Below are 57,671 nucleotides of genomic sequence, written 5' to 3' on the forward strand. Positions count from 1 at the left end.
AGCTAAGCTATTGATCTACAAGGCTTTTTGCTGTTCCGTTGCAGCGGAAGTGGGCGCATTATAGGCCCCTCCGCTCATAGGTCAAGCTTTATTTGAACTGAGCGAAACTCAGGCTAGTTATTTATTGGCTAGCACTATTTAAGGTGCTCGCCCAAAGGCTCTACACGAAACACATTATATTAACACGAGGCAATTCTTTAGAACACTTTTACTAAACTGAACGGCATACTTGCATTATGCAGCACAGACAGCCCAAATATATTCGTCTGAGCGGGCCCTCATATAGGAGTTACCAAAGTAGAAAAATTGGCGCATCAACAAGTATTCGAAGAAAGCCTAGTATCGATACAACTTTAAAAGGAGTAGCTTAATACTTTCCAAACTAAGGGACTTACCAATAAGAGTCGCGATTAACCTTTACTTTAGACGACATAGCTGCCTCTGCGGCCTTGGCACCGACTCATTACACACAACCAAAATCTATATCTACAGCTTAACAGCCCCGCTTTTATAAGCAGACCCGGTATGGTGAATCACAGATATGTTAGACTTACCTCTCCGTGAACAGTCAAAGTCCCTACCTGTATCCATTTGAACTTCGGCGCTTAAGAGCCAGCATACACGTCTATTTCAATGCACACATCAGCCTTAAAAGGCTAGAAAAGTTATGGGGCGTTCTTCTTGCTACTCAAGCACAGGCAGAAGCACCTATTCACAAAAACGGAAATCTTTAGGATTAAGCTTTAGATCTCCCACTTACCATTTGAAATAGTCTTTATCGAGAACTAGGTGTTTGGTCCCAGGGAGAAAGGGTTTATGGTATAGACCTCTATCGGAGGAGGATCCATGGCTCAAGTTCTACACAAACGCGCCACGACCACGCACGCCATCCGAGCGGAGTTACAGCGATCGCAGGATTCGATCGCGACGCTAAGTAAGCGTTACAACTTAAACCCCAAGACCGTGATCAAGTGGCGTAAGCGCAACTCGGTTGAAGATCAGCCCATGGGACCTCGGGAGCCGCATTCGACCTCCCTGACCCTGGCTGAAGAGGCCGCTGCGATTGCGTTCCGGCAGAAGACGTTGCTGCCTCTGGACGATTGCCTGCATGCCTTGCAGCGCTTCATACCCAGGCTTTCGCGCTCGGGCCTGCATCGGCTCTACCAGCGACACGGCATCAGCAACCTCCCGCGCTCAGCTGAGCCGGTACGTGAGAAGAAAGCTTTCAAACGCTATCCGCTGGGCTATCTGCCTATCGATATCACTGAGGTGCATACCGCAGAGGGCCGGGCCTATCTCTTTGTGGCGATCGATCGCACGTCGAAGTTTGTGTATGCCGAGTTGCACACGCAGATGATGCGCAACGATGCGGTCGACTTTTTGGAGGCCACACTTAAGACATTACCTTATAAGGTGCATACGGTACTCACCGGCAACGGTATCCAATTTGCCAAGAAGGTCGGTACTGAACGCTACCGGGCCCATCCTTTCGATGTGGTCTGTTATCGGCACGGCATTGAACATCGGCTAACCAAGCCCTTCCATCCCTGGACCAATGGCCAGGTTGAGCGCATGAACCGGACGATCAAGCAGGCCACCACCAAGGCCTTTCATTATGCCTCGCTTAAACAGCTGCAGGAGCATATAAAGGATTATCTGTGGGCGTATAACAGCGCTCGTCCGTTACGTGCCCTGAAAGGGCAAACACCGATTGGCTTTATCCTCGGGCAATGGCACAAACAACCACAGCTCTTTTTAACCGACCCAAACCCCTTCTTCCCGGGACCTAACACCTAATGTCTTCTCTATATCATGATCCCTCATAATATCGTTATCCATATCTGAATAATGGATTATGTCACTGATATCTAATCTCTTTAGCGCCTCTTGCTAGAGGCTCAAGGTGCTCGAACTTTCCATACACTTCTTCATAAATCCATCGTTTTTCGCGCCACGGTTTAACTCCTGTCCGGCGCTCGCTACGGGCGACTTACTGCCCCGTAACGCCTTTCCTTTCAATCGCCGCCTGTTCAACGTACGCATCTGCCCGGGCATCCAACTCTTCTCGGTCGAATCCGACGCCCCGTATTCCTATGGGAAATTCCCTAACATGGGCCTTACTGTCTTGTTGAGCTCATCCCGGCACATGCCGAGGTAGCTCGGCGCGTCACTGGCTCGGATAAATCGCGGGAGATAAGCTGGCTGGCCTATAGGTTTGTCTCCTGCAAGGCAGGTGTATATAAAGGAAGGAAAGTTATAATCAGCCAATGCGGACGAAGGTCATCACAGGTCTCTCGCAAAGGAACAGGATCTGGCACATCGATAAAAAGGTTGACGGAATACGACTTTATGAAAGCACCAGAGTCAGTGACCGGCAAGAAGCCGAGCGTTATCTGATCCACCGCCTGGAGCAGCTTAGACAGCAAAAGGTATACAGGATCAGACAGGTAAGGCTATGGGAGGAAGCCGCAGCACAGTTCATCAAGGAGTTCGAGGATCAGCCGTCTATTCAGTTGACCGTGCAGTATCTGAAGCAGCTACACCCCCTTCACTGCCTTAACAACATTGACGACGAAGCGCTTGAGCCGTTTATCAAGCACAAGCTGGAAGTGGACGGTGTATCCGCCAGGACGGTGAACATCGCGCTCGAACGAGTAATCAGGATCTTGAACCTATGTGCTCGCAAGTGGCAGGATGAAGAGAAGCGGCCATGGCTGGATGCTGTGCCCATGATCAAGAAGCAGGATGAGGCAAAGGCGGCACGCAAGCCCTACCCGCTTTCATGGGAGGAACAGTCGATTCTCTTCGCCGAGTTGCCCGACCATCTACGGCGCATGGCCTTGTACAAGGTCAATACCGGATGCCGGGAGCAGGAGGTGTGCAAGCTTAGGTGGGAATGGGAAATCAAGGTGCCAGAGATTGGAACCAGCGTATTTCTGATTCCGGCCGGCTTTGGCGGGAGGCATGAAAAGGCGGGAGTAAAGAACGGTGATGAGCGATTGGTGGTGCTCAACTCCGTAGCGATGTCGGTTATTGATGAGCAGCGTGGTCTACATCCAGGCTGGGTGTTCCCTTATGGGGTATCAGACGGACAAGGACCTACCGCAGTACATCGAATGAATGACAGCGCATGGAAGAAGGCCAGGGTCAGAGCAGCTGACAAGTGGGAGCAAATACACAAGACCAGTGCTCACCCTGGGTTTCGGTCAATCCGAGTGCATGATCTTAAGCATAGTTTTGGCAGACGGCTTAGGGCAGCAGGCGTAACCGAAGAAGATCGCAAGGCACTATTGGGCCACAAGAACGGAAGCATCACCAGTCACTATTCCGGCGCGGAACTAGGACAGCTGATTGACGCAGCCAACAAGGTATCGGCAACCGACTCACGCGGACCGGTCCTTACGATTTTGAAGAGGAAGCAGGCATGAAATCATGAGAAGTCACGCAAAATTCACGCACACAAAAAAGGCCAGTCGTCTCTAACTGGCCTCTAATGCTGATGTTCATTGGTCGGGACGGAGTGATTCGAACACTCGACCCCTTGCACCCCATGCAAGTGCGCTACCAGGCTGCGCTACGCCCCGACTGTATCCCTTGCGAGATGGCGAATATCTTAAGCTAAGGTTTTGATAAATGGAAGGTTTTTTTAAATTATTTTTGAAGAACTCCCAAAACGTCCTCTAATTCGCTAATCATTTGCTTTATTAGCTGGCGATACTGGGTAGTATCATCCTTAGCATCATCACTCGACAACCTTAGACGAGCCCCGCCTATGGTAAAACCTTGGTCATAAAGCAAAGCCCTGATCTGGCGGATCATAATGACATCTTGTCGCTGGTAATAACGACGATTACCTCGCCTTTTTACCGGGTTAAGCTGAGGAAACTCTTGCTCCCAATATCTAAGGACATGGGGCTTTACCAAACAGAGGTCACTTACCTCACCAATAGTGAAGTATCGCTTACCCGGTATAGCAGGTAACTCATTATTATGGCTTGGTTCCAGCATACGCTTCTACCCTGGCCTTAAGTTTTTGCCCAGGACGGAAAGTCACCACACGGCGTGCCGTGATTGGTATCTCTTCACCTGTTTTAGGATTGCGTCCGGGGCGCTGACGCTTGTCTCGCAAATCAAAGTTACCAAAACCTGATAGCTTAACCTGCTCGTTCTGCTCTAAAGCATTTCGAATTTCTTCGAAAAACAACTCTACTAGCTCCTTGGCCTCACGCTTATTCAGACCAAGCTCCTCATAGAGACGTTCAGCCAACTCAGCTTTCGTCAGAGCCCCCATACGCTATTTCCTTAATGTGGCGTTGAACCTTTCTTCCAGGGAAACGAGGATTTTCTGTGTCGTTTCGTTGATTTCTTCATCAGTAAGAGTGCGTGATGGATGCTGCCAGGTCAAGCCAACTGCAAGACTTTTTCTAAGCGGATCAATGCCCCTGCCTTGATATACGTCAAACAGTCTTAAATCAACCAGATACTCGCCAGCCTTGTCCCGTATAATCGACAAAACATCCGCCGAAGATACCTCTATATTCACTAGAATTGCCAAGTCTCTGCGTACTTCTGGATAACGTGACAGCTCTTGGAAACGCGGTAGGCATCTCTGCTCCGCCTCACCTAGCAACACTTCAAATACATAAACAGATTGATCTAAATCCAAAGCTTTTAATAGCTCGGGATGTAATGCTCCCACATAACCCACCAGCCGGCCGTCACGCTCAATGCGTGCAGTCTGTCCAGGATGCAGCGCAGGATGCTCTGCCGCGACAAAGGTAAAATCACCTGCACCCTCACCGCAACCTAACAGCGATTCAACATCGCCTTTGATATCGAAAAAATCTACACGCTCAGAACCAGCGTTCCAGCTTTCTGGAGAGCGCGGCCCCGAAATCAGACCAGCCAAGACACGCTCTTGCGCCAAATCATCTAGTGAACCGACAAAACGAAGCCCTGACTCAAACAAGCGCACCCGACTCTGCTGGCGATTAAGATTGTGCTGCAGCGCCTTGACCAAGCCCGGCCAAAGCGAAGCGCGCATAGCAGCCATATCTTGAGAAATCGGATTAGCCAACAATACTGGATCAAGCGTTGGCGAGAATAGCTTGAATGTCTTTTCGTCTATGAAACTATAAGTAATAGCTTCCTGATAACCCCGAGCAACCAGCTGGTGTCGAAATTGCGAAAGGCCAGTACGCGCCTCGGCATATCCTTTTGGAGCCAAGCGTGCTTGTGGAAAACGAGTCGGAAGGCGGTTATATCCGTAAAGGCGCGCCAATTCTTCTATCAAATCGACTTCGATTGCTATGTCGAAACGATGGCTAGGAACGCCAATTTTCCAGTGATTTTCATCAGTAGACTCAACGGTCAATGCAAGACCTTTCAACAGGCGCTCAACTTCATCACTCTCAAGACGCAGACCTAGCACTTGCTCGATGCGCTCACCACGCAAAGTAATAGGGGTCTTAACAGGCAGATGCTCAGCACTTGCTATCTCTATCACCGGACCTGGTTCGCCGCCGACAATATCTACCAGTAGGGCTGTAGCGCGCTCCATTGCACGACGAGGCAGATCAAAGTCTACTCCGCGCTCAAAGCGGTGCGAAGAGTCAGTGTGAAGACCATAGGAGCGTGCCTTACCAGCAACAGCAATAGGATCGAAGAAGGCGCTTTCCAGGAACAGATCCGCGGTAGTGGCGCTTACACCACTGTATTCCCCCCCCATGATCCCAGCTATAGCTAGCGCGCGCTCATGGTCGGCGATAACTAACGTATCCGGGCGAAGAGTAATCTCTTGGCCGTCTAACAGAACCAGCTTCTCGTCGGACTGCGCTAAGCGAACACGAATGCCGCCCTTGATCTCGTTGAGATCAAAAGCATGCATAGGCTGCCCAAGCTCAAGCATAACGTAATTAGTTACATCGACTGCAGCATCAATGCTACGAATCCCGGATCGCCGCAGGCGCTCTACCATCCATTGTGGCGTAGGGCGAGAGAGGTCAACATTTTTTAGCACACGCCCTACATAACGAGGGCAAGCAGAAGGCTCAACAACCTCAATTGGGCGCACATCTTCTATACTTACTTGTGCAGGAGGAACATCAAGCGCATGCACCGGGACGCCATAGAGCGCACCAACTTCACGAGCGAGGCCGGCGATTGATAAACAATCGCCGCGATTAGGCGTTAGATCAACGTCTATAGAAACGTCGTCCAACCCCAAGTAATCACGGAAATCCTTGCCTACCGGTGCATCTGACGGCAGTTCCATCAGACCTGCATTATCTTCTGATACGCTCAACTCACTAGCAGAACACAGCATGCCTTGAGACTCAACGCCGCGCAGCTTGGCTTTCTTTATAGTGAAATCACCTGGCAACTTGGCGCCAATCATAGCGAAGGGAATCTTTAGACCAGCACGCACATTTGGCGCACCGCATACGACCTGAAACTCTTCCTGGCCATTACTAACACGGCATACATTCAGCTTATCAGCGTCAGGATGCCGCTCAGTAGCGAGCACCTCCCCTACTACCACACCGCTGAACTGCCCGGCCACCGGCTCGACGTCGTCCACTTCAAGACCTGCCATGGATAACTGAGCGACTAAATCGTCCCGAGAAGCCGGTGGACTTACCCAAGATCTCAACCACTGTTCACTGAATTTCATTGTGCCCCCTATTAAAGCTAGCGGAATTGCGCTAGGAAGCGCAGGTCGTTATCGAAGAACAGCCGTAAGTCATTTACGCCGTAACGCAGCATGGCTAGGCGCTCAACGCCCATACCAAACGCGAAGCCCTGATATTTCTCAGGATCGATACCCGCCATTTGCAACACGTTAGGGTGCACCATTCCGCAACCTAAGACTTCAAGCCAGCTAGGGGTCAGCTGGCCGTCCTTATTGACATGTCGACGGATGTCAACTTCTGCAGAAGGCTCAGTGAATGGGAAATAAGAGGGTCTGAAGCGGACCTCTAGGTCTTCTTCAAAAAACTCGCGCAGAAAACCCACTATCGTGCTCTTGAGGTCGGCAAAGCTGACCTTCTCATCAATCACAAGCCCTTCTACCTGATGAAACATCGGCGAGTGCGTCTGATCGGAATCGCAGCGATAAACTCGGCCTGGGCAGATGATACGAATCGGAGGCTGCTGCTGTTCCATGACACGAATCTGCACGGGTGAGGTATGCGTACGCAGTAGACGTGTAGCATTAAAATAAAACGTATCGTGCATAGCACGAGCCGGGTGGTGACCTGGAATATTAAGCGCCTCGAAGTTATGGTAGTCGTCTTCGATTTCAGGGCCTTCAGCCACGCTGTAACCAATACCTGTAAAAAGTCGCTCGATACGTTCCAAAGTACGGGTAATAGGGTGCAAACCACCCGTTTTTTGCCCTCTGCCAGGCAACGTTACGTCAACCCGCTCCGCTGCTAATTTTTCAGCCAAAGCGGATTCTTCTAAAAACTGTTTGCGGGCGTTAAGCGCATCTTGCACACGCTCTTTAGCCGCATTGATCAGCGCACCGACTTTCGGCCGCTCTTCTGCAGGCAGATTGCCCAGCGTCTTCATGACTTGGGTAAGCTCACCTTTTTTTCCTAGGTAGCCAACCCGTAGCTGCTCAAGAACAGTCGTGTCTTCAGTTTGCTGCACGGCCTCCAACGCTTGGCTGACCAGTGCCTCCAGGTTTTCCATTCACTGACTCCAGATACAAAATAGGGGAAGAGCTTTAGGCCCTTCCCCTACTGGTGACGTTACTGTCGGGCCAAGGCCCTGATTGACACAGGGCTTAAGCCAAAGAAGCTTTAGCTTTCTCGACAATCGCAGCGAACGCTACTTTTTCATTTACCGCCAGATCGGCCAGAACCTTACGGTCGATCTCGATGGCCGCTTTCTTCAAGCCAGCGATGAAACGGCTGTAAGACAGACCGTTCATACGAGCACCAGCATTAATACGAGCGATCCATAGGGCGCGGAACTGACGCTTGCGCTGACGGCGGTCACGATAGGCGTATTGGCCTGCCTTGATCACAGCCTGCTTAGCAACACGGAACACGCGAGAGCGAGCACCGTAGTAACCTTTAGCCAGCTTCAGAATTTTTTTATGACGACGACGGGCAATTACGCCACGCTTAACACGAGCCATGAGTTATACCTTTACCTTGTGACCGATTAACGAACGCGCAGCATGCGCTCAACTTTTTGAACGTCAGACGGGTGCATCAGAGATGTACCACGCAGCTGGCGCTTACGCTTGGTGGTCATTTTGGTCAAGATGTGACTCTTGAACGCGTGCTTGTGCTTGTAGCCGGAAGCGGTCTTTTTAAAACGCTTCGCTGCACCACTTTTGGTTTTCATCTTTGGCATGTTCATATACTCCGCATTGGGTGATTACGCATAACCGCAAGGCCTGCCAGTGCCCTGGTGGTTACTTTTTCTTTTTAGGGGCGATGACCATAATTAGCTGGCGTCCTTCCATCTTAGGATGCTGTTCTACGGCACCGTATTCAGCAAGGTCAGCCTCGACCCGCTTTAACAGCTCCATACCCAGCTCCTGGTGAGCCATCTCACGACCACGGAATCGCAAGGATACCTTGGCCTTGTCCCCCTCATTAAGGAAACGTACCAGGTTGCGTAGTTTTACCTGGTAATCCCCTTCTTCCGTCCCTGGACGAAACTTGATTTCTTTTACCTGAACCTGTTTTTGGTTCTTTTTCGCTGCTGCGGTCTGCTTCTTCTTCTCGAAAAGATGCTTGCCATAATCCATGATGCGGCACACAGGAGGTACTGCATCGGCGGAAATTTCCACCAAGTCCAGCTTGGCTTCATCAGCAGCGCGTAGCGCTTCATCAATCGAGACGACGCCAATCTGTTGGCCGTCAGCACCAATCAACCGGACTTCACGAGCCGAGATATTCTCGTTGATCGGAGCCTTGGGTTGAGTTCGCTTATCCTGTCTCATTTCACGCTTAATAGTCATTACTCCAATTCTTGTCGACCGCGACGAGCAACTGCTTGAGCTAGAAGCTCCTTGAAGTCCGCAATAGGCATTGAGCCCAGATCAGCACCTTCACGCGTGCGTACAGCCACGGCTCTTGATTCAACTTCCCGATCGCCTATAACAAGAAGATAGGGAACCTTGAGCAAAGTATGCTCCCGAATTTTAAAGCCGATTTTCTCGTTTCTCAAGTCAGCTTTAGTTCGGAAACCGCTTTGATCAAGAATTTGCACCACTTCGTTAGCGAAATCGGCCTGTTTGTCAGTGATATTCATGACCACTGTCTGAGTTGGAGCAAGCCACGCCGGGAAAGATCCCTCGTAATGCTCAATCAAAATACCGATGAATCGCTCAAAGGAACCAAGGATAGCACGATGCAGCATTACTGGGTGCTTACGGCTATTATCTTCACTGACGTATTCAGCCCCGAGACGAGACGGCAAATTAAAATCAAGCTGTAGCGTACCGCATTGCCATACTCGACCCAGACAGTCCTTCAAAGAAAATTCAATTTTTGGACCGTAGAATGCACCTTCTCCCGGCTGCAAGTCATAGGCCAGCCCTGCATGATCAAGCGCCGCAGCTAATGCTGATTCTGCCTGATCCCACAAGTCATCTGATCCAACACGCTTTTCAGGACGGGTAGAAAGCTTCAGTTGTATATCAGTGAATCCGAAATCAGCGTAAACCGCCAAAGTAAGCTTAATGAAAGCAGCCGCCTCTTCCTGCATTTGGTCTTCTGTGCAGAAAATGTGGGCGTCATCTTGAGTAAACCCTCTGACACGCATAATGCCATGTAAAGAGCCTGATGGCTCATTACGGTGACAAGCGCCGAACTCTGCCAGACGAAGAGGCAGCTCCTTGTAACTCTTGAGCCCCTGATTAAACACCTGCACGTGACACGGGCAGTTCATTGGCTTGATAGCATAGTCACGACTTTCCGATTCAGTCGTAAACATATTGTCGGCATAGTTAGCCCAGTGGCCGGACTTTTCCCAAAGGGAACGATCCACAACTTGTGGCGTACGGATTTCGGAGTAGCCGTTCTCATGCTGAATACGGCGCATGTACTGCTCAAGCGCCTGATAAACAGTCCAGCCGTTAGGATGCCAGAACACCATTCCTGGCGCCTCTTCCTGAGTATGGAAGAGATCCAGCCGCTTGCCCAGCTTGCGGTGGTCACGTTTTTCAGCTTCTTCAATGCGCTGAATATAAGCTGCCAGCTGCTTTTTATCGGCCCAAGCCGTACCATAGATACGCTGCAGCTGTTCGTTTTTGGAGTCGCCACGCCAGTAGGCACCAGACAGCTTCGTTAGCTTAAATGCCTTCAAAAATCGGGTATTGGGCACATGCGGACCACGACACATGTCCACATACTCTTCATGATGATACAACCCCATTGCCTTTTCATCAGGCATATCTTCAATCAAGCGGAGCTTGTAATCTTCCCCTCTCGCTTTAAACGTCTCGATAACCTGCTCTCGCGGAGTCATACGCTTGATGACGTCGTAGTCCTTATCGATCAACTCACGCATCCGCGTCTCGATAGCAGCCAGATCATCCAGCGTAAAAGGGCGCTCATACGAGATGTCGTAATAGAATCCCTCATTAATAACAGGACCAATTACCATCTTCGCTGTCGGGAACAGCTGCTTTACAGCATGACCAACCAGATGAGCACAAGAGTGACGGATGATCTCCAAACCCTCTTCATCTTTAGGTGTAATAATTTGCAGGGACGCGTCATGATCAATAAAGTCGCAAGCATCCACCAGACGTCCATCTACTTTGCCTGCCAGAGTAGCTTTCGCTAATCCAGCGCCTATAGACTGAGCGACCTCTGTGACTGTAACAGGATGATCGAATAAACGTTGGCTACCGTCGGGAAGAGTAATAGTGGGCATGGCGCCTCCTTTAACAGTGGTGACCCATACCAAGGGCCACATGGTTCGGATGAGCCAGTAAGCTACAGCATCGAATTATATATCCTACCGAACGATGGCAGGCCTATGCACTTTTCAATTAATCGATGAAGGATCACTGGAGCAACAAAGAATATATATGCTTTCAGAAAATGATTAGCTATACAACCAAGCATTAGGCCATACCTAAAAATATTAGCCCTCCACACCAAGCTAATCAGTCTAGCTACCTAGTGGTTTTCACGCAGCACAACTTGAAAGCAAGCCATCACCTGGGCACTTGATCAAAGATCACTTTTGGCATGCCGTAGCTGTAAAAACTATTGATTGAAACTGAAGAATAGCCAACACAGGCCGATAACTCGCATAACCAAAGCGGGATCGACTTGCCGTGATCATTCCAGACATACCAATTGTAAGAATAAGCCTGAAAGACTACGCGTTGTTAGCAAGGGCGCTAGATTCAACGGTGTTTTCAATTACACTGAAAACAGACGAAGGAAAGCCCATTGCCTGGCGCTTTTCAAAGGGTTACTTCACGAATAAAAGAATGTTTGAGCAGATAGTAGGCCGATTGCCACTATAAAGCAGCCAGACCTTGCCTAAAAAATAAGGGCCTGACCAATCAAGTCAAGCCCTTATTACAACTGGTGCCCGGAGCCGGAATCGAACCGGCACGGAGTTTCCTCCGAGGGATTTTAAGTCCCTTGCGTCTACCGATTTCGCCATCCGGGCGGTAGCGCTCTACACTGAGCATTTAGCTAGGGATAGATAGCACACAATCCAACTTAGCCAGCACAGCGAACAACAAAGTAAAAATAAAAAGCCCTACAGACCGCTAGATCTGCAGGGCTACATAGTGGAGGCCGAGGTCGGAATCGAACCGGCGTACACGGATTTGCAATCCGCTGCATGACCACTCTGCCACCCGGCCTCATAAGCCAACCCCAATTAAAGCGGAGCTGACTGACAAACTGGAGCGGGAAACGAGACTCGAACTCGCGACCCCGACCTTGGCAAGGTCGTGCTCTACCAACTGAGCTATTCCCGCGTCTTGGTGACGGGCGCCATTCTATACAATCCAACGACGCTGTCAACTCATTGATTCAAAAAAGTTATTTTTTCTTCGTTATGCTCAGATGCGGCCAAGCCGCAAGCAGATAACTGCACATAGACCAAAGCGTAAGCGCAGCCGCAATGATCAGAAGAACATACCCTGTCAAAACCCAGAACGTCAGTTGAGGAGGATTAGCCAACAGCACAATCAAAGATACCATCTGCGCCGCTGTTTTCCATTTGCCAAGACTAGATACAGCTACTTGAGCTCGCGCCCCTAATTCTGCCATCCACTCACGAAGGGCTGACACTACAATTTCTCGACCAATAATAATGGTAGCAGGCAACGTTAACCAAATAGTGGCATGTTCCTGCACCAGAAGCACCAAGGCCACCGCAACCATGAGCTTGTCAGCAACCGGGTCCAGAAAAGCTCCGAATGGAGTACTCTGTTTCCATCGACGAGCCAAGTAGCCATCCAGCCAATCAGTAAAACTAGCCAAGGCAAACACTGAACTCGCCGCCCAATAGCTCCAAGAAACCGGCATGTAAAACAGAGCAATAAAGAAAGGAATGAGCAGAACGCGCAGAACAGTAAGCAGGTTAGGAATGTTCATTGGCACAGGAAATATATGAATGTCTGGACATTCTACTCACTGTGCAGTGCAGCATAAATCTGCTCAGCTAGTTTTTTGCTAATTCCTGGCGCCTTGGCTATCTCATCGACACTTGCACGATTAAGCTCTTGCAGGCCTCCGAAGTACTTAAGCAGCTCTCTACGCCGCTTCGGCCCTACTCCTGCAACATCTTCAAGTGTAGATGTCCTACGCGCCTTCCCTCTTCTTGCTCGATGCCCCGTAATAGCAAAGCGATGCGCCTCGTCACGAATCTGCTGTATTAGGTGCAATGCAGGAGAGTGACCCGGCAAGCTGAACTCATTAGAGGGATCATTCAGATAGAGCGTCTCCAAACCTGGCTTGCGAGTTACACCCTTAGCCACACCCAACAAGACGAGATCCGGAACCGCCAGCTCTTGAAGCACATCACGAGCCATTGCCAACTGCCCCTTACCGCCATCCACCAGTAAGATATCAGGCATTTTACCCTCCCCATCCTTGAGCTTACTGAAACGACGGGTCAACGCCTGATGCATGGCAGCATAATCATCACCTGCCGTAACACCCTCAATATTGTATCGGCGATAATCAGATTTAATAGGCCCCTCAGGACCAAACACCACACAGGAAGCAACTGTAGCCTCCCCACTTGAGTGGCTAATATCAAAGCACTCCAACCTTTGTGGCGCCTCAGCCAACCCCAACACATCCGTAAGCGCCTCAAAACGAGCAGCCATATGCTGGCGATTAGCAAGCCGAGTATTAAGCGCCTGCTCAGCATTTGTCACAGCCAATTGCTGCCAGCGGGCACGAGTGCCTCGAACACGATGCGAGATCTCAAGACCTCGAGAATGCAATTCGTTAAAGGCACTTATGAGGGTTGGGAAGTCCTCATGAACGGTATTTACGATGACTTCATCGGGCAAATCCCGCTCCATATGAGCAAGATAATACTGTTCCAAAAATGCAAGAAGAACGTCATGGGGCTCCTCCTCAATCGCAACCTGCGGGAAAAAGTTTTTGCTACCAAGAACACGGCCGCCACGCACAGTGATTAGATGAACGCATGCACCACCCGGATTCACCATCGCAGCGATAATATCTACATCCCCGCTCCCACCCTCTATATGCTGCTGATCCTGCACTCGTCGCACTAAGGCAATTTGATCACGCAGCTCGGCGGCCCGTTCAAAATCCAAAGCTATGGCAGCCTTTTCCATAACTGCACTTAGCTCTTCAGCCAAGGCATTGCTGCGCCCCTCCAGGAACATAGCCGAATGACGAACATCTTCAGCATATTCCTCTCGGGAAACCATATTGGTGCACGGACCCTTGCAGCGCTTGATTTGATATTGAAGACAGGGGCGAGTACGGTTTTTGAAAAAACCGTCCTCACACTGGCGCACCATAAATGCCTTTTGCAAGAGATTCAGACTTTCACGGATAGCACCCGCGCTCGGATACGGACCGAAATAGCGGCCCCGTTCCTTTTTAGCGCCTCTGTGGATAGCAAGCCGAGGAAACTCATCCTCAGTTGACAGAAATACATAAGGATAGGATTTGTCATCCCGAAGGAGAATATTGTAAGGGGGGCGTAACTGCTTGATAAGGTTCTGCTCAAGCAGAAGCGCCTCTGTCTCATTCCCAGTAATAGTTATCTCAATCTGGGAAATTTTTGCTACTAACGCGGCTGTCTTGGGAGCCAAGCCAGTTTTGCGGAAGTAACTCGAAAGGCGCTTTTTGAGATTCTTTGCTTTTCCGACATAAAGCACCTTGGAGCTTTCGTCGAACATTCGATAAACACCTGGCCGAGAACTGCAGCCAGAAAGAAAAGCAGAAGGATCAAACGTTTCGGTCATTTCAACTCGTAGCGTCTACCATCCCGTGACGAACTGCTAATAAAGCCAGCTCCACATCACTGGTAATGGAGAGTTTCTCGTAAATACGATAACGATAGGTGTTAACGGTCTTGGGCGACAGGCAAAGCTTATCGGAGATCACCTGAACCTTATGGCAATTAGCAATCATCAATGCGATCTGGATTTCGCGCTCTGAAAGAAGATCAAACGGCGAGCCATTGCTTTGAGGTTGAAAAGACTTTAGCGCTAACTGCTGAGCAATCTGAGCACTTATGTACCGCTGACCGCCAAATGCATGACGTATAGCAGTAATCATCTCCTGGATATCCGCACCTTTTGTAAGATAACCAGAAGCCCCAGCCTGCAACAGACGAGTCGGAAAGGGATCTTCCTCACATGCCGTTACTGCAATGACCTTTACCTCGGGATGACTACGAAGAAGCTTTCGAGTAGCTTCCAAACCGCCGATGCCTGGCATCTTGACGTCCATGAGGACCACATCAGGCTTTAACTCTCTGACAAGCTTTAATCCATTCTCGCCAGAATCTGCCTGACCAATGACCTGAATGCCATCGACATCCGCCAACATACGGATAATACCGGCCCTTACCAGATCATGGTCGTCGACCACCAGCACTTTAATCACCGTGCACCTCATAACGCTGATGCATAAGCCAATTAAAAGCCTAAGACTCGTCTCAAGCTAATAAATGCGAAAGAATGTGTAGCGACTATACACAAGTCAGAGATAAACGCACGATGACTTGGAGCAAGAAGATGGCGGAGGCGGTGAGATTCGAACTCACGGAAGAGTCTCCCCTTCGACGGTTTTCAAGACCGTTGCCTTAAACCACTCGGCCACACCTCCGCAGGTGCGGGCCGCAATATTACCCGAACGAAACACGCTGTCAAACACTTAAATCTATTTTTTTTCAAAGAGTTGTTATTATCTTATGGTATGAATAGGTTTCGACCACATTAGGAGTGTCGTTATGAACGAGCGTCAATATGCCTTCAACCCTGCGGTTGCCGAACGGCGCGACATTAGTCGCACGCTGCGCAACACCTATGCTCTGTTGGGAATGACGCTGGCCTTCAGTGGCTTGGTAGCTTACGTCTCGCAGCAGATGCGTGTTGCATATCCCAACATATTTGTAGTTCTGATCGGCTTTTATGGTCTGTTCTTTCTCACTGTGAAATTGCGTAACAGTGGTTGGGGGCTGGTCAGCACGTTTGCGCTTACCGGCTTCATGGGCTACACCCTAGGCCCGATACTGAATATGTATCTGGGCCTGCCTAATGGCGGAAGCATCATTTCTTCTGCCTTAGGCATGACTGCCCTGGTCTTCTTTGGCCTGTCGGCATATGCACTGATTACCCGCAAAGACATGAGCTTTTTGTCGGGCTTTCTAATGGCCGGATTCTGGATATTGCTAGGCGCAATAGCGCTGTCGTTCTTTGTGAATATCAGCGGCTTGCAGCTTGCGATCAGTGCGGGCTTTGTACTGTTTGCCTCGGCAGCAATTCTGTTCCAAACCAGCGCCATCATCCATGGCGGGGAAGATAATTACATCATGGCTACCATCAGCCTATACGTATCGATATACAATCTGTTTGTCAGCCTGCTTCAGTTGCTAGGCTTTGCCAGCAGCAATGATTAACGAGACGTGCACTGGAGAGGCCCGCTTCGGCGGGCCTTTTTTATTTATGAAATTTGCTATCGTTGTATTTTCCGCACCTCACTCGCCCTCCTCCCGAAGAGCCCTTCGGTTTGCTGAGGCCGTGTTGTCCGCGCACCATGAAATCACTCGTCTTTTTTTCTATCAGGATGGAGTACACAATGCCTCTTCATCCATCGTAACGCCTCAAGATGAGCAAGACTGGGCGGGCCAATGGGGCTTATTCATTCAGCAAAATAAGCTGGATTCAGTCGTCTGCATTTCTGCCGCTTTACGGCGCGGCATTCTGAGCTCGGAAGAGGCTCATCGCCATGGGCGCCAGAGTGCCAACCTTTACGAGCCCTGGCAGCTTTCTGGTCTAGGGCAGCTTCATGAGGCTGCACAGGAAGCCGATCGCCTCATTTGCTTTGGAGACATTTAATGGCAAAGTCGCTGCTCATTATTAGTCGGCAAGCGCCATGGTCGGGCATGGCAGCCCGAGAAGCCCTAGACATTGCCCTAGCAGGCGGCGCTTTCGATTTACCCATTGCCATGCTCTTTATGGATGACGGTATTTTCCAATTACAACCCTCTCAGGCCGCTTCACATCTTGAGCAAAAAGATCTGACCGCTAATCTACAAGCTCTTCCCTTGTTCGGCGTAGACAAACTGTATGCATTGGAAAGCAGCTTACTGGAGCGCAACGTAATGCAATCAACGCTTGAACTGGAAGTTGAGATCCTATCTACCGAAGAGGCTCGGCTGCTTTTAAATCAGCACAACATGGTGATTACACTGTGAAGACGCTTCACCTTATCTTGGCTTCGCCTTTCCAGAGCAGGATGCTAGACAGCGCCCTACCGCTACTTGCGGAGCAGGATGCACTTTTATTAATGGGCGACGCTACATACCTGCTACAAGAAAGCTCGCGAACAGCGGCTCTGCTTGAAACACTTCAAACCGGCGTCAAAGGCTTTGCTCTTCAAGAAGATGTCGAGGCCCGTGGACTCAGAGAAACATCTCGTTTTGAAATGATTGACTATGATCGTTTTGTGGCTCTTTGTGTAGCTTATGACAAGGTACATAGCTGGCCATGACTGCACTCAATGTTGACAAGGAAGGCTATTTACTGGATCTGGAAGACTGGTCCGTTGAAATAGCTGAGGAACTGGCTCTGCGGGAGGATCTCTCTCTAACGCCTGAACATTGGGAAATCCTTCATGCACTCAGAGATTTCTATACTGAGTTCCAGCTTTCCCCAGCTAATCGTCCGCTGATTAAATATATTGCGCAAACCTTAGGTCCCGAGAAGGGTAACAGCCTTCATTTGAATCTCCTTTTCAAAGGAAGCCCCGCCAAGCTAGCAGCCAAGCTGGCAGGACTTCCAAAACCGACTAATTGCTTATGATAATGACGCCTGAAGAACATCCCTTTGCTCAATTCATACGCATACTCGGCAAAGGTAAACGCGGTTCACGCAGCCTAACTCGCGAAGAAGCCCAGTGCGCCATGGGGATGATCCTTGAGGGAAATGTCGAGGATGTTCAACTCGGCGCTTTTCTTATGCTGCTTCGACACAAGGAAGAAAGCGCAGAAGAGCTTGCCGGCTTTACCGATGCTATTCGAGCACATCTCAACGCCCCGACCATTCCAGTAGATCTGGACTGGCCTAGCTATGCAGGTAAAAAACGCCACTTACCATGGTTTCTGCTTGCCACCAAATGCCTGTCATCCCATGGTGTGCGGATTCTGATTCACGGCGGCGGCGCTCATACAGCAGGACGACTATATACTGAGCAGGTTCTAGAAACGCTGGGTATTCATCTTTGTAACGATTGGCACCAGACACAGGAAGCTTTAAATAAAGACCACCTGGCGTTTATGCCACTGGAAAACTGGATGCCTGCCTTGCAGCATATGATCAACTTACGCAACACGTTGGGATTGCGTTCGCCTATTCATTCGCTGGTCAGACTGTTAAATCCGCTCAACGCAACTTGCATCCTGCAAAGTATCTTTCACCCAGGCTACCAACCCATTCACCGTGAAGCCAGCCGCCTATTAGGCGACAAGGCTATCGTGATTAAAGGCGAAGGCGGTGAAATTGAAGTCAACCCAGACAATGATTTTCATCTCTATGGCACAGAGTACGGCACTGAATGGAATGAAGCCTGGCCTGCACTTTCAGAAAGAAGACACGTCAAACCTGAGCGGCTGGATGCCAATCATCTATTGGATGTATGGACCGGCAAAGCAAACGATGCCTACGGCGAACTGGCCGTTCTTTCTACGATAGCCTTGGGTTTGAGAGCGCTTGGCCACAGCCGGGAAGCCGCTCTAGCCAAGGCAAAAGATTACTGGAGCCAACGTCACTAATAGACGGCTCCACAATATGAGAGGAGCCGATGGGCCTATTGATAGAAGGCAAATGGCAGGACCGCTGGTACGACACCGGCGAAGATGGAAGCTTCAAGCGGGAAAGCGCCCAGTTCAGACACTGGGTAACGTCCACTGGTGAGCCTGGCCCTACAGGCGAGGCAGGCTTCGAGGCAGACGCTTGTATATTTCTCTAGCCTGCCCCTGGGCTCATCGCACCCTTATTTTCCGAAAGCTTAAAGGCCTTGAGAGTATTATCGACGTATCCGTTGTTAGTTGGCTTATGAAGGACAAAGGATGGACTTTTGATCAAACGCTCGGCTCAACGGGTGACACACTTGATGAAGCCAAGCGGTTCCTTTATGAGCGCTACCTAGAGGCTACACCTCATTACACAGGTCGCGTTACAGTACCAATGCTTTGGGATAACAAGCATAAGTGCATCGTTAACAATGAGTCTGCCGATATCATCCGCATGATGAATCATGCATTTGACGGACTGACAGGCAACAGCATCGATTTTTATCCAGAACCATTACAGCAAGACATCGACTCACTTAACGAGCTTATCTATGCCAAGGTGAATAACGGTGTTTATAAGGCTGGATTTGCAACAGAGCAGTACGCTTACGAACTCGCCTTTGAAGAGCTGTTTACTACTCTTGATCAACTAGAAAATCGCCTGAGCAGGCATCGCTATCTGACAGGAAAATACCTGACAGAAGCAGATTGGCGACTTTTTACAACATTAATACGGTTCGACTCAGTCTATTACGGACACTTCAAATGCAATCTACGCCGCATTACAGACTACCCTAACCTTCAGGGATGGCTGAAGGAGCTCTATCAGTGGCCAGGCATTGCAGGGACTGTCAACTTTGAGCATATCAAGCATCACTATTATGGCAGTCACGAAACGATTAACCCTAACGGGATCATTCCCAAAGGGCCAGCACTCGACTTAACGTCGCCTCACGATCGAGAGCAGTTGCCCGCTGTAGGTTTATGGCAGCGTGACCGTTAAGGATGCGATTGGCCTTCGAACCAGGCCAGCTTTTCACGCAAGGTTACGACCTCACCTACGATTATTAGCGTAGGCGCATGAACCTCATGGCGCGCTACGAGAACAGGTAAATCTGCCAGCGTTCCCGTAAATACACGCTGACTTGAGGTGGTGCCTTGCTGAACCAAGGCGGCCGGCGTACAAGCGTCACGCCCGTGCTTGATAAGCTGCTCGCAAATGATTGGTAGCCCAACCAACCCCATATAAAAAACCAACGTTTGCCCCGGAGAGGTCAAATCACTCCATGGCAAATCACAGGTGTCATTTTTTAAATGGCCTGTGATAAAGCGTACAGATTGGGCATAGTCTCTGTGCGTCAGCGGTATGCCGGCATAGGCCGCACAGCCACTGGCAGCTGTAATACCCGGCACTACCTGGAATCCGATCCCATGGGCAGCCAGACGCTCAATTTCTTCGCCCCCGCGCCCAAAGATAAACGGATCGCCGCCTTTAAGTCTTAGGACACGCTTACCTTGACCGGCCAGATCAATTAAAAGCTGATTGATTTCTTCTTGCGGAACCGCGTGCTCAGCTCTTTTTTTGCCCACATAGATTCTATCAGCGTCTCTACGACACATATCCAGGATAGCGGGAGCAACCAAGCGATCGTATAAGACTACATCGGCCTGCTGCATGAGGCGTAAAGCCCTAAATGTCAGCAAGTCAGGATCGCCCGGTCCCGCGCCCACCAGATAGACTTCGCCCTTAACGCTTGAGGATGCGTTACAAAGTTTCTCTTCAAGCAAACGCTCAGCTACTTGAGGCTGGCCAGCGAGTACCTTTTCGCCAATTTCGCTTTGGAATACCTCTTCCCAGAAAACGCGCCTCGCCTGGACATCACCAAAACGGCGCTTAACCTTAGAACGAAATTTCTTAGCCAGGCCGGCTAGCTCACCATATGCAGCAGGTATCCAACTCTCTAGTTTGGCTCGTACAAGCCTAGCCAAGACAGGCGCATCTCCCCCGCTCGAAACCGCGACAATCAAAGGTGAGCGGTCAATAATTGCAGGAAAGATAACAGTGCACAGTGTAGGAGAGTCCACCACATTAACTGGCACACCTATCGCCTTGGCTTGGGCCGAAACCTGGATGTTAAGGTCTTCATTATCGGTTGCAGCAATAACCAGGACAGCCCCACCCATATCATCTGCCTGGTAGGGCCGCTCGATCAACGAATCGCCACCATTTTCAATCAATTCTCGCATGGCCGGATGAATGTGTGGCGCAACAACCTTGAGCATTGCCCCAGCATCCTTAAGTAAACGCGCCTTGCGTAAAGCGACCTCACCTCCACCAACAATCAGTACAGGGCGGCCGCTCAGATTGTGAAACAGTGGCAAGAACTCCATCAGCCAATAACCTCAACGCCACCCATGTACGGCTTGAGGACTTCCGGTACGCGAATGGTTCCATCGGCTTGTTGATAATTTTCCAGCACAGCCACTAACGTACGACCCACTGCTAAGCCCGAGCCGTTTAATGTATGTACCAGCTCTGGCTTGCCCGTTTCCGGGTTACGCCACCGAGCCTGCATACGGCGCGCCTGGAAATCACCGCAATTAGAGCAGGAAGAAATCTCGCGATATTTATCCTGACTCGGAATCCATACTTCAAGGTCATACGTTTTGGTGGCACTGAAGCCCATATCGCCAGTGCAGAGAGCAAGCACACGATAGGGCAACTCTAGAAGTTGCAGAACACGCTCAGCATGACCTGTCAGAGCCTCTAATGCCTCGAAAGATTTTGCAGGCTCAACGATATGTACCATTTCAACCTTATCGAACTGGTGCTGACGGATCATGCCCCGCGTATCGCGTCCGGAAGCACCCGCCTCGCTACGGAAGCATGGGGTATGGGCTACCAACTGAATAGGCAGTGCCTTGGTGTCCAAAATCCTGCCTGCTGCGATATTGGTCAATGTGACCTCCGCAGTCGGGATCAGATAAAGCGGACTTTCACCGTCACGCGGAACCTTGAACAGATCTTCCTCAAACTTAGGAAGCTGCCCTGTGCCTTGTAAGGTCTCGGCCTGGACAAGATAAGGTGTGTAAGCCTCCTCGTAACCATGCTCGCCCGTATGCAGATTGATCATAAACTGCGCCAATGCACGGTGTAGACGGGCTATAGGGCCTCGCATCAAGGCAAAGCGAGCACCCGAGAAGCGAGAGGCCGTATCAAAATCCAACCAACCATGAGCTTCACCCAGGGTTACATGATCCTTAACCTCAAAGTCAAAACGCTTAGGAGTGCCCCAACGGCGAACCTCTACGTTCTCCTCCTCGCTGGTGCCTACTGGAACGGACTCATGTGGCAAGTTAGGCAGCCCTAGCAGCAGAGCATCCAATTCAGACTGAATCACGTCCAGCTCACGCTTGGCGGTCTCCAGTTCGCCTCCCATACGGTCCACATCGGCCAGAAGCGGCGCGATGTCTTCACCGCGCGCCTTGGCTTGACCAATGGCCTTTGATCGACTGTTACGTTCAGCCTGAAGCTCCTCGGTACGTGTTTGCACAGACTTGCGAGTTGATTCCAAGGATTCGATGCGCTGTACATCAAGCGTGAAACCACGCGCGGCAAGGCGTTCTGCCACTTCCTGAGGCTGTGTACGTACCAGTTTTGCATCAAGCATGTTTTTTCTCGTATCAGAGTTTTGTCAATGACAGGCCTGCCCACGTAGCAAGCAAACCACCTACGACGCTGGCCGTGGCATATCCAATGGCAAGCAAAGCCTGGCCACCTTCCAGCAAGCGTAATGTATCAAGGGAAAAGGAAGAAAAAGTTGTTAAGCCACCTAGAAAGCCAACGATAAGCCCTGCTCTTAGCTCCGCAGGCACATCAGGTCGAATAAGGAAAAGACCGTATAAAACACCGATCAGCAAGCAGCCCACATAGTTGACGATCAATGTGCCCATGTAGAAATGCTTAGGCCAGCTCGCCGTTATCCAGGATGTCGTGATAAATCGCAACAGAGTGCCTAGTACACCACCCGCTGCGATAGCCAGGATCATGGGCGTCATGGCGCTTTCCGCCGCTGGCGCAGACTGGCCCTATCCAAGTCAGCCAAATGACTGAGCTTGTCACGAATTTTGAGTTCTAAACCGCGCGGTACAGGCTCGTAGTAATGAACCGGCGCCTTATCCTCGGGAAAATAATCTTCACCTGCCGCATATGCATCAGGTTCATCATGTGCATAGCGATACTTCTCACCATACCCCAACGACTTCATCAGTTTGGTTGGCGCATTACGAAGATGTACAGGAACTTCATGAGAGCCATTCTGCCTGACATCTGCCATTGCCATGTTGAATGCTTTGTATACCGCATTGCTTTTAGGCGCACAGGCCAAGTAAACCAAGGCCTGCGCAATAGCAAGCTCACCCTCCGGGCTGCCCAACCGCTCTTGGACATCCCAGGCAGAAAGACAGATTGATAATGCACGCGGATCGGCATTACCGATATCTTCACTGGCCATCCGCACAACACGACGAGCAATGTAAAGCGGATCGCAGCCTCCATCGATCATACGGGCATACCAATATAAGGTTGCGTCGGGATTAGAACCCCGAACAGACTTATGCAACGCAGAAATTTGATCGTAAAACGCTTCACCGCCTTTATCGAAACGGCGGCGCCCATCACCGAGCAAGCTTTGTAAAAGATCCGGGCTTATGTCTGAGCCGTCTTCAGCCAGATCGGCCGCATTTTCAAGTAGATTGAGTAATCTGCGGCCGTCTCCATCGGCAGCGGCCAATAAAATCTTCCGACTTTCTTCTGGAAGGCTTAACCGGCGCTTACCAAGGCCCTTGTCTTCAAACAGCGCTCGATTGGTAAGCTGAGTTAAGGCCTCTTCATCCAGGCTTTTGAGAACATAAACACGTGCTCTCGAAAGAAGCGCATTATTAAGTTCAAAGGAAGGGTTTTCAGTCGTCGCTCCAATAAACAAAAGGGTGCCGTCTTCCACATAGGGAAGAAACGCATCTTGCTGAGATTTATTGAAGCGGTGAACTTCATCAACAAACAATATGGTTCGACGCCCATACTGAGCAGCCTGCTGCCGGGCTATCTCAACAGCCTGACGGATCTCCTTTACACCGGAAAGAACCGCCGAGATCGTCTCGAAATGAGCATCGCTGACTTCAGCCAGCAAACGCGCCAATGTCGTCTTGCCGACGCCTGGTGGGCCCCAGAAAATCATGGAATGCAGCGCGCCCTGCTCCAGTGCTTCTCGCAGAGGTTTTCCTCGGGCAAGCAAATGCTGCTGGCCAACGTATTCGTCCAGGGTGGTGGCACGCATACGAGCAGCCAGCGGCTGAGCCACTGGCGTTGCGCGGAATAGATCCATGGGGCAGGATCACTCCTGAATGACGTCGGCACCTTTAGGAATTTCAAACACGAATTCCGAGGCGTTTACCGGCTCATTCATTTTTACGTTGAAGAACAGGATATTGGTGCGTTGACCGACGCTATCGATCAGCTGCATATCGTTGATTACGTTACCGCGAAATGAGAGGCGCAAGCTGTCAAACAGCGTATCGCTGGTTTTAGGCTTGAGTACAAAATCAGTCAAGTTACCGCTTTGCTTGTAGGTAATTGTAAAACTGTCCTCAATTTTCGACACATCACCGGACAATAGCAACGCAGGCGTCTGGGTTAGGCGCTGATCCAGCTTCTGAATAGTCACCTGCTCAAGGTCTGGATCGTATAGCCATACCTTTTGCCCATCAGACACCAGCAACTGCTCCATGGGAGAGTCTGTATGCCAACGAAAAAGACCTGGCCGCTTGAGACTCAGATTACCCGCAGCCTCCTGAAGACGGGTGCCGGAGCCATCTAGAGTCAGCTGGGAAAAGCGAGCCGTCATAGTCTGCGCTTTCTCCAGATACTGGGAAAGACGGTCCGCTGCATCCGATGCAGCCTGAGCCGAGACGCTTAGAAAAGTTGTAATTGCCAGGGCAAACAAGCGAGTCAATCGCATGGAATTCCTCTTAAACATTGGTTAATCACGCACAGGAGAAGGTGCAATCACCTCTCTTGAACCGTTCGTATTCATAGGCGTGACAACTCCAGCCATCTCCATGGCCTCGATCATTCGCGCAGCACGGTTATAACCGATCTTGAGCTTGCGCTGAACCGCAGAAATCGAGGCCCTGCGGCTTTCGGTTACAAAGCGGACAGCCTCATCGTAAAGGGGATCGTCTTCATTTCCTTCACTGCCATCACCACCGCTACCACCCTCAAAGGAGCCACCGCCCTCATCTGCTCCCGCAAGGATGTCTTCAATGTAGTCAGGCGCGCCGCGTTGTTTCCAGGCTTCAACCAGGCGATGCACCTCGTCATCTGAGACGAAAGCGCCATGGACACGAATAGGAAGACCCGTGCCTGGTGGGAGATAGAGCATGTCACCATGCCCCAGCAGCTGTTCTGCACCACCCTGATCAAGAATGGTTCGAGAGTCGATCTTGCTCGATACTTGGAAAGCCATACGCGTCGGGATGTTAGCTTTGATCAGGCCGGTAATCACATCTACCGAAGGGCGCTGCGTGGCCAGGATCAGGTGAATACCTGCAGCACGCGCCTTTTGAGCAATACGCGCAATCAGTTCTTCCACTTTTTTGCCAACAATCATCATCATGTCGGCGAATTCATCGACAACTACAACGATCGTAGGCAGCGCTTTTAGAAGCGGCGCTTCGTCATCCATGCTTTCGCGTCGATAAAGAGGATCTGTCAGAGGTGTCCCTGCCTCCTCCGCGTCCTTGATCTTGCGGTTGAAGCCAGCAAGGTTTCTGACCCCCATAGCAGCCATGAGCTTATAGCGCCGCTCCATTTCGGCTACGCTCCAGCGCAGCGCATTGGCAGCCTCTTTCATGTCCGTCACGACAGGGCAAAGAAGGTGTGGAATGCCCTCGTAGATAGACAATTCCAACATCTTGGGGTCGATCATGATCAACCGCGCCTCTTCGGGCGTCGACTTGAACAGAATCGATAGAAGCATAGCGTTTACGCCAACGGACTTACCCGAGCCTGTGGTACCTGCTACAAGCAAGTGCGGCATTTTGGCCAAATCCGCGATAACAGGCCTACCGCCAATGTCATGGCCTAGGGCGAGCGTCACGGGCGACTTGGAGGCCTCATATTCAGGAGACTCCAATACTTCAGAAAAACGCACCATCTGTCGGTCTTCATTTGGAATCTCGATACCAACAGTAGTTTTGCCCGGAATGACCTCAACAACCCGAACACTGAAAACAGCCAGTGAGCGCGCCAGATCTTTCGCCAAGTTAGAAATACGGCTGACTTTCACTCCAGCAGCAGGTTGTATCTCAAAACGAGTAATGACTGGTCCCGGGTGAACCGACTCGACTGTGACCTCGACACCAAACTCCTTGAGTTTTATCTCAAGCAGACGTGACATCGTCTCAAGCGACTCTGGAGAAAAACTCTGCTGTTTTTTCTCTGCCGGATCCAGCAAGGATATCGGTGGTATCGTACCTTCAACGGCTGAATCAACAACGTGCGCGGCAGGCGGAGCGGATCGTTTTGCCTCGATCGGCTTAGGGATCGGAGCAGGCGCTGGCATATTAATCTGAGGTGCTGGCTTGGCAGCTTGAGGCTTTTCCACTACAGGCCGCTCATTAACTGGCATAGCGGGAACGGACTTGCGCTCAGGCACCAGAAGAGCTTCATCATCAAGCTCAACGGTTTCAACGACACGCTCACGAGTCTTTTTAGCTTCTCGCTTGATAGGCGCCTGAGGTTCTTCCTCCTCAACCTCAAGCTCTTCATCGTCGTAATACTCTTCATCCTGCAGTTGTGAAGCAAGACGCTTCCGCTCACTGCGGCTACCCATCCAGCGGCTGGCGCCTCCCTGAACAAGCTCGAATAAATCAAGCGTAATCTTTCCTGTCAGGTCCATGACCTTAAACCAGGAGAGATCGGTAAAAACGGTCAGGCCCAACAGGAATACTGCTAAAAATAGCAATGTACTGCCCTGCACATTTAGAGCATTAAGGGCAAGTTGCCCCAGGCTTTCTCCAAGCGCACCGCCTGCCGAAGCCGGCAAATGGGCGTCAGCGTGAAAGTGAATGTAAGCCAGTGCAGAGCCTGCCAGAATAAGGAAAACCAGTCCGGTCAGACGCCATGAAAACAGCCACCCGCTCCATTCCCATGGCATATAGCGATGCCTGAACACCTGCCAGGTCTTGATGCCTAACAGCAACGGAAAAATGAAAGCGAAGTATCCCAACGCCATAAAGAGGACATCAGCCAGCCATGCGCCAGCACGCCCTGCAGCGTTGTGGATCTGATCTATACGACTGGTGTGCGTCCAGCCTGGATCAGAGGGGTCATAGGTCAATAAAGCCATCAGTGTATACAGACACAAGGCGGCTAATGCGATAAGCAACACCTCCTTCAAACGATAATGAAGGTGTTCGCGCCACTGTGTCACATGGCTGGCAGAAGTAGATTGTTTCAAACGCGACTTTTCCTGCACCGACAACGTGAAGATGAAAAGAAACAAGGCAGCATTCTACGACCCTACGCAGCTCGTTCCATACGAAAAACCGAGTCGCAACAACAATGACCTATTTTTACCACGACTTTAGCCGTGAACCATGCATTGGAACATTCTTTTGCTGTTGTGACAAAGAGTTATGCAGCATTCCTCAACAAAGTTTAAATCAAAAGGGAAAACTGGCGCTTGCCAGTAATCGGAGTTAGCCTGAAGACTACTTTGTTAACCCCCTCCCCTTCCATGCTGACTTGGTTGAAACGCGACTTTATACAATTTCCGCCGCTCAGTAGTGCGCTGAGCGAACCTAATGGGCTGCTTGCGATAGGCGGTGACCTTTCACCCGAACGCTTGATTGCCGCCTATCGTCACGGTTGCTTTCCATGGTTCCAGGCTGACCAACCCATTCTTTGGTGGTCACCCGACCCCAGAACGGTATTGATACCTGAAGAGATCCATATCTCTCGCAGCCTTGCAAAGCTGATTCGTCAGCAACGCTTTACGGTGACCTTTGACAAAGATTTTGCTCAGGTCATCAAGGGGTGCTCTGAACCACGAGATTATACCCACGAAACATGGATCACCTCGGAAATGCAGCAGGCGTATGTAGAGCTTTACAAACGAGGCATTGCTCATTCAGTCGAAGTTTGGGAAGAAGACTCGCTCGTCGGCGGCCTGTATGGCTTGGCAATCGGTAAACTATTCTTTGGAGAGTCCATGTTTAGCCGCACCGCCAACGCGTCCAAGGTTGGTTTCGCTACATTGGCTCAACAACTGGCAGAATGGGACTTCGCGCTGATTGATTGCCAAATGCCCACGCGACATCTTGAAAGCTTTGGCGCGACGAGCATTTCTCGTACGCAATTTTCGAACTATTTGGCACGATACCTGGACGAAACATCTAAAGCAGACTGGTCTTCGCAACCGGCATGACAGGATTGATTACCTTCCTCATGTTTTCCTAGAGGTAGATTATGAGCGAGCTGGCCCGATTGAAGTTTTACGCCACTCAGCCGCACACATGCAGTTACCTGCCTGACCAGCAGGCAACCACGCTCTTTCTCGACCCCGCCCAACCCATGAGCGGCCAGCTGTATGCCGAACTCTCTGAATTAGGTTTCAGGCGCAGCGGAGATCATCTATATCGACCTCACTGCCAGCAATGCAAGGCGTGCGTTCCGGCACGTATTCGCGCTGCCGATTTTGTTCCCGATAGACGTCAGAAGCGTATTCTCAAGCGAAATGCAGATATCACCATTGAAAAGCGTAGGCCTCGCTTTACAGAAGAGCATTATCGACTGTATGCACGCTACATTACGGAACGGCATGCAGACGGAGACATGTACCCTCCAAGCCGAGAACAGTTTACGACCTTTCTTATCCGGGAGCTGCCTTACGCCTTTTTTTACGAAATGCGCTTGGGCGAACGCTTGGTTGGTGTTGCAGTAACCGATGTGTTACCCAACGGCCTGTCTGCCGTGTATACCTTCTATGATCCAGACGAGGAACGTAGAAGTCTTGGTACGTTTGGCATTCTCTGGCAGATCGCGGAAACGGCACGCCTGAATCTTGAAGCGGTTTATCTCGGTTATTGGATCAAAGGCTGTCGAAAGATGTCCTATAAGACTCAATATCGGCCAATCGAACTCTTTGTCAATCAACGCTGGGTTCGAGTGTCCTGACATCAGACATGGCATCGATTGAGTTTTTCGGGCACAATGCATGCCGATTTTCCGCCTGGATGGTCCAGGCATTTTTATGTTACCGAGGGGCTTCATAACCTATGTCGAAAGAAGACAGCTTCGAAATGGAAGGTACTGTCGTCGACACCCTGCCTAACACCATGTTCCGCGTGGAGTTGGAAAATGGGCACGTCGTTACGGCGCATATTTCTGGAAAGATGCGCAAGAACTACATTCGTATCCTAACCGGAGACAAGGTGCGCGTGGAACTGACGCCCTACGATCTGAGTAAAGGTCGAATCACGTATCGCGCTCGTTGATACCTCCACAAAAAAGCCCGGCATATGCCGGGCTTTTTTGTGGGCGTAACCTCTTTATGCAGGCTCCGCCGTAGTTTCGTACTCAAAGGCTAACTCATCACCCTTGAGATCGATGTGAACCACCCCCCCATGTTCAGCCAACTCACCAAACAAGATCTCTTCAGCCAGCGGCCGCTTGATCTTATCCTGAATGAGACGCCCCATGGGCCGAGCTCCCATCTGAGGATCATAACCATTGGTAGCCAGCCAGCCGCGGGCAGCATCCGAGACCTCAAGCTGAACGCGTTTATCTTCCAGCTGAGCTTGCAACTCAGTGAGGAATTTATCCACGATGCTCTTGATGGTTTCGTGGCTAAGGCGACCAAACTGGATAATGGTATCCAGGCGGTTACGGAACTCAGGTGTAAAGCTCTTCTTGATAACTTCCATTGCGTCGGTTGAGTGATCCTGCAACGTGAAGCCGATCGAGGCACGAGAAGCGGTTTCAGCACCTGCGTTGGTCGTGAGAATCACAATAACGTTACGGAAATCAGCCTTACGGCCGTTGTTATCCGTCAACGTACCATGATCCATGACCTGCAGAAGCAGGTTAAAGACCTCAGGATGCGCCTTTTCGATCTCATCAAGCAGAAGTACACAATGCGGCGTCTTGGTAATAGCTTCAGTCAGCAGACCACCTTGGTCAAAGCCAACGTAGCCAGGAGGCGCACCGATCAAACGCGAAACGGTATGACGCTCCATATACTCCGACATATCGAAGCGGATCAATTCGATCCCTAACGCTTTAGCTAGCTGTCTTGCCACCTCTGTCTTACCAACACCGGTAGGACCGGCAAACAGGAAGGAGCCGACCGGCTTGTCGGGCGATTTAAGACCAGCTCGCGAGAGCTTGATAGCAGTCGACAGCGAGTCGATTGCCATGTCCTGACCAAATACCGTCAATTTCAGATCGCGCTCCAGATTACGCAGAAGCTCCTTGTCCGACGTATTGACCGTCTTTGGAGGAATTCGAGCAATCTTGGCAACGATGTCCTCAACCTGTGCGACTTCGATACGCTGCACACGCTTCGATTCAGGCTGTAATCGCTGGAAAGCACCCGCCTCATCAATGACGTCGATAGCCTTGTCCGGCATATGTCGATCATTAATATAACGCGCAGCCAAATCGGCGGCGGCACGCAGTGCCTCATCACTGTACTCAATACCATGATGTTGCTCAAAGCGAGCTTTCAGGCCTCGCAAGATACCAAAGGTATCTTCAACGGAAGGCTCAACCACATCAACCTTCTGGAAACGGCGCGCCAAGGCACGATCTTTCTCGAAAATACCGCGGAATTCCTGGAAGGTTGTTGAGCCGATGCAGCGGATTTCACCCGATGACAACAATGGCTTGAGCAGGTTGGAAGCATCCATTACACCACCAGATGCGGCACCCGCACCGATGATTGTGTGGATCTCGTCAATAAACAACACAGCATGGGGACGCTTACGCAACTCGTGTAGCAACCCCTTGAAGCGCTTCTCAAAATCGCCGCGGTACTTGGTACCAGCCAGCAGCGCACCCAAGTCAAGAGAATAAACGACACTATCAGCCAGCAGATCCGGCACCTGCCCATCAACGATGCGCTTAGCCAAACCTTCAGCAATCGCCGTTTTGCCTACCCCGGCCTCACCCACCAGCAAAGGATTGTTCTTGCGGCGGCGAGCCAGAATCTGGGCGACACGCTCTACTTCGTTCTCACGACCAACAAGAGGATCGATACGACCCTGACGAGCCAACTCGTTCAGATTACTTGCATAAGCCTCCAGAGGATGGTTGCTGGCGGTTGTTTCTCCGCCCTCCTCGTCAGGCTGATCCTGCTCTTGGTCTCTCTCATTGGTGCCAGGCACCTTGGAGATCCCATGAGCGATAAAATTGACAACATCAATACGCGCTACGCTCTGTTGCTTGAGCAAAAAGACCGCCTGGCTTTCCTGCTCTGAAAAAATTGCAACAAGGACGTTCGCTCCGGTTACCTCTCGCTTGCCGGAACTTTGCACATGGAAAACAGCACGCTGCAGGACACGCTGGAAACCAAGCGTAGGCTGGGTTTCACGCTCTTCATCTTGCTGCGGGATGAGCGGAGTCGTCGAGTCGATAAACTCGTGCAGATCCCGCCGCAACTTATCCATGTTCGCACCACATGCACGAAGCACTGTTGCAGCCGCTTCGTTATCCAGCAACGCGAGGAGGAGGTGTTCGACAGTCATGAATTCATGACGCTTCGTTCTTGCCTCCTTGAAGGCAAGATTGAGGGTGACTTCGAGCTCACGATTCAACATAGCTTCACCTCATAGCCAGGCACAGATCAACTTTCTATTTCAATCTCACAAAGGAGCGGATGCTGGCTCTCCCTAGCATATTGATTCACTTGCATGGCCTTGGTTTCAGCAATGTCGCGAGTAAAGACTCCACACACGGCCTTACCTTGGGTGTGAACGACCAACATTATCTGTGTGGCCTTTTCACGATTCATGCTAAAGAACTTCTCAAGCACCTCAACAACAAACTCCATCGGGGTGTAGTCGTCGTTGAACATAAGTACCTTATACAACGACGGAGCCTTCAATGCAGGTTTTGCTTCCTGGACAGCCAGGCCTGCACCGTCATCCTCGTGATGTGAAGGGCCTTGTTCTGATGTTAGTCGAATATGGCTGATTGGATGCATGCTCAAGAAATTTTTTCTAGTGAATGGATTAGAAGGTCCGCAAAGACCTTGATCTACTTCTCAGGCGAATATCGCATCGCCTTGACTAACCCTAAAAGGGTGTTAAAACCTTTGGATACCCATAAGGGTACCAGGGGTTCCGTGTTTTAGTGCGTTCAAGACTATCTGAACGGGACTGTAGTGGGATAATACTCCACCTGTGGAGTCCTTTGCAGAGGGATGCCAGCATGCTCAGCGGCAAAGTCAAGTGGTTCAACAATGCCAAGGGATACGGCTTCATAGTAGCGGAAGGAAGCGACGAAGACCTATTCGCTCATTATTCAGCAATCCAGATGGACGGCTATCGAACACTGAAAGCTGGCCAGGCCGTGAATTTTGAAATCATTCAAGGCCCCAAGGGCTTGCATGCCGTTAACATCCGCGCTGCGGAAGTAGCTGCACCAGCAAGAACTGAACGAATCAGCGAGCCTACCAATGCAAGGATGACCTCCGAGGTGTGACGCCAGGATTCGCAGTTATGCCTGAGCGGCTTTATCGCTCAGGCATAGAATCTTGCTTACCTTGCCGATCACTATGACCTAAATCCCTATCCGGATTAATAAGGTCGCGAATACGTTGTTTCAAGACCTTGGCCTCAGGAAAACCTCCATCCCGTTTTCTTTCCCATATGAGAGCCCCATCGCAAGTAATCTGAAAAGTACCACCTGTCGATGGCTCAAGGCTGACCCGACCTAGCTCAGTAGCAAAGGTACTCAACAACTCCTGCGCCATCCAGGCCGCCCGCAGTAGCCACTGGCATTGTGTGCAATAGGTAATAACCACCTCTGGCTTTTGCTCAGTCATCCCATTCTCCTCTTTTGAGCTGCTTATAATAAGCCTCTCGTCCCTCGCCTGCCTGTGGCTTGCTCATGCGCTATTTATTTCTTTGCTTACTACTGTTACTGCCAAGCCTTTCATGGAGTGATCAAGTTCGCCCTAAAACAGGGCTGGTATTGTCTGGAGGCGCAGCGCGTGGACTCGCTCATATCGGCGTATTGAAAGCACTGGAAGAACAAGGCATTCATGTCGATGCCATCGCTGGAACCAGCATGGGTGCAGTCATTGGCGGTTTGTATGCAGCTGGCTACAAAGTTGACGAAATTGAGCGCATTGCCAAAGAAATGGACTGGCAGCAGGTACTTTCGGATCAACCACCCCGAAAAGACGTTCCTTTCCGACGAAAGCAGGACGACAGAGACTTTCTCATCAAACAGCAACTCAGCTTTCGAGACGATGGAACGCTTGGCCTTCCGATTGGTGTCATTCAAGGCCAGAACCTTTCCATGCTACTGGAAAGCCTGCTGGTCCACACGAGCGAAACGCGAAACTTCGATAAATTGGCTATTCCCTTTCGTGCCGTTGCCACTGATATCGTGACAGGCGAAAAAGTTGTGTTCAGCAAGGGACATTTGCCCCGGGCTATTCGAGCCAGCATGTCAATTCCAGCCGTATTTGCACCGGTTGATGTAGACGGACGCTTGCTAGTCGATGGTGGCATGGTTGATAACATCCCTATCGATGTCGCTCGCAGCATGGGCGTTGATAGGGTTATTGCTGTTGATATCGGCACTCCACTGCTGAAACGCAAGGAGCTCACTACCGTTGTAGACGTGCTCAACCAGTCCACTACCCTGATGACACGCAACAACTCCGAAGCTCAGCTGGCAACACTCACATCCAAAGATATTTTGGTTGAACCACCGCTGGCTGCGTACACCAGCGCTGACTTTGGTAGCGTCAATGAATTAATTGACGCTGGCTATCGCGCCACTCAGGCATTGTCTTCTCGCCTGGCCAGTCTAAGGCGCCCGCCGGTGGACGATACGGACATTGCATTGTCCATTGCACGCCAGCCGGGGCAGCGAAACCCGATCATTACAGAGGTACGGATCGAAAACGACTCCAAGGTAAGCGACAGTGTTATCCGGCATTACATACGTCAATCATTAGGCGAACCGCTTGATCTAGAAAAGCTAAAAGACGATATGGGCACCATTTATGGGCTCGACTACTTTGATCAGGTGGAATACCGCATCGTCCGACAAAAGAAAAAAGGCGAAGACGATAATGCCCTTGTAATTCATGCACTCGGAAAACGCAGCGGCACTGATTTTCTGCGGCTAGGCTTGAGTCTTTCAGACGACATGGAGGGCGACAGCGCTTTCAATATAGGCGCCAGCTATCGGATAAACGGCATCAATAAATTAGGCGCCGAATGGCTGACCCGCCTTCAGGTTGGCGACAAACAAGAACTTTACACAGAGTTCTATCAGCCGCTGGATGTAGGCTCACGATATTTCTTTGCGCCCTATCTGAGTGCGGACGCACAAAACATCGAAGCCGTCCAGGATAATGATCCTATAGCTGAATATCGTCGTGAGCGGTATGGGTATGGATTTAATGTGGGGAGACAGATCAACAACAATGGCGAGATCCGCTTTGGCATTGGTCAGCGCTGGGGTAAAACGAAGGTCCATATCGGCAATTCGAATCTCCCGACCGATACCTTTAGCGAAGGCTTCTATGAGCTGAAATACTCATTCGATACCATGGATAATGTGGACTTTCCCAATGAGGGAGAAGATATTTCTGTAACCCTTCGCCAATTTGATACCAGCCTTGGCTCGGATGAGCGTTACCAGCAGATGGAGTTCAAATTAGACAAGGCGTTGACGTTTGGCCAGGACACTGTAGTTCTAGGTGGTTATTACGGCCGAACGTTCAACGATATTGACACGGTAACCAGCAGCTATCTCTTGGGCGGCGCAAGGCAACTTTCCGGTTATCGACAGGATGCCCTGTCTGGCCAGAATTACACGTTGGGGCGGCTGATCTATTATCGTCGGATGACAGAGCGCTCACTCCTACCGCTCGACTTCCCTGTTTATCTCGGAGGAAGTCTTGAGCAAGGGCGTATCTGGAACAATGGAAATAACTATGACAGCGGCTCAATCACCGCAGGTAGTATTTTCTTGGGATTCGATACTCCACTGGGGCCGCTTAACTTTAGCTATGGATTAAATGATGACGGCCAACGAGCGGTTTACCTGAATCTCGGAAATAACTTCTAAGGCTCAAATTAGACGTTTACAGCGCGCATCAAGCAATGCGCGCCAGTAGTACCTCTGCCTCATGGCGCTGTGCATCGTTTCCTTCATTGAGGATCCGCTGAAGAATAGCGCTGGCTGCCCGCATATCGCCTTGGGCCATGCAGGATTTCGCCTGTTGCAACAGAGGGCTGGCTGGATAATCGCTCAGCTCATTGTCTGCCACCGAGGCGCTCGGCACATGGCTGGCGAAATGCTCGTCCAGCGTCATGTCCAGCTCATCCACTGATGGCAACTCTCCTAACGTATAAGGAAAATCATCGTCCAGCGCCTCAGCAGGCTTGGCTTTTTCATGTCCTTGCTCAGCGTCTAGCAGCTCTGTAAGGGCAATAGCGTCATCAAAACTGAGGTCCTGTAAATCCAGATCGAAATTTTCGATATCGGCTTGAGTGGGCTTCATTTCGTCAGCTTTCAAGTCAAGCTGAGGTTTCCACTCCTCTTCCAGATCGTCGGGCAGATCAAGAGAAACCTCCAGAGGCTCCTCCTCAGCTTTGACGCTCTGCTCCTCAGCCGATTCCTCGATCATGCCTGGAAGGAGTGCCTTTAGCTGATCGATTGCCTGCGTATCGCCACCCAATTCACGAACGGCAGCCTCTTGAACGGCGAACAGCTTTCTCTCACCTAAAGCAGCCAGCACCTGGAGCAACATCATGCGCAGATCCAGGCGGCCAGGCTGCTCGGCGATGCCTTCCTCAAGCACCTCACGAGCCTGGTTATAACGTCCATAAGCCAGGTAAATTTCGGCACGTCCCAGAAATTCATCGTCAGCCTTGGGCGTGGCATGCTGGGGTGAAACAGGTATCTGAGGCTCAGCATCATGCGATTCCACATGGCTAGCTATAACCGCTGGCTCGACAAGCGGCACAAGAGCATGACCGTCATGATCGGGCTCGTCCCCTTCAGGTACACCAGTCACTACAGCAACTGTCGATTCCTCCCGTGTACGTCGACGACGTAACGCAATGACGGCCGCTGCCAGCAAGGCGGCTACAGGAACCAGCCATAAATAATAGGATGACCAGTCTTTTTCCTGCTCTGCGTCGACTTGCACCGGTGACGGTGCGACAAGAGGGCTTAGGGTCTGCGAAGCGCTCTGTTCAGGCAGCGTAGTTGGAGCAGACGGAGCAATGGTGGGTGCCTGTGAAGGATCTTCAGACGGCGCCCGGGCTACCTCTATATCACTGTCGGAAAGAGTTGACGGGGGCGGCGCCAAAGACGGATCCGCTGGCGAGGGTATATCGCTTGTTTTTTCAGAGGTACGCAGCTGAGCAACCTCCTGCTGCAACGCTGCGATCTGGTTATCCTTATCCCTTACGGTTTCATCCAGACGAGCCTGGAGTTGCTCCAATTGAGTTTGCAGCTGAGCCATACGAAGCAGAAGCTGATCCTGCTGAGCAACCGCCGTAGGTACTGTCTGCTCCACTCCAGCTTGTACCGGGGCAGTGTTCGTGGGCGACTCTGACGGTAAGGACTGTTCACGAGGAGGATTTTGCGCCGGAGCAGCAATCGATGCGCCGTTTGTTTCAGTCCCTGCTACAGGAGTAGAAAAGTCGGCAGGAAGACGTAACGTTTGCCCTACCCTGAGCCGGTGCATGTCGCCCGCGGCAAATGCATCGGTATTCAGCGAATACAAGTCCCCCATCATTTGCTGAACAGAACCTTTACCCGCCTGGCGAACCAGCTTCTGTGCAATCTGCCAGAGCGTATCGTTTGCGCGTGTCGTGTAGGTAGCAGCACCTGCCTGAAGGCCTGGTCTCGGTGTAGGCGCAGGAGGCGTAGACGGCCGCGAAGCACGGGGTGCAGCAGGACGTGATACCTCTACCTGTGCATAGCTGTTGCTCCGGCTCACCGCAGGGCTTGCAGGCACCTGATAGCCGGGCGGATCTATCAGCACAGTGAACTCACGCAACTGACGCCCGCCGGGCAGCTCAAGACCAACCAGAAAACTCAGGTACGGCTCGTTAACCGGGCGGGTCGATGTGACGCGAATATAACTCCTGCTGCCCGACTCAATCACTGGCGTGAAGTGCATGTCGCTCATGAACTGAGTACGATCGAGGCCAGAACGCGCAAACTCGTCATTAGACGCAAGGCCGATGTGAAAATCGCCGGCCTCAAGCTCACCGACATCCACCAGCTCGATGCGCGCGCTAAGAGGCTGATAGAGGGAAGACTGAAGCGTGATGTTGCCCAGCCCGACCGCAAAGGCAGAGTTACTGCCAACGCCCAGCACCAGGCCGGATACCATTATGAGAGTTCGAAAACGATTAACGTTTTTCGTGGCCATTCAGCGCCCTAACTGCAAATAAAAAAATTACCGCCCTGACAACGGCAACGGCTGCGCTCGTAGAAAATTTAGAAAATCGACTAGCGAGCGCCATTCAAAAAAAGTAGCACTGAAAGTATAGAGGGACAAACCGATGCGACGCGGCCCTCAGCGGAGCCGCGAAGATTCCGATTACTGGCCTCGTTTTTCGAGGTTGGCCAGTACTTTCTGATGGACTTGCTGGCAAATATCAATCGCGGAGTCATCAATACCCGCCAGCAACTCTTCACGCAGCTCATCCGCAATGGCTTGGATCTTTTCAATAAGCGGGCCAGCGGCAGCTGTCAGCATGATGCGCTTGGCTCGACGATCTTCACTCACCGCCACTCGGCGCACCAGTTTCTGAGCTTCAAGTCCGTCCAAAAGACGAGCCAATGTTGGCCCCTCTACACTGACACTTTGGGCCAGCTCTCGTTGAGTAGGATGCTGATCCTTCATGCGTGCAAGGGTCAGCAAGACCTGCCAGCGCGCCTGGGATAAACCCAAATGGCTCAGACGGCGATCAAGCTCTGCTCGCCAGGCACGCGAAACATGGAAAAGCTGGCGACCAAAGAGATGGGGATCGTTTTGCGGCATGGACCAATGACCTTATCGTTTTGACGGTTATTATTGTTTAGCTATTAAACAGCCTACAATCTAGTTTTGGTAGTGAGTTTATCCCCGCAATCAGTACATTTGGCAGCTTATCTCTCTTCACTCTGCAAGCTCTGCAGCCAGTGCAGCCCTTATGCAATACAAAACGCCGACAGGCACTTGGTCAGCGAATCGATCCGCCAGCGCTGCTGCTGGAGGCAAGTCGCCCTCTTCCTCCAGAAACGCATCCTGGATTTCGCCTACAAGATCATCGGGCAGCTCAAGCGCCTGCTCCAGTGAAAGCTGCTGTCGTGCAATAGCCTCCGCCAGAATGCTGTACACATTTTTCTCAGAGCAGGAAAGCTGCCGTGAGATTTGCGGAGGCGTCATACCCGCACGGACCAGGGTAATGACCTCATGACGAACATCGGCAACAAGCTCCGGTGCTGATGGAGCGTCTGTCAGCACATCAAGAAAAGCCTGGCCATACCGTTCAAGCTTACGCGCACCTACGCCACTGATACGCCCCATATCGTGCAAGGTTCGTGGCTGCCCCCGCAACATTTCCAACAAGGTTGCATCAGGGAAAATGACATAAGGAGGCACTCCATGCTCTTCTGCCAGTTTCCGACGCAGCGTACGCAGGGCCTCCCACTGCTGACGCTCTTCAGAGCGTACCAATTGGCTGGCTGCGCTGGGGCCGGAATTGTTACCGCGTGTACGCTGCGGCTTGGGATCACGGCGTAGCTCGAGCGTCGTTTCCCCACGCAGAAGCGGACGGCATGCCTCCGTCAGACGGAGACCACCAAAGCCGTCTACATCCACGTCAGCGAAACCACGTGCTACCAGCTGACGAAAGAGGGTTCGCCATTCATCTTCAGCCAGCGATTTACCAAGGCCAAAAACAGCCAGACGCTCATGCCCTAGACTTTTGATCTTGTCATTTTCCCGCCCCAGCAGGATATCGACCAGATGGCCTACGCCATACCGCTGACCGCTTCTATAGATGGCTGACAATGCCTGCCGAGCCGGCTGGGTGGCATCCCAGGTTTCGACACCGTCTACGCAGTTATCACAATGCCCACAGGGCTCAGGCAATGTTTCATCGAAATAGGCCAGCAGTACCTGCCGGCGGCAGCGTGTCTCTTCGCACAATGCCAGCATGGCTTCGAGTTTGTTGCGCTCTACGCGCTTATGACGCTCATCCCCTTCGGAGCTTTGCATCATCTGGCGAAGCAGCAGGACATCCTGCAATCCATAAGCCATCCAGGCATCAGAGGGCAAACCATCCCGCCCTGCTCGTCCAGTCTCCTGGTAATACGCCTCCAGACTCTTGGGCAGATCCAGGTGCGCGACAAAGCGGACGTTCGGCTTGTCGATGCCCATGCCAAAGGCAATAGTCGCGACCATGATGAGCCCTTCCTCGTTGAGGAAACGTTTCTGGTTAAACGCACGCAGTTCGTTGGAAAGCCCTGCATGGTAAGGCAAGGCGGGAAAACCCTGCGCGGAAAGGTACTCGGCTACCTCCTCGACCTTTTTACGCGACATGCAGTAAACAATGCCCGCATCACCCCGATGCTGCGTCAGAAACGATAACAGCTGCTTGCGAGGCTGCTCCTTGGGAACAATACGGTAGAAAATGTTGGGTCGGTCAAAACTGGATAGAAACTGCTCGGCATTCTGCAGATGCAGTCGCTGAATCATTTCATCCCGGGTCCGCATGTCTGCCGTAGCGGTCAAGGCAATGCGTGGCACATCGGGAAACTGCTCTGCCAATTGGCCAAGCTGCAGATACTCTGGCCTAAAATCGTGCCCCCACTGGGAAACGCAGTGCGCCTCGTCGATGGCGAACAGTGCAATGTTGCCGAGTCGCTGCAGGAAATTCAGCATGCGCGGCTGCACCAAACGCTCCGGCGCCAGGTACAAGAGCTTGATCTCGCCGCGCTCAAGCCGTGCAGCAATGTCGCGCTGTGCCTCGGGCGAAAGCGTCGAATTGAGCGCGACCGCCGGCACGCCTAGTTCATCCAGCGTCGCAACCTGATCATCCATCAAGGCGATCAGTGGCGAGACGACAACGGTCAGCCCCTCACGCAACAAGGCGGGTACCTGATAACACAGGGATTTGCCGCCACCTGTAGGCATGAGCACTAGCGCATCTCCGCCGTTGGCAACGCGCTCGATGATCCGGGCCTGATTGCCACGGAACGCGTCATAACCAAAGACGTCTTTAAGAATACGCAAAGCTTGATCGAACATGCTGCCTCCATTTGATGGCGCGCATTATACGGGCACTGACAAGAAACGCCCGGTTATCCGTCACTCAGTGCCCAAGGCTGTAACAAAGCCCTGATAGAAGGGCCAGATTGGCTAGATTAATGACGTGCCTTTTGCCGCGGCGCACCGGCTCGTCTACAATCGGCTTCGTTGAGGCAGTTGCAGAACGTGACACCATGCACGTCGTCCGTGTGGCTTTCCCGAGTTCAGCCTATGAACAATATGGAACCCAATAGGCGATTTGCGGGAACATCATCGTAACGCGACTGCCTTTATCGTATATCCAGCCCGTTTTCCGAGGTAAGTAACCGATGTCCTTCGCTGAACAACTGTCCCGTCTCCGTGAGTTTCTTGATGCGGACGACCTGCATGAGGAAGCGCTCGACTATATCGCAGCGCACGGTTATCTAACCGCTCTGGCCATTTGCCCGGAAGACGTACCCGAGCGTGAATGGATCGATGCCCTTTTCGCCGAGCCGCCGCATTACACCAGCGATGCACAGCGCGAAGAAATCGAATCCACGCTTGTCCAGCTCAAGGCGCATATCCTGCGCATACTGGGCAGCGATGAGGAGCTTGAGCTTCCATGCGACTTGGAGCTAGGCGACGATCCAGATGACTCCGACCTGCGCGGCTGGTGTATCGGATTCATGGAAGGCGTCTTCCTGCGTGAAGCCGTCTGGTTCGAGCAGGCCGAGGAAGAAGTCAGCGAGCTGCTGTTGCCCATCATGGTTGGTTCAGGCCTTTTCGAAGAACAGGCTGAATTCAGCGATATCGCTGAAGACCCTGAGCTGGTCGACAACATGGTCTCGCAGATTCCGGAAATCCTGACGCAGCTGTTCCTGCTGTGCCATGCCCCTGAAGAAAAGCCAGCGTTGCTAAAGCCTCGTCACTGAGGCTCTCAACATCGAATGCCTGAACGAGATGTACGCGTCAGCCGGCGGCCCTGGGTCCGTTATAGCCTGCTGACGCTGGGCTGGGTCAGTGTTGCCTTGGGCGTGATTGGCATTTTTCTGCCTCTTTTACCAACCACCCCTTTTCTCCTCCTCGCAGCGGGCTGCTTTATGCGCAGCTCGGAGCGCTTCTATGGCTGGCTGGTCAACCATCCTCGGCTAGGCCCCTGGATCAAGGATTATCTGGAGGGTGAAGGGATTCCGCTCAAGGGAAAAATCTACGCCATTTTCACCATGTGGATCAGCATTGGAATCTCCAGCTGGCTAGTACCCTATTTCTGGGCACGCGTGTTCATGGTGGTCAGCTCGGCCTGCGTGACAATCTACATCCTTCGTCAGAAGACTCGTCCCGTCCCTTAGCGGGACTCATTTTATTGCTCTTAAAGAAGCGTTTTTCTACTTGACTTCTCTTGCTTATCTCTATCGCATCCAGTCATAAAAGCACCACTACATATAGTGTTAACGTTTGAACGAAATTTCATTTGCCTGCTCTGACGAAAAGATGCGGAAAACGCGACTGACGGCGAACCTCAGAAGCCATGCGACCTGCGTCGACATATCCCAAAATTACCCACTTTTTATCCACAGGCTGTGGCGTTTTATCAACTTGCAAAGCAGCCGCTAGCGCATTATCTTGTACCTCGCTTTAACGAACATCCCTATATATTGGGGTTCGCCGAGCAACCGGACACTAGACAAAGTAAAACTTGTCAACCCGTCAAGCGTTCAGCCTCCGGTTGGTCGAAGCTCTTTTTCAATGACGATTGACGCAGCTTCGGAGACCAGCCAACCCGCTATTCCTCCCCGAAGCCCATACAGCCCCTACCACTACATGATGTGGTTAGCCGCCGGCTGGTATTGAATCGTTTTTTGAGCCTTTAACGCTTTATGGCTCATGTTTGAGTGATTAACGGGCCTGGCCATAAGCCGTGTCTGGTGTGAGCGTTTTGCAAAGCCAACCCGGCGCCGTTTTGCAAAACGCTTAAAGATAGGAGCCGTAGAGGCTCCATCGTACTTATAACGTTAGGAGACGAACCCGCATGCAGACTGATCTGTCCCGCGAGAAAGCAACGACCGACGGCTTCCCGGCCGACGACAACAACCTGGACGTCAAGGCCACTGCTCCCGGCCAACTGCGTGTCATCAAGCGTAACGGCACAGTCGTTCCCTACACTGACGACAAGATCACCGTTGCCATCACCAAGGCATTCCTGGCCGTTGAAGGCGGTACTGCTGCGGCCTCCTCACGTATCCATAACACGGTAAAGCGTCTGACCGAGCAGGTCACAGCGACCTTCAAGCGTCGCATGCCTTCCGGTGGTACGATTCACATCGAAGAAATTCAGGATCAGGTCGAATTGGCTCTGATGCGTGCCGGCGAACAAAAAGTGGCTCGTGATTACGTAATCTATCGCGAAGCACGTGCCCAGGAGCGCAAGCGCGCCGTTGCTGAAGTGGCAGAGCCGCATCCAAGCATCCGCGTAACCAAGGCTGACGGCACTCTGCTTCCGCTGGACATGGGTCGCCTGAACACCATCATCTCCGAAGCATGTGAAGGCCTGGCCGAAGTCAACGGCGAGCTGATCCAGCGCGAAACACTGAAGAACCTGTACGACGGCGTAGCCGAAAAAGACGTTAATACCGCACTGGTCATGACGGCGCGTACGCTGGTTGAGCGTGAGCCGAACTACTCCTTCGTTACAGCCCGCCTGCTACTCGACAGCCTGCGTGCTGAAGGTCTGTCCTTCCTAAGCGTTGCAGAAAGCGCCACTCACCATGAGATGGCCGACCTGTACGCCAAAGCCCTGCCCGCCTACGTTGCCAAAGGCGTAGAGCTGGAGCTGCTGGATCCGAAACTGGCAAGCTTCGACCTGGAAAAGCTGGGCAAGGCAATCAACCACGAGCGTGACGGCCAGTTCACCTACCTCGGCCTGCAGACGCTGTACGACCGTTACTTCCTGCACAGCAACGGTACCCGCTTCGAGCTGCCGCAGCTGTTTTTCATGCGCGTCGCCATGGGCTTGTCCCACATGGAAGCTGACAAGGAAGCGCGTGCAATCGAGTTTTACAATCTGCTGTCCAGCTTTGACTACATGGCGTCCACACCGACCCTGTTCAACGCCGGCACCCTGCGCCCACAGCTGTCCAGCTGCTACCTGACTACCGTCCCGGATGATCTGTCGGGCATCTACGGCGCGATCCACGATAACGCCATGCTGTCCAAGTTCGCCGGCGGCCTGGGTAACGACTGGACACCGGTACGTGCATTGGGCTCCTACATCAAGGGCACCAACGGCAAGTCCCAGGGCGTTGTTCCGTTCCTGAAGGTAGTGAACGACACCGCCGTAGCCGTTAACCAGGGTGGCAAACGCAAGGGCGCCGTCTGCGCGTACCTGGAAACCTGGCACCTGGATATCGAAGAGTTCCTCGAGCTGCGCAAGAACACCGGTGACGACCGCCGCCGTACTCACGACATGAACACCGCGAACTGGATTCCGGACCTGTTCATGAAGCGTGTATTCGATGACGGCAACTGGACTCTGTTCTCCCCTTCCGATGTACCGGATCTGCACGACCTGTACGGCAAGGCATTCGAAGAGCGTTATGAGTATTACGAAGCCCTGATCGAATACGGCAAGATCAAGCTGTACAAGACCATCAAGGCCAAGGATCTGTGGCGCAAGATGTTGTCCATGCTGTTCGAAACCGGCCATCCCTGGTTGACCTTCAAGGACCCATGCAACCTGCGCAGCCCGCAGCAGCACGTGGGCGTGGTTCACAGCTCCAACCTGTGCACCGAGATCACCTTGAACACCAACAAGGACGAGATCGCTGTATGTAACCTGGGTTCGATCAACCTGGTGAACCACATCGTCGAAGGCAAGCTGGACATCGAGAAAATCGGCCGTACCGTAAAGACTGCCGTGCGCATGCTCGATAACGTTATCGACATCAACTACTACTCGGTTCCTCAGGCTCGCAACTCCAACCTGAAGCACCGTCCGGTGGGCATGGGCATCATGGGCTTCCAGGATGCGCTGTACCTCCAGCACATCGCCTATGGTTCAGATGCCGCCGTCGAGTTCGCCGACAAGTCCATGGAAGCGATCAGCTACTTTGCGATCCAGGCGTCCTGTGACCTGGCCGACGAGCGTGGCAGCTACGAGACGTTCGAAGGCTCGCTGTGGTCCAAGGGCATTCTGCCGATCGACTCTGAAAAGATGCTGATCGAAGAGCGTGGCTCCAAGTACATTGAAGTCGACCTGTCCGAGACGCTGGATTGGGCGCCGATTCGCGAGCGCGTTAAGAAGGGTATTCGTAACTCGAACATCATGGCCATCGCGCCGACTGCAACCATCGCCAACATTACCGGCGTATCGCAGTCCATCGAGCCGACCTACCAGAACCTGTATGTGAAGTCGAACCTGTCGGGCGAGTTCACCGTGATCAACCCCTACCTGGTGCGTGACCTGAAAGCACGCGGCCTGTGGGATCCGGTCATGGTCAACGACCTCAAGTACTACGACGGCTCCGTCCAGCAGATCGAGCGCATCCCGCAAGACCTGAAGGATCTGTACGCTACCGCGTTTGAAGTCGAAACCCGTTGGATCGTGGAAGCAGCGAGCCGCCGTCAGAAGTGGATCGATCAGGCACAGTCCCTGAACCTCTACATCGCTGGCGCCTCGGGCAAGAAGCTGGACGTAACCTATCGCATGGCGTGGTTCCGTGGTCTGAAGACCACCTATTACCTCCGCGCCCTGGCTGCTACCAGCACCGAGAAGTCCACCATCAACACCGGCAAGCTGAATGCCGTTAGTGCGGATCCGATCACCGGCGTACAAGCCAGTGCCTCACCGGCGCCAGCACAAAAAGCCGAGGCAGCACCCGCTCCGGCTCCGGCACCAGTGCCCAAGGCCTGCAGCATCGACGACCCCGACTGCGAAGCCTGTCAGTAAGCCATAAGCCCTCTCTTCGGAGAGGATTCGGGGAGGGGGTTACCACCCTCCCCGAACGTAAATCCAAACACAACAAGTACTGAAAGTCGGCCTCACGAGACCGATTGGCCTGTCCCTGCCTTGAGCATGATTACAGGGGCTCACCTTGGCAGAGCAGGCATGATTGGGGCGTAACCACATAGTGCGGTCATCCGCTGCTTAAACGTGTGACGTCCGATCAAACACCGTGCCCCATGTGCACTCTAAAAGACATCTAGATTTTACCGACTGGCCGAGTGCCGGTCCTCAAGCAGGAGAACACACCATGCTGAGCTGGGACGAATTCGACAAAGACGAAGAAGCAACCGCCACCCCTGCCACTGCACAGCAGGACGGCGACATGCCGCTGGAAAAACTGGATAGCGTAGGCGGTGCTGCTGCCAACGAAGCACGCGCCGTAGATGCCGCCGACTCTGACGCCGTAGCCCGCGCCAAGGCCGCACTGAACGATCTCGACATTCAAGAAGGCCTGGATGATCTGGAAGGCTCCGCTGCCCGTGTACAGGTAGGCGACAAGCAAATGATCAATGCCCGCGCCGATTTGAACCAGCTCGTACCCTTCAAGTACGACTGGGCTTGGCAGAAGTACCTGGACGGCTGCGCCAACCACTGGATGCCGCAGGAAGTCAACATGACTGGGGACATCGCCCTGTGGAAGAGCGCTGACGGTCTCTCCGAGGACGAACGCCGTATCGTAAAGCGTAACCTGGGCTTCTTCTCCACTGCCGACTCCCTGGTTGCCAACAACCTGGTGCTGGCCGTGTACCGCCTGATCACCAACCCCGAGTGCCGCCAGTACATCCTGCGCCAGGCATTTGAAGAAGCGATCCACACCCATGCGTACCAGTACTGCATCGAATCGCTGGGCATGGACGAAGGTGAAATCTTCAATATGTACCACGAGATTCCGTCAGTCGCGAAGAAAGCGTCCTGGGGTCTCAAGTACACCCGCTCCATCTCTGACCCGGAATTCAAGACCGGCACACCCGAGACGGATCGCCAGTTCTTGAAAAACCTGATCGCGTACTACTGCGTACTGGAAGGTATCTTCTTCTACTGCGGTTTCACCCAGATCCTTTCCATGGGCCGCCGCAACAAGATGACCGGTACTGCCGAGCAGTTCCAGTACATCCTGCGTGATGAGTCTATGCACCTGAACTTTGGCATCGACATGATCAACCAGATCAAGATCGAGAACCCGCACCTGTGGGATGCCCAGATGAAGGACGAAGCCACCCAGATGATTCTTCAGGGCACTCAGCTCGAAATCGAATACGCGCGCGACACCATGCCCCGCGGCGTACTGGGCATGAACGCGGCCATGATGGAAGACTACCTGAAGTTCATCGCCAACCGCCGCCTGACCCAAATCGGCCTGAAGGAAGAGTACCCAGGTACTACTAACCCCTTCCCGTGGATGAGCGAAATCATGGACTTGAAGAAAGAAAAGAACTTCTTCGAGACACGCGTGATTGAGTATCAGACTGGCGGGGCGTTGAGCTGGGATTGATTCTTACGAACTCTCCTAAACAAAAACGCTTACCAGAAATTCAAGAGCGTGTTTAGCGCTTTAAAACCCTGCCTGATGCAGGGTTTTTATTAAGGAATAAGGCGTGAATTTCGAAATTGCAGTCCCTTATGACGTATACGATGTTTTCACTCCATCGCAACCTGCCAAACTGACATTTATTGATAGGGCAAGCATTAACGATAGTTTAGTCAACGCTCTAAAAACCCCTGGGAAGCAAATCGTCGTATATGGGCATTCAGGAAGTGGGAAAACAACCTTATTGAGCAATAAACTTTACCAAGTCTATGACGGACACATTACTAGTCGCTGCATGAAAGGAATGACATTTGAGCAAATAATGATCGATGCATTTGATCAATTAGCTCCTTACTATGATGATCAAAAAGCAACAAAGAAAACAGACACTAAAAAACTAAATTTAAGTTCGTCATATAAAGTAATTAAGCTTGCACTCGAAAACTCTTCGACCTTTGAAACCTCAAAAACAGAAAAACGAATACTGCCACCACAATTGACTCCACAGTCTCTAGGCCGCTTTTTAGGATCATCAGACAAGTGCTGGGTAATTGAAGATTTTCATAAAGTTGACAGCTCAGAAAAACAACGATTATCTCAACTATTAAAAGTATTCATGGATCTTGCTCCAGAATATAAAAAGCTAAAAATAATATGTTTAGGTGCAGTTGACACAGCTAGACAAGTCGTTAGCTATGACGAAGAAATGAAGCGCCGAATCGCCGAAATTCAAGTGCCACTAATGAGCGATGATGAAATCCACCAGATCATGAATAAAGGTGAGATTTTATTAAACATAAGCTTCCCTCACACAGTTAGAGGAAAAATCGTAAAGCATGCATGCGGCGTAGCTTCAATTTGCCACCAATTATGCTTAAACATGTGTATAAACGCAGATATCAACGAGCAGCAGAAAGATAAATTTTTACTTAGTGAAAATGATTTCGATACAGCAGTAAAAATGTATATTGATGATGTCTCCGACTCCCTGCGAGCAGCTTTTGATAAAGCTTTAAAACAAAGAGCTAAAACTAAATTTGATAGCTCTAAATTAATTGTTAAAGCGCTCGCACTCTCCCATGAACGAGGATTGGCAAGGTTAAATTTGCTTAAACGAATTCAAGAGGATGCTCCAGCTTATACTGACGCCATACTAAAAGGCCACATTAAGAAGCTACTTGAAGCTGAGTACGGGGCTATTTTACGCTACGACTCCGACTCTGGGCTTTACTCTTTTAAAGATCCTTTTTACCGCGCCTACGCGCAAACAATATTGCACGTAGAGAGTGCAGAGTCTAACAGCGAATCCTTGTCGAGACCGGCAATACTTAAGCACATACTTCTGCATTTGAACGAGTTTACTGTGATTGAGTACGAGGATCGTTAGATATCTATGTTTTTTTCAATAAATGTCGAGGCATAACCCGAATAAGAATACGATAGAAGGGTCGGTCCAATAATCTGGGTAGGCCTGTCTGGGGCGGCGATCATCTGACGTAGCGCCCTGCCCGGCCATGAGGGCGGAGCGTTCGAGGCACAAGGGATCTTTGGGCAGTTCTTGTATATCAACCGTAAGGAAGGTGTCGTTGCCGTGGTGTGGAGCGCTTGGCCTAAGCCCGAAATGGATAAGCAGGAAATGGAGACCTATGCATTCTTGGGCGCTGCAATTAAAGCGCTGCGCTGACATTTGAATACAGTTTTGAGGGCGTTTGCTTAAGGCTTTCTTTGAGCAAATGCCCTAGGTCCTACATCTCTGGGTTTTAATCAATTCGCTCGATCTTGACTGGCCCTGTGCCGTCTTCTACAAGATCGACCCGCTTAGCCGCCGCGCGAGACAAGTCGATAATGCGGCCACGGATAAAGGGGCCCCGGTCAGTAATCCGTACTACCACCTGTTTGTTGTTTTCCAGGTTGGTGACACGCACCTTGGAACCCAGAGGAAGCGTTTTATGGGCAGCAACCAACGTATTGTTATTGAATGTCTCACCGCTGGCCGTCTCTCTCCCATGAAACTTCTGGGAGTAATATGAAGCTTTGCCCTTCTGCTCGAATGGCTTGGGCGCTTGCTTCGCCTCCTTGATTGGAACGGCCTCCGCTTTTTTATCCTGGCAGGCCACGCAACCCACCAGCAGAGAGAAGAACAGCAGCAAACGTTTTGAATCGATAAGCATGCTTGAACCCTTCTTTATTATTGGTCTGCCTGTAAATGCTGCGCCTGGTTATCCAATCGCGGCGTGCATCTATTCAGGCAACCCTTAGTTTTTGGAAAGCAAAAGCACTGGCTGGATCAGGTCTTACTGCATACAAAGGTTTGAGCGCAGCGATAGCTGAACCGTTCTTGAAGATGGCACCCTAACATCACATTTGTGATGGGCTGCTCAGTTGCTTGCTCTCTTTCTCAGCCCTCCATCAGTCGCATGAAACGACCAAAGACCGCACAATCTTGTCCTAACGTCATAACTCACTGATTTTCGGGAAGTCCCTGCAATGCCTAAAGGTGACTATAGACAGCGTAAAGCGCTCCGCCTTGAACGTCTCAAGCGGTTTATTGAGTGGGCAACCGGGCGGTATCCCGATTTCATCCCCAAGAAGCATCATCAGGAAGAGTGGTACAAGCCCTATATTGGGTATGCCATTCCCAACCTGGGTCGTGCCGCTAAGGGTTTCTGGTTAGGGCTAGATGCCGGCACCATCGAGGCGACTATGGATGAGCCTGATCCAGAGCGGTTGCTAGGGCGTATCTTGTTACGCGACAGCAGCGACTATAGGTGCCTTATTGATATTTTTGGCGCTGAAAAGATCGTCTCGTTGGGTTCAGTACAGCTCTTGATCGAGCCAGAGTGGACGTTACGCCTGGAAGACAGTGATTCTCATGAGGCATTCGAGGATCAGGCTCGGCAAGCTATGGAGCATTATGTGCAGGAGCGGCTACGCATCCTGGAGCGCCCGTTCAGGGAGATGAGCGAAGACGATCGACTGGAAGTGCTTGAGCGGCTACGGCCGGAGCTTTCACGTATTGATGACTTTCTGGAACATGCGGTCGAGATCATTAATGAGGTTCGCCATGAGCTGCGCTTTGTAGTTGAGTTGCGCCACGGCGATCTGGCATTGGATATACAGCGCCGGATACCGGCAAACCAAGGCCATATTCTCAGCGAGGAAGAAGTCCAGACCCTGAAAGATAAAGACCGGCAGGAAGTTCTGGCCAAGTTCAATATGGTCCTTGAAGAAGCTGGCGACTTTGACCTGCTGCAACTCGGTCAGCATCGATTGACAGAGCTGTTCATGCAGGACACCGGCCGGCTGCGCAAGACGATTCGTAGTACGTTGCGCAACTACAAGGAGAAAATGGCCTTCGCTACGCTCCTGCAGAACGATCCGCGCTTTTTGCATTATCACAAGCTGTATCCGGCTCGCCAATTAACGCGTAAGTGGATTGCCCTACTCGGCCCTACCAACAGTGGCAAAACGCACCAGTCCATAGAAGCGATGACTTCGGTTACCCACGGTATCTACCTTTCACCGCTGCGCCTGATGGCCCTGGAAAATCAGGAGCGCATCGAGTCCATGGGCATTCCTTGCTCGCTTGTAACCGGTGAAGAAGAAATTATCCGGGAAGGTGCGACGCATTTTTGCTGCACGGTTGAAGAGTTTGCACGCTTTCGCCAGAAGCGCTGGGATGTGGTCGTGGTGGATGAAGTGCAGATGATGGCCGACTCACAGCGAGGCTGGGCCTGGGTAGACGCGCTCGTCAGCGCCTATACGCCTGAGTTGATCATGACTGGGCCACCGCTGATCGAGCCGTCACTGAAAACGCTATGCGACTTGTGCGAAGACCGCCTGATCATCAAGCGCACCAAGCGGCTCTCCCCTGTCGAGGTTTCGAGACACTCCACCAGCCTGAAGAACCTGGAGCCCGGATCGATGCTGGTGGCTTTCAGCCGTCGTACGGTGCTGGATCTCAAGGCAATGCTGGAGATGACAGGCAAAACGGTTTCTGTGGTTTACGGTGCCTTGTCTCCAGAGGTACGGCGCGAACAGGCACGCCGGTTTCGCGAAGGTGAAGCAGACATCATGGTAGCAACCGATGCGGTGGGCATGGGCCTTAACCTACCGGCCCATACCCTGTGCTTTTACACGGATGAAAAGTTTGACGGCATTCAGGTGCGGCAGCTCAACGTACAGGAGGTCAAGCAGATTGGCGGGCGCGCCGGACGCTTTGGCCATCATGACGAAGGCGTTATCACTGCCTTGGAGCCACACGTACTCAAGTCCATCAAACGGTTGTTCAACAGTCCCGACAAGCCAGTAGACTTGTCTCAGTTTCAGGTGCGGCCTTCTATCGATCACCTGAAAGCCATTTCCGAGCTGATGAATGAACCCAGCCTGCTCAGAGCGTGGCTGACGTTCAACCGAAACATCAATTATGGCGATGCGTTTGTATCTGTATTGCCCGATGAGCTGGCTGACTGGATCAAGGCAATCGATGATCCACGCATTCCCCTCTGGCTACGCTGGATTTTCGCCTGCACTCCTATTCGGGGAGGCCTGGAAAGCCCTGCCAGCAGCTTTGCACAACACTGGTTGAAAAAGGTTGCCCAAGAAAAGGTCATTGAGCTGCCACGCCTGATTCTCGAATCAGATCTTGCAACGCTGGAAAGCTCGCTGCATATCGTGGAGACCTACCTGCACCTTGCACGTACATTGCCGGAATATTTCCCGGACATCGAGCGTGGTGAAGAGCACCGCACCTTGCTGAACGAAGCCATTACACGTGAGCTTTCCAGGCGCAAACGCCCTCGTCGTTCAAGCCTGGGACGAGGGAATCAGAGCGGACGTGAAAAGCAGGGAGAAGCAGAAGGAAGACGCGCGTCTCGCTCGGCGCGTGGCCGTTAGCAGTGATGTGCCGAGAGCCAGCAGGCACCTCGGCACATCACTTGTTTATAGCGGATTGGCGTTGAGCTGCTTGGAAAACTTGAGTGTCATGATGTAGCAGAACGCCAGACCGGCAAATGCCAGCAGACCGCCTACAACACCGATTTGGGTGAGCCCGAGTTGTGTCCCTACGATGCTTCCCATCAAGGCCCCTCCGCCGATCCCAATATTGTAGATACCTGAGAACAGAGCCATCGCCACATCGGTGGCATCCTTGGCCAACGCCAGCACTTTGGCCTGCAAGGCAAGACCAAAACACATGATGGCAACGCCCCAGACAACACTCAATCCGCCCAGGAGATAGGCATGCTGGGCGAACGGCAGCAGTACCAGCAGAGAAATAGTGATACCCGCGATAGCCGAGATCAGAAAGCCATTGGGATACATGATGCTGTACCGGCTGAACAGGACGGAGCCTATGACACCAGCGCCACCAAACAGGAGCAGCAGAACCGTTGTCATGTTTCCACTCAGATGGGCGATCTCCTGAGCGAAGGGCTCAATGTAGCTATAACCTGTGAAATGGGCCGTTACCACGAGCACTGTCAGGATATAGATACAGACTAGGGCAGGCCGCTTGAAGAGCACGGGCAAGCTGCTCAGGGAACCGGAATTATGGCTTGGCAGCAACGGCAATGCCCTGGCCAGCCAGATCACTATACCGGTAGCAAAGACCGCAATCGCCACGAAAGTTGCCCGCCATCCCAGGGTTTCTCCCAACACCCGCCCTAGCGGAATACCCAGGACCATGGCAAGACACGTACCGGTTGCCAAAAGGCTCAAAGCCTGCGTCTGCTTGCCCTCAGGAGCAATGCGTACAGCCAGCGACGCCGTGATGGACCAGAAGACCGCATGTGCAATGGCGATGCCGATACGGCTCACAATCAATACAGTGAAGCTCCAGGCGAAGCCCGACAGGATATGACTTGCGACGAATACCGCAAAGACCAGAATCAGCAGCCGCCGCCGCTCGATATTACGCGTGAACAGCATCATGGGGAGCGAAATGAGCGCCACGACCCAGGCATAGATGGTCAGCATGATGCCCACCTGAGCTGGTGACATCTCGAAGGTTTTGCCGATGTCACTAAGCAGCGCCACCGGTACGAATTCAGTGGTATTGAAGATAAAGGCTGCCAGCGCCAGCGCAATTACGCCAAGCCAGGCACCGCCGCGTGAATCTACAGAGGTATTCATCAGCACTATCTAGTCTTCTGGTTTACAGGATGAGTCTTGGTCCGGCAGTTTAGGAACTGCCTGCCTGAAGCTTAGCCATCCAATGCCACTAGACCCGAAACGACAACACGCCAACCCGCAGCATCACTGGCCGCGTATGGCATATATGTTATTCAGGAAGAACTGCAGAGCTTAGATGGGAAACTAAGTAACACAAATGATACGCTTAGTAACATCGACCGACAATATCATCAGGCGTTCCAAAAGACCTGATTCATCGGCTCAATGTAGTTCTCACGATAGCTTATTAGCGGACACGCTCTAATGCGGGGCTGTCTTGCTAAAGGAGCAGTGGCCTTCACGCAGGGTTTCGATAGAGTCCGCCATATACTGCGTTTCGCCAATGAACTGGCCTAGCTTTATTTGTGGTCTCTTCGAATCCATAAAGTCGACCGTAACGGTGTAGTTGGATGTCTTATACCGATTTAAATCGGTCCTTATGCCTGGACAGTTGGAATAAAAGCCTGTTTCGTAACGGGTCTTTTTATCGCAACGCTCATCATCTTCATGCCTGTGATAGCCCTTGCTTCCGCTTGAATAGGATTTGCCGGATTTACATTCTAGTAGAGTGACCTCATGGGAGCAGATGCCTGGAGTAGTACAGCCTACCCGGTCTTCCTGTTCGAAAAGATGGGTGTTGTGGCGCGTCCAACTCACCTTCAAATTGTAAGGTAACGTGCTCTCTTCTCCAGACACGGTGAATGACTGACCGAGATAGGCATCACGGTACACCTTCGCGCTGAGCGAAAAGTCCCAGCCGTCAATCGTTATGGAGGTGTACCACCAGGGCGTTGGCCCGAACAGGATGGTAGCAGGGCCTGTTCTTAGCCGATTTTTATGCGCATTATCAAAGTCTGTCGGAAAAACCTCTTCATAGACCTGCGTCTTACCTTTTGCTTCAAAGGTATGGGTGCAACCTATCAAGCAGAACAAAGTGACCATTAAACAGGGCGCAACGTTTCTTGTTTTCATTGACTCACCGGACTGCATGCGCGGCGATACTCAGCCAGCAGGATGTTCTGCTGGCTGGTAGGTCATTCAATAGATTCAGGGAAATTGCGTTGACTGCTTGATGGCCAGCCACGCTACAGCCAGACCAGGAATCCGATCCGGCGGATAGGTTAAGCGTTACTTCTTGTCGTCTGTCTCGGAGCTGTTCATGTCCATGACAGTCCTGGCTGGGGTCTCAGGTTCATTCATGACCGGAGTCGGCGCTACGGGCTCGCTCTTTTTCTTACCCCGAAACCGGTTGAATATCCAACCAATCAGAAGCATGGGTAGCATCCACAGCTTCTTGAACAGTAATAGCGCTCCAGCCAGAATTCCCAACTTGGCCGCCGCCTTGCCTGCAATCAGTGCGCCTATGCCATAAGCTGCCACTTTGTCGATGTCAGGATTGAAATCGGCGTAACGGTTACCTTCATTGAAGTTGGTCATTGCCAGGACGGCAGGTGCGCTTTTCTGGATTTGAGGCAGCTGATCCATACCGGCGATGAAACTCAGCACCAGTACGCCTTTACGGCCCAGTACGCGGATATCGTAGTTGAGGCCATGCTCGGTATCATTGCCCAGCTTGAGCTCTTGAGCCCAATAGAGCTTTTTGCCTTCCTTGTCGTAACGCGGCGCAGCAGCCCAGCCTACCAGCTCAAGCGGCTCATACCCTTGTTCTTGACGCGCTTTGTTGCCATCGCGAACATCCTGCTGCATGTCCTTCAGCAGGTCGGCATAGTCGATGTCAGCCGCATCCTCATCAGATACGTAGCCGCTTTTTTCGTAATAGACCGTCATGCCCCATGACTCGCGCTCGAACGGCGAAATGCCGGCAGGCATCACCATCCCCATGGGCGGGTTCTGGCTGGGAGGATTGCCCCAAGCTTCCAGTACACGCTCGGCATCCTTACTGTTCAGAAAGACGAACTCTTTAGGCAGATCAAGCGTTGCAAGATTGCCATTCAGGACGATCTTGCCCGTCTTGAAGTTCAGCGACTTGAGGAACCTATCCACCGCCAGCTCTTGAGCGTTTGACGTAGCAGGCGCGGCGCTGACGGGTTCAGGCTGTGGATTGGCAGAATAAGCGGCAGGAATAACGGCCACAGCCAAAAGGCTGGCCAGGATCAGTTCCTTGATCGGCATAAAAGCTCCATGAAGATATGTTGTGCTATCCAAACGCAATCATATCATCAGCCCTACAAAGACGCTGCGGCGCAACGAAATTTTTTGATACATGTGGTCAAACACAACCTTGCCGATAGCTACAGGTTGACACAACCGCTTCAAGGCTCAGACGATTGGAAGAGCAGAGGTTGGGCCAGCACGATTAAAAGCCGGACTGGACGATGCGTCATGAGTTGATGAACTGGAGCCATACCGCGCAGCCAGATTGGTCCTGAAATGTACCTAGCTGAGAGGTGGCCGTCCCGCCTGGGGACAGGCACACCCTCGTGGTGTTGTGCTAGCGATACTCATGTTCAGCGCGAACAAAGCGACTGACAAAACGGTACAGTGCGGTTAAGCGGCGTAAGCCTCTGACTTGGCCAGGATTCGACTGATTTCATAACGATTCTCAGTAGTCAGATGATCGGTCAAACGATGCAACTGCCTGACAATCAGTTGCTGACTGTCATGATCACGTGCTGCCCGTAGCTCTTTCATCAGCGAGCGGATGATTTGTGCAGTGAGTTCAAGATCGCTCATGGGCTTTCCCTCATGAAGGCTATAAATGGGATGGTTCGTAAGCCGGCTTACTTACTCTGTCCATTACATCCCTCAAACAGTTCTCGTTTAGCCGATGAGCGAACCCTCTGCCGATAACTGGCAGGTTACGATCCGCTGTATTCTTTTGATTGATTTACTGGATGCCCCTCCTCTTTGCGGCTGCCTGAGTAGTACGCATCCTTCAAGATCTATTCGTTTGTGTAAGACGCTCAAGCAGCCAGGCTGCAGCAGGACCAAGCGGCTGTTTACGCGACCACACCACATCCACCGATACCTGCTTGGGCCAGCCATTCATGACCAACTCATGCACCCGCCCCTGTGCATGGGACTCGACCAACCCCTTGGGTAACGCGGCCCACCCAAAGCCCAACGCCGCCATTTCTAGCAACAACAGGTAGTCTGGAGTCGACCAGCATCGCGTACTGTGTACAGGCAGGGTCGCATCGTCCAGATCACTGCTGACAACGCTGCTCAGACGCAGCATGCGGTAGTGAGCAAGGTCCTGAGGTTCAACTACCGCTTTCTGGGAAAGGGCATGACCTTGGCTGACAAAAAGACCAAAGGAGGAATAGTAAGGCAGCCGGGAATGCGCAATATCCGGCCCGTATTCCGGTTGAGCGGCCAATAGCCCCAGGTTGGCGCGGCCTTGATTGACCAGATCCAGCACATCGGCCTGTTCGGCAAAAAAGCACTCGAACTCCAGATCAGGATAGCGCTGGTCCAATTCATGAAGACGCGCTTCATATTGGCTCTGCTGGTAGGTATCTGACAGTACCAGTGTCAGCTTGGCTTCCTGCCCGCGGCCCAAGGTAGCCGCGTGACGTTTCAATCGGTCTATCGCCGATAGCGTCTCCAGCGCATACCCCAACAAGCTACGCCCAGGTTCGGTCAATGTCAGCTGGCGAGCGCCACGAACAAAGAGCTCAACATCCAGTTCTATTTCAATGCGGGCAATGGTTTCACTGATGGTCGACTGGCTTTTACCAAGCGCCCTCGCTGCCGCGCTGAACGAGCCACTGGATGCGGCATGAACAAACGACTCGAGTGCTTCTATTGAAAGATTCATATCGGTCTAAGCGATACCAGCTAATTTTCGGTTATTGGTTAAACCGATGATAATAGATCATCAAATTTATCCCTAAGCGAGCTTTTCAATGTCTTCTACCTCATCACCTGATCGCAGTTTCTGGGAGCGGGCAGGTCATGCGCTGGCCTTCGAGCTGATTGCCCTAGGCCTCTGTGCGCCTGTGATTGCCTGGGCTATGGGCAAACCCATGGCACAGATCGGCGTGTTGACGCTTATGTTTTCGACCATAGCCATGTTGTGGAACATGATTTTCAACTTCTTGTTTGACCGTGCGCAGAACCGCTTGGGATTCAAACGCAGCTTTGCCGTCCGCCTGCTTCACGGCTGTCTTTTTGAGGCTGGCCTGGTGGTCTTACTGGTTCCGTTGGCAGCGTGGTGGCTTTCGATCAGCCTGCTCCAGGCGCTAGTGCTCGATATCGGACTGATCCTGTTTTTCCTGCCTTATTCGGTATGCTTCAACTGGATTTACGATACGCTTCGAGCCCGCTATGTACGTCGTCAAGGTATTCGCGCAGCGTACGAGAAGTGATGAACCGAGTAATAGCCTCATGGTGAATGAGTCAGGCTGCCTTTCGCTCTTGGCAGGCTCAAGAGAGCCTGCTGACGACTCTACGTTGAAAAGCCCCAATAGAGACAAAACGTCGCCCTACCCTCTTTTTTCCTTTTAATCGCCGATTTTCGACTACGCTTTTCATTCCACTCAGCGAAAGGCGGGATGGCTATGGCTGCTCGGGTCGAGAGACAAGGACGCTGCTTGTGCAGCGCGGTGCACGTAACTGTCAGTCTGGAAAAGACATCTGTCAGCGTTTGTCATTGCTCGATATGTCGGCGATGGGGCGGCGGCCCGCTGATGGTGGTCGAAAGCACCCTCCCTCCCCAATTGACAGGAGAGGAGCATGTTCACGTCTACGAGTCATCAGAGTGGGCTGAGCGAGGCTTTTGTCGCCGATGTGGTACTCACCTGTTTTACCGGTTAAAACACGGCGACTTTCATGCCGTCCCGGTTGGGTTGTTTGATGACCCGGATGACTGGACATTTGCGCTGCAGGTTTTCATAGAAGAAAAGCCCGCTTTCTACTGCTTTGCCAACGATACCCGCACCCTGACTGGAGA

Annotated in this window: 50 protein-coding genes, 5 tRNA genes and 2 pseudogenes (1 of these 57 running past the window's edge); 23 read left to right on the plus strand and 34 right to left on the minus strand. The window is 51.8% G+C overall.

Annotation, left to right across the window (positions count from 1 at the left end; genetic code table 11):
* Positions 1–846 precede the first annotated feature (846 nt).
* Entirely contained in the window at positions 847–1,797 is a 951-nt protein-coding gene (locus tag GM154_RS18615; protein ID WP_219653029.1) for an IS481 family transposase, read from the plus strand.
* 470 nt (positions 1,798–2,267) lie between these two features.
* Positions 2,268–3,428, plus strand: a complete 1,161-nt coding sequence (locus tag GM154_RS18620) for a tyrosine-type recombinase/integrase (RefSeq protein WP_219653030.1) — start codon at positions 2,268–2,270, stop codon at positions 3,426–3,428.
* Positions 3,429–3,507: 79 nt separating this feature from the next.
* Here the strand turns inward: GM154_RS18620 and GM154_RS18625 are convergent.
* The 16 genes from GM154_RS18625 to GM154_RS18700 form a co-directional block, all read right to left on the minus strand.
* Positions 3,508–3,584, minus strand: a tRNA-Pro gene (locus tag GM154_RS18625).
* A 67-nt stretch (positions 3,585–3,651) separates the two neighbouring features.
* A complete protein-coding gene (locus GM154_RS18630) occupies positions 3,652–4,008 on the minus strand; it encodes a MerR family transcriptional regulator (RefSeq protein WP_010794557.1) in 357 nt (118 codons plus the stop codon).
* On the minus strand, positions 3,989–4,291 hold the full coding sequence (ihfA, locus tag GM154_RS18635; RefSeq protein ID WP_010794558.1) for an integration host factor subunit alpha: 303 nt from the start codon (positions 4,289–4,291) through the stop codon (positions 3,989–3,991). The genes GM154_RS18630 and ihfA overlap by 20 nt, the downstream gene beginning before the upstream one ends.
* 3 nt (positions 4,292–4,294) lie before the next feature.
* The gene (gene pheT, locus GM154_RS18640) at positions 4,295–6,673 is read right to left on the minus strand and encodes a phenylalanine--tRNA ligase subunit beta (RefSeq protein WP_219653031.1); all 2,379 of its coding nucleotides are present in this window, start codon (positions 6,671–6,673) and stop codon (positions 4,295–4,297) included.
* Positions 6,674–6,690: 17 nt separating this feature from the next.
* Positions 6,691–7,695 (minus strand): phenylalanine--tRNA ligase subunit alpha, encoded by a 1,005-nt coding sequence (gene pheS / locus GM154_RS18645; protein ID WP_219653032.1) that lies wholly within the window; start codon positions 7,693–7,695, stop codon positions 6,691–6,693.
* A gap of 94 nt (positions 7,696–7,789) precedes the next feature.
* Positions 7,790–8,146: a 50S ribosomal protein L20 gene (rplT, locus tag GM154_RS18650; protein WP_010794561.1), complete on the minus strand. Its 357-nt coding sequence runs from the start codon at positions 8,144–8,146 to the stop codon at positions 7,790–7,792.
* A gap of 26 nt (positions 8,147–8,172) precedes the next feature.
* A complete protein-coding gene (gene rpmI, locus GM154_RS18655; RefSeq protein WP_010794562.1) occupies positions 8,173–8,367 on the minus strand; it encodes a 50S ribosomal protein L35 in 195 nt (64 codons plus the stop codon).
* 61 nt (positions 8,368–8,428) lie between these two features.
* Entirely contained in the window at positions 8,429–8,980 is a 552-nt protein-coding gene (gene infC, locus GM154_RS18660) for a translation initiation factor IF-3 (RefSeq protein ID WP_010794563.1), read from the minus strand.
* On the minus strand, positions 8,980–10,902 hold the full coding sequence (gene thrS / locus GM154_RS18665; protein WP_219653033.1) for a threonine--tRNA ligase: 1,923 nt from the start codon (positions 10,900–10,902) through the stop codon (positions 8,980–8,982). The genes infC and thrS overlap by 1 nt, the downstream gene beginning before the upstream one ends.
* A 666-nt stretch (positions 10,903–11,568) precedes the next feature.
* Positions 11,569–11,655, minus strand: a tRNA-Leu gene (locus tag GM154_RS18670).
* 125 nt (positions 11,656–11,780) lie between these two features.
* A tRNA-Cys gene (locus GM154_RS18675) sits at positions 11,781–11,854 on the minus strand.
* 41 nt (positions 11,855–11,895) lie between these two features.
* Positions 11,896–11,971 (minus strand) — tRNA-Gly (locus GM154_RS18680).
* A 64-nt stretch (positions 11,972–12,035) separates the two neighbouring features.
* Positions 12,036–12,593: a CDP-diacylglycerol--glycerol-3-phosphate 3-phosphatidyltransferase gene (gene pgsA, locus GM154_RS18685; RefSeq protein WP_010794641.1), complete on the minus strand. Its 558-nt coding sequence runs from the start codon at positions 12,591–12,593 to the stop codon at positions 12,036–12,038.
* A 32-nt stretch (positions 12,594–12,625) separates the two neighbouring features.
* Positions 12,626–14,452, minus strand: coding sequence for an excinuclease ABC subunit UvrC (gene uvrC, locus GM154_RS18690; protein ID WP_074824369.1), 1,827 nt, complete (start codon positions 14,450–14,452; stop codon positions 12,626–12,628).
* Between the two features lies 1 nt (position 14,453).
* Entirely contained in the window at positions 14,454–15,098 is a 645-nt protein-coding gene (gene uvrY / locus GM154_RS18695) for a UvrY/SirA/GacA family response regulator transcription factor (RefSeq protein ID WP_010794643.1), read from the minus strand.
* 132 nt (positions 15,099–15,230) lie between these two features.
* A tRNA-Ser gene (locus GM154_RS18700) sits at positions 15,231–15,320 on the minus strand.
* Between the two features lie 124 nt (positions 15,321–15,444).
* Between GM154_RS18700 and GM154_RS18705 the strand changes: the two genes are divergently transcribed.
* From GM154_RS18705 to GM154_RS18735, 7 genes and pseudogenes are all read left to right on the plus strand, one after another.
* Complete coding sequence (locus tag GM154_RS18705) at positions 15,445–16,113, plus strand: Bax inhibitor-1/YccA family protein (RefSeq protein WP_010794644.1); 669 nt, start codon at positions 15,445–15,447, stop codon at positions 16,111–16,113.
* Between the two features lie 46 nt (positions 16,114–16,159).
* A complete protein-coding gene (gene tusD / locus GM154_RS18710) occupies positions 16,160–16,552 on the plus strand; it encodes a sulfurtransferase complex subunit TusD (protein WP_037029544.1) in 393 nt (130 codons plus the stop codon).
* A complete protein-coding gene (gene tusC, locus GM154_RS18715) occupies positions 16,552–16,911 on the plus strand; it encodes a sulfurtransferase complex subunit TusC (protein WP_219653034.1) in 360 nt (119 codons plus the stop codon). Before tusD ends, tusC begins: the two co-directional genes overlap by 1 nt.
* Positions 16,908–17,207 (plus strand): sulfurtransferase complex subunit TusB, encoded by a 300-nt coding sequence (tusB, locus tag GM154_RS18720; protein WP_037029547.1) that lies wholly within the window; start codon positions 16,908–16,910, stop codon positions 17,205–17,207. The genes tusC and tusB overlap by 4 nt, the downstream gene beginning before the upstream one ends.
* On the plus strand, positions 17,204–17,518 hold the full coding sequence (locus tag GM154_RS18725) for a TusE/DsrC/DsvC family sulfur relay protein (RefSeq protein WP_219653035.1): 315 nt from the start codon (positions 17,204–17,206) through the stop codon (positions 17,516–17,518). The genes tusB and GM154_RS18725 overlap by 4 nt, the downstream gene beginning before the upstream one ends.
* A complete protein-coding gene (locus GM154_RS18730) occupies positions 17,515–18,486 on the plus strand; it encodes a glycosyl transferase family protein (RefSeq protein ID WP_219653036.1) in 972 nt (323 codons plus the stop codon). Before GM154_RS18725 ends, GM154_RS18730 begins: the two co-directional genes overlap by 4 nt.
* Before the next feature lie 29 nt (positions 18,487–18,515).
* Positions 18,516–19,510 (plus strand): annotated as a pseudogene (locus GM154_RS18735) (glutathione S-transferase family protein).
* On the opposite strand, the gene cysG reads toward GM154_RS18735, so the two are convergent.
* The 6 genes from cysG to GM154_RS18765 are packed head-to-tail and all read right to left on the minus strand — an operon-like array spanning position 19,507 to position 27,044.
* Positions 19,507–20,898 carry a siroheme synthase CysG gene (gene cysG, locus GM154_RS18740; protein ID WP_219653037.1) on the minus strand — a complete coding sequence of 464 codons (1,392 nt, stop codon included), beginning with the start codon at positions 20,896–20,898 and terminating at the stop codon, positions 19,507–19,509. The pseudogene GM154_RS18735 and the gene cysG overlap by 4 nt on opposite strands.
* The gene (gene serS / locus GM154_RS18745; protein ID WP_010794652.1) at positions 20,898–22,178 is read right to left on the minus strand and encodes a serine--tRNA ligase; all 1,281 of its coding nucleotides are present in this window, start codon (positions 22,176–22,178) and stop codon (positions 20,898–20,900) included. Before serS ends, cysG begins: the two co-directional genes overlap by 1 nt.
* A gap of 13 nt (positions 22,179–22,191) precedes the next feature.
* Positions 22,192–22,566: a fluoride efflux transporter CrcB gene (gene crcB, locus GM154_RS18750; protein ID WP_010794653.1), complete on the minus strand. Its 375-nt coding sequence runs from the start codon at positions 22,564–22,566 to the stop codon at positions 22,192–22,194.
* On the minus strand, positions 22,563–23,891 hold the full coding sequence (locus GM154_RS18755) for a replication-associated recombination protein A (RefSeq protein WP_219653038.1): 1,329 nt from the start codon (positions 23,889–23,891) through the stop codon (positions 22,563–22,565). Before GM154_RS18755 ends, crcB begins: the two co-directional genes overlap by 4 nt.
* A 9-nt stretch (positions 23,892–23,900) precedes the next feature.
* Complete coding sequence (gene lolA / locus GM154_RS18760; RefSeq protein WP_219653039.1) at positions 23,901–24,524, minus strand: outer membrane lipoprotein chaperone LolA; 624 nt, start codon at positions 24,522–24,524, stop codon at positions 23,901–23,903.
* Between the two features lie 21 nt (positions 24,525–24,545).
* Positions 24,546–27,044 (minus strand): DNA translocase FtsK, encoded by a 2,499-nt coding sequence (locus GM154_RS18765; protein WP_219653082.1) that lies wholly within the window; start codon positions 27,042–27,044, stop codon positions 24,546–24,548.
* A 261-nt stretch (positions 27,045–27,305) separates the two neighbouring features.
* Here GM154_RS18765 and aat point away from each other — a divergent pair, with 261 nt between their 5' ends.
* From aat to infA, 3 genes are all read left to right on the plus strand, one after another.
* A complete protein-coding gene (gene aat / locus GM154_RS18770) occupies positions 27,306–27,995 on the plus strand; it encodes a leucyl/phenylalanyl-tRNA--protein transferase (protein ID WP_010794657.1) in 690 nt (229 codons plus the stop codon).
* 41 nt (positions 27,996–28,036) lie between these two features.
* Complete coding sequence (locus tag GM154_RS18775; RefSeq protein WP_010794658.1) at positions 28,037–28,744, plus strand: arginyltransferase; 708 nt, start codon at positions 28,037–28,039, stop codon at positions 28,742–28,744.
* A gap of 101 nt (positions 28,745–28,845) precedes the next feature.
* Positions 28,846–29,064, plus strand: coding sequence for a translation initiation factor IF-1 (gene infA / locus GM154_RS18780; RefSeq protein WP_002553999.1), 219 nt, complete (start codon positions 28,846–28,848; stop codon positions 29,062–29,064).
* 54 nt (positions 29,065–29,118) lie between these two features.
* On the opposite strand, the gene clpA is transcribed toward infA, so the two are convergent.
* Entirely contained in the window at positions 29,119–31,386 is a 2,268-nt protein-coding gene (gene clpA / locus GM154_RS18785) for an ATP-dependent Clp protease ATP-binding subunit ClpA (RefSeq protein WP_074824332.1), read from the minus strand.
* A 26-nt stretch (positions 31,387–31,412) separates the two neighbouring features.
* The gene (clpS, locus tag GM154_RS18790) at positions 31,413–31,772 is read right to left on the minus strand and encodes an ATP-dependent Clp protease adapter ClpS (RefSeq protein ID WP_026004116.1); all 360 of its coding nucleotides are present in this window, start codon (positions 31,770–31,772) and stop codon (positions 31,413–31,415) included.
* Between the two features lie 227 nt (positions 31,773–31,999).
* Between clpS and cspD the strand changes: the two genes are divergently transcribed.
* Entirely contained in the window at positions 32,000–32,272 is a 273-nt protein-coding gene (gene cspD / locus GM154_RS18795; protein WP_219653040.1) for a cold shock domain-containing protein CspD, read from the plus strand.
* A 31-nt stretch (positions 32,273–32,303) separates the two neighbouring features.
* Here cspD and GM154_RS18800 read toward each other — a convergent pair whose 3' ends face one another.
* Positions 32,304–32,615: a SelT/SelW/SelH family protein gene (locus GM154_RS18800; protein WP_150347191.1), complete on the minus strand. Its 312-nt coding sequence runs from the start codon at positions 32,613–32,615 to the stop codon at positions 32,304–32,306.
* Positions 32,616–32,680: 65 nt separating this feature from the next.
* On the opposite strand from GM154_RS18800, the gene GM154_RS18805 reads away from it, so the two are divergent.
* Positions 32,681–34,882: a patatin-like phospholipase family protein gene (locus tag GM154_RS18805; RefSeq protein ID WP_219653041.1), complete on the plus strand. Its 2,202-nt coding sequence runs from the start codon at positions 32,681–32,683 to the stop codon at positions 34,880–34,882.
* A 28-nt stretch (positions 34,883–34,910) separates the two neighbouring features.
* On the opposite strand, the gene GM154_RS18810 is transcribed toward GM154_RS18805, so the two are convergent.
* The 3 genes from GM154_RS18810 to recQ form a co-directional block, all read right to left on the minus strand.
* The gene (locus GM154_RS18810) at positions 34,911–37,205 is read right to left on the minus strand and encodes a FimV family protein (protein ID WP_219653042.1); all 2,295 of its coding nucleotides are present in this window, start codon (positions 37,203–37,205) and stop codon (positions 34,911–34,913) included.
* A 171-nt stretch (positions 37,206–37,376) separates the two neighbouring features.
* Positions 37,377–37,820 carry a MarR family transcriptional regulator gene (locus GM154_RS18815; protein WP_010794666.1) on the minus strand — a complete coding sequence of 148 codons (444 nt, stop codon included), beginning with the start codon at positions 37,818–37,820 and terminating at the stop codon, positions 37,377–37,379.
* A 117-nt stretch (positions 37,821–37,937) separates the two neighbouring features.
* Entirely contained in the window at positions 37,938–40,073 is a 2,136-nt protein-coding gene (gene recQ, locus GM154_RS18820) for a DNA helicase RecQ (protein ID WP_074824322.1), read from the minus strand.
* A 329-nt stretch (positions 40,074–40,402) separates the two neighbouring features.
* On the opposite strand from recQ, the gene GM154_RS18825 reads away from it, so the two are divergent.
* The 6 genes and pseudogenes from GM154_RS18825 to GM154_RS18850 form a co-directional block, all read left to right on the plus strand.
* Positions 40,403–40,987, plus strand: coding sequence for a YecA family protein (locus tag GM154_RS18825; protein WP_010794668.1), 585 nt, complete (start codon positions 40,403–40,405; stop codon positions 40,985–40,987).
* A gap of 15 nt (positions 40,988–41,002) precedes the next feature.
* Positions 41,003–41,404, plus strand: coding sequence for a YbaN family protein (locus GM154_RS18830; RefSeq protein WP_074824317.1), 402 nt, complete (start codon positions 41,003–41,005; stop codon positions 41,402–41,404).
* Positions 41,405–42,084: 680 nt separating this feature from the next.
* Positions 42,085–45,000 (plus strand): ribonucleoside-diphosphate reductase subunit alpha, encoded by a 2,916-nt coding sequence (locus tag GM154_RS18835; protein ID WP_019367028.1) that lies wholly within the window; start codon positions 42,085–42,087, stop codon positions 44,998–45,000.
* 304 nt (positions 45,001–45,304) lie between these two features.
* On the plus strand, positions 45,305–46,549 hold the full coding sequence (locus GM154_RS18840) for a ribonucleotide-diphosphate reductase subunit beta (RefSeq protein ID WP_019367027.1): 1,245 nt from the start codon (positions 45,305–45,307) through the stop codon (positions 46,547–46,549).
* A gap of 103 nt (positions 46,550–46,652) precedes the next feature.
* Complete coding sequence (locus tag GM154_RS18845; protein ID WP_219653043.1) at positions 46,653–47,972, plus strand: AAA family ATPase; 1,320 nt, start codon at positions 46,653–46,655, stop codon at positions 47,970–47,972.
* A gap of 114 nt (positions 47,973–48,086) precedes the next feature.
* Positions 48,087–48,269, plus strand: a pseudogene (locus tag GM154_RS18850) (serine hydrolase); the annotation flags it as partial.
* Between the two features lie 76 nt (positions 48,270–48,345).
* On the opposite strand, the gene GM154_RS18855 reads toward GM154_RS18850, so the two are convergent.
* Positions 48,346–48,756, minus strand: a complete 411-nt coding sequence (locus GM154_RS18855; protein WP_219653044.1) for a septal ring lytic transglycosylase RlpA family protein — start codon at positions 48,754–48,756, stop codon at positions 48,346–48,348.
* A 316-nt stretch (positions 48,757–49,072) separates the two neighbouring features.
* Between GM154_RS18855 and GM154_RS18860 the strand changes: the two genes are divergently transcribed.
* A complete protein-coding gene (locus GM154_RS18860; RefSeq protein ID WP_219653045.1) occupies positions 49,073–51,481 on the plus strand; it encodes a helicase-related protein in 2,409 nt (802 codons plus the stop codon).
* A 45-nt stretch (positions 51,482–51,526) separates the two neighbouring features.
* On the opposite strand, the gene GM154_RS18865 is transcribed toward GM154_RS18860, so the two are convergent.
* The 5 genes from GM154_RS18865 to GM154_RS18885 all read right to left on the minus strand — a co-directional run bounded on the left by GM154_RS18865 (position 51,527) and on the right by GM154_RS18885 (position 56,537).
* On the minus strand, positions 51,527–52,717 hold the full coding sequence (locus GM154_RS18865) for a sugar transporter (protein WP_219653046.1): 1,191 nt from the start codon (positions 52,715–52,717) through the stop codon (positions 51,527–51,529).
* A 300-nt stretch (positions 52,718–53,017) separates the two neighbouring features.
* Positions 53,018–53,728: a hypothetical protein gene (locus tag GM154_RS18870; protein ID WP_219653047.1), complete on the minus strand. Its 711-nt coding sequence runs from the start codon at positions 53,726–53,728 to the stop codon at positions 53,018–53,020.
* A 156-nt stretch (positions 53,729–53,884) separates the two neighbouring features.
* Positions 53,885–54,889, minus strand: coding sequence for a DUF2167 domain-containing protein (locus tag GM154_RS18875; protein WP_122042344.1), 1,005 nt, complete (start codon positions 54,887–54,889; stop codon positions 53,885–53,887).
* Positions 54,890–55,264: 375 nt separating this feature from the next.
* Positions 55,265–55,450 carry a hypothetical protein gene (locus GM154_RS18880; RefSeq protein ID WP_019367020.1) on the minus strand — a complete coding sequence of 62 codons (186 nt, stop codon included), beginning with the start codon at positions 55,448–55,450 and terminating at the stop codon, positions 55,265–55,267.
* A 202-nt stretch (positions 55,451–55,652) separates the two neighbouring features.
* On the minus strand, positions 55,653–56,537 hold the full coding sequence (locus GM154_RS18885) for a LysR family transcriptional regulator (RefSeq protein ID WP_150347172.1): 885 nt from the start codon (positions 56,535–56,537) through the stop codon (positions 55,653–55,655).
* Between the two features lie 88 nt (positions 56,538–56,625).
* Between GM154_RS18885 and GM154_RS18890 the strand changes: the two genes are divergently transcribed.
* Positions 56,626–57,087, plus strand: coding sequence for a multidrug/biocide efflux PACE transporter (locus GM154_RS18890; RefSeq protein WP_074824291.1), 462 nt, complete (start codon positions 56,626–56,628; stop codon positions 57,085–57,087).
* Between the two features lie 192 nt (positions 57,088–57,279).
* Positions 57,280–57,671: the 5' portion of a GFA family protein gene (locus GM154_RS18895; RefSeq protein WP_258019912.1), read on the plus strand. 31 nt of this gene lie beyond the right edge of the window; 392 of the gene's 423 nt are visible here — the first part of the coding sequence; its start codon is at positions 57,280–57,282; its stop codon lies off the right edge, out of view.

The sequence above is a fragment of the Pseudomonas sp. MAG002Y genome, from assembly GCF_019400845.1.
Taxonomy (GTDB): Bacteria; Pseudomonadota; Gammaproteobacteria; order Pseudomonadales; family Pseudomonadaceae; genus Chryseomonas; species Chryseomonas luteola.

Bases quoted from the DNA above. Each gene is read 5' to 3' on its own strand.
- GM154_RS18615 (WP_219653029.1), top strand. From the start codon at position 847: ATGGCTCAAGTTCTACACAAACGCGCCACGACCACGCACGCCATCCGA.
- GM154_RS18620 (WP_219653030.1), top strand. From the start codon at position 2,268: ATGCGGACGAAGGTCATCACAGGTCTCTCGCAAAGGAACAGGATCTGG.
- GM154_RS18630 (WP_010794557.1), bottom strand. From the start codon at position 4,008: ATGCTGGAACCAAGCCATAATAATGAGTTACCTGCTATACCGGGTAAG.
- ihfA (WP_010794558.1), bottom strand. From the start codon at position 4,291: ATGGGGGCTCTGACGAAAGCTGAGTTGGCTGAACGTCTCTATGAGGAG.
- pheT (WP_219653031.1), bottom strand. From the start codon at position 6,673: ATGAAATTCAGTGAACAGTGGTTGAGATCTTGGGTAAGTCCACCGGCT.
- pheS (WP_219653032.1), bottom strand. From the start codon at position 7,695: ATGGAAAACCTGGAGGCACTGGTCAGCCAAGCGTTGGAGGCCGTGCAG.
- rplT (WP_010794561.1), bottom strand. From the start codon at position 8,146: ATGGCTCGTGTTAAGCGTGGCGTAATTGCCCGTCGTCGTCATAAAAAA.
- rpmI (WP_010794562.1), bottom strand. From the start codon at position 8,367: ATGCCAAAGATGAAAACCAAAAGTGGTGCAGCGAAGCGTTTTAAAAAG.
- infC (WP_010794563.1), bottom strand. From the start codon at position 8,980: ATGACTATTAAGCGTGAAATGAGACAGGATAAGCGAACTCAACCCAAG.
- thrS (WP_219653033.1), bottom strand. From the start codon at position 10,902: ATGCCCACTATTACTCTTCCCGACGGTAGCCAACGTTTATTCGATCAT.
- pgsA (WP_010794641.1), bottom strand. From the start codon at position 12,593: ATGAACATTCCTAACCTGCTTACTGTTCTGCGCGTTCTGCTCATTCCT.
- uvrC (WP_074824369.1), bottom strand. From the start codon at position 14,452: ATGACCGAAACGTTTGATCCTTCTGCTTTTCTTTCTGGCTGCAGTTCT.
- GM154_RS18705 (WP_010794644.1), top strand. From the start codon at position 15,445: ATGAACGAGCGTCAATATGCCTTCAACCCTGCGGTTGCCGAACGGCGC.
- tusD (WP_037029544.1), top strand. From the start codon at position 16,160: ATGAAATTTGCTATCGTTGTATTTTCCGCACCTCACTCGCCCTCCTCC.
- tusC (WP_219653034.1), top strand. From the start codon at position 16,552: ATGGCAAAGTCGCTGCTCATTATTAGTCGGCAAGCGCCATGGTCGGGC.
- GM154_RS18725 (WP_219653035.1), top strand. From the start codon at position 17,204: ATGACTGCACTCAATGTTGACAAGGAAGGCTATTTACTGGATCTGGAA.
- GM154_RS18730 (WP_219653036.1), top strand. From the start codon at position 17,515: ATGATAATGACGCCTGAAGAACATCCCTTTGCTCAATTCATACGCATA.
- cysG (WP_219653037.1), bottom strand. From the start codon at position 20,898: ATGGAGTTCTTGCCACTGTTTCACAATCTGAGCGGCCGCCCTGTACTG.
- serS (WP_010794652.1), bottom strand. From the start codon at position 22,178: ATGCTTGATGCAAAACTGGTACGTACACAGCCTCAGGAAGTGGCAGAA.
- crcB (WP_010794653.1), bottom strand. From the start codon at position 22,566: ATGACGCCCATGATCCTGGCTATCGCAGCGGGTGGTGTACTAGGCACT.
- GM154_RS18755 (WP_219653038.1), bottom strand. From the start codon at position 23,891: ATGGATCTATTCCGCGCAACGCCAGTGGCTCAGCCGCTGGCTGCTCGT.
- lolA (WP_219653039.1), bottom strand. From the start codon at position 24,524: ATGCGATTGACTCGCTTGTTTGCCCTGGCAATTACAACTTTTCTAAGC.
- aat (WP_010794657.1), top strand. From the start codon at position 27,306: ATGCTGACTTGGTTGAAACGCGACTTTATACAATTTCCGCCGCTCAGT.
- GM154_RS18775 (WP_010794658.1), top strand. From the start codon at position 28,037: ATGAGCGAGCTGGCCCGATTGAAGTTTTACGCCACTCAGCCGCACACA.
- infA (WP_002553999.1), top strand. From the start codon at position 28,846: ATGTCGAAAGAAGACAGCTTCGAAATGGAAGGTACTGTCGTCGACACC.
- clpA (WP_074824332.1), bottom strand. From the start codon at position 31,386: ATGTTGAATCGTGAGCTCGAAGTCACCCTCAATCTTGCCTTCAAGGAG.
- clpS (WP_026004116.1), bottom strand. From the start codon at position 31,772: ATGCATCCAATCAGCCATATTCGACTAACATCAGAACAAGGCCCTTCA.
- cspD (WP_219653040.1), top strand. From the start codon at position 32,000: ATGCTCAGCGGCAAAGTCAAGTGGTTCAACAATGCCAAGGGATACGGC.
- GM154_RS18800 (WP_150347191.1), bottom strand. From the start codon at position 32,615: ATGACTGAGCAAAAGCCAGAGGTGGTTATTACCTATTGCACACAATGC.
- GM154_RS18805 (WP_219653041.1), top strand. From the start codon at position 32,681: ATGCGCTATTTATTTCTTTGCTTACTACTGTTACTGCCAAGCCTTTCA.
- GM154_RS18810 (WP_219653042.1), bottom strand. From the start codon at position 37,205: ATGGCCACGAAAAACGTTAATCGTTTTCGAACTCTCATAATGGTATCC.
- GM154_RS18815 (WP_010794666.1), bottom strand. From the start codon at position 37,820: ATGCCGCAAAACGATCCCCATCTCTTTGGTCGCCAGCTTTTCCATGTT.
- recQ (WP_074824322.1), bottom strand. From the start codon at position 40,073: ATGTTCGATCAAGCTTTGCGTATTCTTAAAGACGTCTTTGGTTATGAC.
- GM154_RS18825 (WP_010794668.1), top strand. From the start codon at position 40,403: ATGTCCTTCGCTGAACAACTGTCCCGTCTCCGTGAGTTTCTTGATGCG.
- GM154_RS18830 (WP_074824317.1), top strand. From the start codon at position 41,003: ATGCCTGAACGAGATGTACGCGTCAGCCGGCGGCCCTGGGTCCGTTAT.
- GM154_RS18835 (WP_019367028.1), top strand. From the start codon at position 42,085: ATGCAGACTGATCTGTCCCGCGAGAAAGCAACGACCGACGGCTTCCCG.
- GM154_RS18840 (WP_019367027.1), top strand. From the start codon at position 45,305: ATGCTGAGCTGGGACGAATTCGACAAAGACGAAGAAGCAACCGCCACC.
- GM154_RS18855 (WP_219653044.1), bottom strand. From the start codon at position 48,756: ATGCTTATCGATTCAAAACGTTTGCTGCTGTTCTTCTCTCTGCTGGTG.
- GM154_RS18860 (WP_219653045.1), top strand. From the start codon at position 49,073: ATGCCTAAAGGTGACTATAGACAGCGTAAAGCGCTCCGCCTTGAACGT.
- GM154_RS18865 (WP_219653046.1), bottom strand. From the start codon at position 52,717: ATGAATACCTCTGTAGATTCACGCGGCGGTGCCTGGCTTGGCGTAATT.
- GM154_RS18870 (WP_219653047.1), bottom strand. From the start codon at position 53,728: ATGAAAACAAGAAACGTTGCGCCCTGTTTAATGGTCACTTTGTTCTGC.
- GM154_RS18875 (WP_122042344.1), bottom strand. From the start codon at position 54,889: ATGCCGATCAAGGAACTGATCCTGGCCAGCCTTTTGGCTGTGGCCGTT.
- GM154_RS18880 (WP_019367020.1), bottom strand. From the start codon at position 55,450: ATGAGCGATCTTGAACTCACTGCACAAATCATCCGCTCGCTGATGAAA.
- GM154_RS18885 (WP_150347172.1), bottom strand. From the start codon at position 56,537: ATGAATCTTTCAATAGAAGCACTCGAGTCGTTTGTTCATGCCGCATCC.
- GM154_RS18890 (WP_074824291.1), top strand. From the start codon at position 56,626: ATGTCTTCTACCTCATCACCTGATCGCAGTTTCTGGGAGCGGGCAGGT.